Consider the following 56,959-nt stretch of genomic DNA (forward strand, 5'->3'; position numbering starts at 1 on the left):
CTCAGCCCCCTTCCGCTCGGTAATGTCTTGCACGATCCCCACCATGCACGCTGGTTGCCTTCGCGCCGCCGCTTGGCCGGTGCTGTGGAACCAGCGAGTCGAGCCGTCGATGCGGACTACCCGGAACTCCGCGTCGAACAGTGTGCCTTCCCGGCAGGCCGTGGCAAGCAGGTCCAGCACGCGCGGGCGATCCTCGGGATGGATGAACTCGACCCACCGGCGGGCGGCGTCGGCGGCCTGCTCCGCAGGCACGCCGAGCAGCTCGGGCAGTCCCTCACCCCAGCGATTGGCACCGGTCGCGATGTCGGTTTCCCAGGCGCCCAAATTCGCGGCGGCCATGGCTTGCCGGAGGCGCTCCTCGCTTTCGCGGAGTCTCTCCTCCGCCTGCTTGCGCTCGATGATATCGGCGGCCAGTCGCGCGAGCACATCGAGCCGCCGGCAATCCGACTCCGGCGGCCGGTGCGGCGCCCGCCAGTGCGTCGAAATCATCCCGAGCAAACGACCGTCACGTGAGCACAGAGGCGTCGTCTGTACGCCGCGGATGCCGGTTTGCAAATACGTGGCAAGGTCGTCGGTGCCGACCATCCAGTCGCAGTCTGTCACGTCCGGGACGACGACACGTTCGCAGGCTCGCATGGCCATTCCGCACGTACTCCTCGACACGGGTCGGACCCATTCCCAAAAGCGCGCGGCCTCGGGAGTGAAACCGCGGGAGCCCAGAAGCCGCAGCTCGCCGCGTATCGGGTCGGACATCTGCAGACTCGCGAACTCCGAACCCATCACTGCGACGGCCGCATCCAAGATGCGCTCATACAGCATGGCTACGTCGTCGGTGGCGACCAACGCGGTGCTCACCGCCTGAAGAGCCCGTGTGGCTTCCAGTTCCCGGCTGAGATGCGCCTCCCTCTCGCGCAGCGCCGCCTCGGCGCGCTTGCGCTCGATGCCGGTGGCCAGCGTGTCGGCGATACTTTTCGCCAGATCGACTTCTTCCGCGCTCAGGCTATGAGGCCGCCCGAAGTAGGCCATGAACTTACCGATGACCCGGCCGCCGGAGGTGAGCGGGATGAAGGCCAGGGCCGCGATGCCTTCCTCACGAATCACCGCCTTTAGGACGGGGTCGAGGTCGGCGGCCGACACGTCATCGATCATGATCGGCGCAGCGCCGGTTTCGTCCGGCCGCCAGGGCGAATGTCCGTCGGCCGCCCGGCGATAACCGTCGGACAGCCCTCGCCACGCCTGAAACCGCATGACGCCGCCGGCATCGAACAGCAAAATGGACGCCCGCTCCGCCTGGAGCACCGTGAGAATGGCATCCAGAGCCATGTCGTACAATTCAGCGATGTCGGCCGCGCGATTCACGGCGCCGGCGAGTTCGTACAGGCACTGAGTGTGGCCGGTGCGGCGCGCGAGTGCCTGCTGAGCCCGCTCGCGCTCGACCTCCGCCTCCGCGCGCGCCAACTGCACGGCGAGTTGGTCGCACACGGTCTGGATCAGCTCGACATCGCCCTGCTGGAACCTGTCCGTCCTGCGCGTGGCCACGGCCAGCGTGCCGAGAAGCCGCCCTTGCGCGATGAGCGGAAAGCCGGCATAGCAGCGCACGCCCGCCGCGCGGAGATCGGAAGACTCAGGGTAGCCGGCGTCGGGCAGATTCTCGGCGATGAGCCGTTTACGCCGTTGAGCGACCAGGCCGCAGAGATACTGCCCGAACCGGATCGCGGCATACTGCCCGCGCTGCTCGGCCGTCAGCCCACCCGCGGCGATCAAGCGGAGCCGGTCGCCGCCGGCGACCTGGAAGTGGAAAAAGAGTTCGAACCCGAGCGATGCGGCAAGATCCGCGAGCAGGGCGTCCAACGCCGGGCCCTTATTCCCTTCCTGGAGCCCCAGTCCCTTGCTGATGCGGGCGAGGAGCGCGAGACGGGCGTTGCGGACGAGAAGTTGCTCTTCGGCCCGCTTCTGCGCCGTCACGTCCCGGACGAGACCGGTCATCCGCGCAGGCCGCCCCGCGTCGTCGTAGTAAAAGCGGCCGGTGGCCTCCATGTGGCGGACGCTGCCGTCCGGATGGATGAAGCGGTATTCGTCCGCGTAGAGCGTTTCGCGCCGCGCCATCAGTTTTTCGAGTCGCTCCCAGACCCGCGGCCGATCGTCGGGATGGAGAATGTTGGTGAAGGCTTCGATCTTTCCGCTGAACGACCCCGGCCGCATCCCTGCCAACCGTTCGTGGGCGCCGAACCACTCGAGCGCTCCGGTGCCGATGTTCCAATCCCAGATGCCGCATTCCGCCGCATCGGCCGCTTCCCGCAGTTGGCGCTCCGTGCTGGAGAGCCGGGCGATGAGCCGGCGGTTTTCCCGTTCTTGTTCGGCCAGTTTCAAGAGCGCGCCGACCGTTCCGATGAGTTCTTCTTCCTCCGCCGGTTCGATCAGATACGCGTCGGCGCCGGCCTCCAAGCCTTTGACCCGGTCGCGGGCGTCGATCCTGGCCGCCGACGTCTGCAGCACCTTGATGGCGCCGGTCTCAGCGCGGCTCTTGAGCCGCCGGCAAACCTCGAATCCGTCGAGATCCGGCAAGTTGATATCGAGCACGACGAGCGCCGGCTGCGCCGCAGCGGCGATCGTGAGCGCGTCCTGCCCGTTGACCGCCTCCAGCACCCGATACCCGTGCCGGCTGAGAACGCGGCTCTTGACATAGAGGCCGCTGGGATTGTCGTCGACGATCAGGATCGTGGACATCTGAGCATTGTCGGCCATCGCGTGCTCTCGTCTGGACATAACCGTATGAAGGATCAGCCCCATGAAGGAGGGCGAACGGCTGGGAATTCTACGTGCCCTCTTTCCAACAGTAAAGCGGATACCTGACAGTTTCTTAAAAACTAGGGGTTGTCCTAGGTCCCGTCATTCCTCGGAAGATTCCAGGCGATGGGACTTGGACGGGCTGCTGAGCCGGGCGCCGGCCTTGAAACGCCTGGCGCGGCGGTACACCGGCGTGCTCTTGCGGCAGGTGATTCCAACTGGCCGGTTGCGTTGCATCCGGTGGAGCAAACGTTTCGCCCGCGTCATGCTGGAAATGAGCGACCGGGCCGGGAAGGCATCGATCGAACTGTCGCAGTAATTGATCGGCGAGATCCTGGGCGTCCGCCGGGAAACGGTCGGACTCATCGCCGGCTATTTCCAACGCTCGGGCCACATCGCCTACGTGCGAGGCTGCATCGACATCCTGAACCGGGACGGGCTCGAAGACATTTCCTGCGAGTGCTACCGCGTGATCCGAAAAGAACTGGACGATGTCTTTCGCTGACCTTGATGCCGATTTCACGCGGCGGGAATGGTACGGCGGCGGTTGGATCGGGAAGCGGCCCGGCGGCTGTCGCATGGAGTTACATGAACTCCTCGCCGTTACTCCGGCTTCAAGATTGCTGCGTGGGGACTCCGCGGCGGATGGGGATCTCCTGGACGGCGCCGATCATGCGCGTGGCCTGCCCCGCCGCGTCGCGCTGGATCACGCCGCGGTCCAGGACGGTGGCGACGCCGCCGTCGCCGCGCAGGAGCCGGTATTCGTCCTGCCAGTGATGCCGTGCACGATCCTCGATGGCGGCGCAGAGCTCCTTCACGACGCGCGGCCGATCGTCGGGGTGAACGCGCTGGATCCACCAGGCCACGGGCCGCGGCGCCTCCATGGCGTCAGCCCATCCGAATACCTCGGTCCCCGCGCCGCTCCACCGGAGCGCATCCTGTCGCACGTCCCAGTCCCAAATCACGTCGCGCGTCGCCTGCCAGGCGAGGCGGAGTCGGTCCCAGCTCTGGCGCAAAAGCTCTTCGGACTGCTTGCGCTCGGTGATGTCCAGACTGACCCCGTACCAGGCGTCGATGCGCCCGCTCGCGTCCCGGCGCGGCAGCGCCCGGAACTCGTGCCACCGGTAATCGCCGCCGCGGCCCCGATAGCGGCACTGGCCTTCGTACGGCTCTCCGGCGATCCGACACCGTTCCCAGTAGCCCAAGATCCGCGCGCGATCGTCCGGGTGCAGGACCATGGCCCATCCGTCCCGCAACGCCTGCTCGAGCGTCTGACCAGTATAGTCGTACCACCGTTGATTGAAATAGACGGCCCGGCCCGCCGCATCGCAGCCCCACACCAGTGCAGGAATAGCGTCGTTGATGGTCCGAAACTGGCGTTCGCGCTCCGCCAATCGCAACAGCGCCCGCACGGCGCCGACGATCTCGTCCTTTTCCGCCGACTCGACGACGTAGGCGTCGGCGCCGGATGCCAACCCGTTGACCCGGTCGTGCAAGCCGATCCGCGCCACGGAAGTTTGGAGGACCAGGATACGACACGTCGCCGGCTCGGCCTTCAGACGGCGACACACCTCGAACCCGTGCAGGTCGGGTAAGATGACGTCGAGCACCACGACGTCCGGCTGCGCCGCCGCGGCGACGCTGAGCGCTTGCTGTCCGCTTGCGGCCTGCAGCACGCGATAGCCCTCTCCCTCCAGTAGGCGGCTCTTGAGGTAGAGGGAGGCCGGGTGGTCGTCCACCACGAGCACGCTGAACGATGTGTCCTTCATGGCCTATCCCGAAACGCGGCTTTCGGCAGAGCGCGGCCGGCCGTGCGGGATCCCATGTATGCGGCGGGAAAGATCTGATCCGGTCTCGCACGAGCCGAACGGCTCACGAATGGTTTCCCTCGAAGCGGTGGAACGGAACGTAAGCGGGTAGTATCGGGAAAAACTTGGGTGAGGACTACTGAGCACATCCCTAGAAGAACCGCTCGACCGTCTGTCGTGCACTATTTCGACCGACGCCGGCGAGCGCGCCCGTCTCCAGTCAGGGAAGGCTCTTGGCCGGCCCGATCAGCTTGGCCAGTTCCGCGACGTAATAGGCGATCATTTGCCGTTCTTCTTCGGAAAAGGGGGGATTGTCCGCCGATAAGCCGGCCGACAACAACGACTCCGACGAGCTGGCAAAGTTCCGTACTTGTTTTCGCAACCCATTCACCGCCCCTGTCATTGCTCCTCCTTCAGGTCTGAATGTGATGCTTCAACCCGCGACCCGAGATCCTACGCGTCTTCTCGTCGTAATCTCTGTCGTCCAGACGACAAACTAGGGGTCTCGTCAGTCTCCTGCGTAGACGGGGACAACCGACCACGGCACATGGAAATGCCCGTAAAAGCGTCTAACGACGTGTTTTTTCAAGAAGAATGTCGCCCAGACGACAGAATCCCCTCCCCGTCTCAGGCATACTCCCGCCGGCTTCGCCAGGAGTCGCTGTGGCCGAATTAGAGCAAGAGGTTCATAACAACTTGGTCTTGAACGAGGTTCCTACTCATGACCTCTCCAGATTGCTGCCGCATATGCAAATCAAGGAGGTGGATGCCAAAGAAATTCTTCACCAGGCAGGGGAACCGCTTCACTACATTTATTTCCCCACCACGGCGTTGATGTCGATGCTCATGCCGACGTCCGAAGGCGCCACGGTCGAGCTGGCGACGGTCGGACGCGAAGGCTTCACCGACATCAGCTCGGTACTGAACCGCGCCGGCGCCCACGAGAACGGGGCGCTGGCCAAAGTGGTGACGGTTCTGCCGGGCACCGTCATCCGCATGAAAAGCGACGCGTTCGAAGCGGCCGTGGCGTCGAATCTTTCGGTGGCCCGCTGCATCCGTCGCTACGTGAGTCTGTTGTTCACGGAGCTGGCGCTCTCCGTCACCTGCAACCGGCTGCATTCACTGGAGCAGCGATGCGCGCGCTGGCTGCTCACGGCGATGGACAAGAGCGGGACGCGGACCATGCCCGTGACCCAGGAGATGCTGGCCGACATTCTCGGCGTGTATCGGCAGAGCGTCGTCCAAGTGGTCAGCGACTTCGAGGCGAAGGGATTGATCCAAGGCGGCCGGGGGTCGATCAAAGTCGAAAGCCCGCCCCGGCTGGCCGCGATGGTGTGCGAATGCTATTTCGTCAGTAAAAAGCGAGCCGGCCGATCGTGACGCGTCGGACGCCGAATGCACGCGCAGTTCGCGATGGAGGGACCGCGGCCCCGTTCTCAAGTCTTACCTGTATCCCCTTCCTAGGGGATTGCTGGGGGCCGTAGATGCCCCTATCCCTGTAGGCTGTCGGGAGGTCGTTCGAGACGCAGTCATGGCGCCGAGCTTGGAACAGAACAAGATTCTTGCGCAGCTGCCGGAATCGGAGAAAGAGGCGTTGCGCGGATCGCTCACGCCCGTATCCTTGCAGACGAAGGAAGAAATTTCTTACGTCGGCAGCCCCCTCCGCCACATCTACTTTCCACTCGATGCCGCCATCAGCCTCATGGACATGCAGCCGGCCGGCCGAACGGTCGAAGTGGCGGTCATCGGCAGCGAGGGATGCAGCTGCTCGTACGTGATCGACGGCCTGACCGAGTCGCCCTCCCGTATCGTGGTGCAGATGGGCGGCGCGGCCCTGCGCCTCGACGCGGCGGCCTTGCGGGCGTCGCTGGCTCGGACACCGCTCCTCGTCCGGATGATCCGGCGTTACAACACGGTGCTCTTCCGCCATGCGGTCATCTCGGTCGGCTGCAGCCAGTTCCACTCAGTCGAACAGCGATTGGCCCGCTGGCTGCTCGCCCAATATCACCGGACCGGCTCGACGACATTCCCCTTCACGCACGAGTTCATCGCCGAGCAACTCGGCTCGCAACGGGCGACGGTGACGGAAACCTTGGTGCATTGTCAGGCGACAGGACTCGTGCAGTACGGATACGGCACGGTGGAGCTCCGCAACATCTCCGGATTGCAAGCCGTCGCCTGCGAATGCTTCCGTCTCGCGACACAAGCCATCGACGACTACCTTCGAGACATCCGCACCTACCGGGCGTGATCGGCCGACGAGCGCGTCGAAGCCGCGCTCGAAGGGATCGGCCGCTCGGTCTCGTCTCTTATAGCTGCAACGAGAACGGCAAGACGGTGTGAATCGCGGTTCTCAAGCCGCTGTCCGGAAAGAGGCTGGCCAAGACCACGAAGACGATCAGCAACACGCCCGCCCAGAGCAGGCCGTCCATCGTGCGCCGGCACATCCCCAGAAATGCCCCGCCCATGATGAGGAGAAGAAACAGTTGCATGGGCCCTTGTACCACATCGCGGCGACCTGCTCTGTAAAAATCCGGTAAAAGTTCGCCGGGCGCGGGCGCGGCTTCCGATCCATCCCCTCGTCTACATGCGGCGTTCTCACTGCTCTTCCAATTAAAGATTGACCGTTGACGATGGACGGTCTTGGCGTGCGCCTCTGCACCGGCATTCGTGCGGGGCGTGTGCCGACGAACGCCGTTCTGCGGGCCCACCGCATCGACGACATCGATTGTGCCCGCCAGTCGCGGAAATCCATCCGGAATCGCCTTTGCAGGAGCGCCATGTCAGCGAGGAGCGGCGCCGGGGGAAGGGCCCAGGAGTCCGTGAAGCGAAGGGACGCGTGGCACGGGCGGCGGGAACCACCAGGCGCCTGCTCCTCGCATAAAAATGGTATCAGGGAGGATGCACATGCGGCGGCAACAAACAATCGCGGCGGCCATGCTGATGGCGGCGGCACTCAGCTCCTCACCGGCCGAGGCGAGAGGACCGAGGGCGAACCAGAACGGGGATGCCGGACACTTCGCGCTGAACTATGCCGAAGCCCTCGCCCATGCCCGGATTGAAGCATGGGCGGCGGCGGACTTGTCCTGCCTCACGCGGCTGAAGACCGCCGGCAAGCGACAGGGCCCGGAGTGGGCGCGTGACTGTTGGGACGCCACGCTCAACGCCCATACCGCCATGGTGGCGCAGGATGTGGAGACCGGCGTGTTCGATGCGGTGGGACGCGGCGCCGGTTTCGGCCTCCTGCACGATCGCCATCGCGCCACCGAAAACTGGAAGGAGTATCCGCCCGCCGTGTTCCTCTCGCCTCCAATCGTCCGGCGGGACAACGGTCCGGCTCCGGAGGTGCGGCTGGTGCGCGTGCATCCCGCGCAGCCGACCGCGCTGCTCAATGTGAAGGGCTCGGATCCGGTGACCGTGCAGGGGCACGCCGTCGACGTGACCATCGTCTATCCCGATCCCATCACCGCTCCGCTGGCCTTGCGGCCGGAAGAAATCTGGTGGGTCAGCGGCGCGCAGCGGCGCTTCGGACCGGTCCGCGAGGTGCAGGTGCGATTCATCGTCGTGTCCGGCCTGAAGAAGTTCGGCTATGCGGAAGACCGGGCGGTCATGAACGAAATCCTGCCGGGCGCTCCGCTGATTCCGACCACGCAGTACGGCCTCCGCCCGGAAGCGGGACGGCGTTTCGATCCCGCCTCCATCAACGCCCCGAACCGGCTCTTAAAAGGCGAACTGCTGCCCGGCACAGCCCGGTGGTGGGAACGATCCGAGGCCGAGCTCTTGTTCCGCCAGGCCGTCGGCCGTGCGGCCCATCTTCCGGCCGGCGAACGCGCGGCGCTGCTCACCCGACTGCTGCTGCTCGATCCCACGGACGCCGAGACGCACCGGATGCGGGGCGAGGACGCCTACCTCGCGTTTCTGCGCCAGGGCGTCACGAAGGGCGGACTGGCGGCGCGCGACGAGCCGGCGCTCTGGCGCGCGGCTGAACTGTACTGGACGCTCCAGGCCCAAACCTGGCGGCAGGAGCTCACGGCGGTGGCCGAGGGGTACGAACCCGCCGCCGACACCCTCTATCGTGCCATCGCCTCTTACGACCAGCTGGCGCAGACGCAGCAAGCGACGCCCGAAGAGCGGCGGAGGCTGGGGGCCCTGAACCGGTGGAACAACGACCCCGGCGCCGCGCTGGCGATACATGAGCCGCTGCTCGCCGAATCGTCGCCCGACACGCCGTTTTATGGACTTGTCCTCGCCGACATCGCCTGGGACCGCATTCAATGGGTGTCTTGGGAGCGGCGCTACGACCATCCCTGGCTCGAACAGGCTGTAGGCGAGGCGCAAAAGGCCGCGGCGCTGTTGAGCCGGCCCGAGGAGAAAGTGATCGCCGACTACGTCCTCGTCGCAGCGGAATCCCTCCGGGTGCCGCGCGATGCCGAGGCGTTCACCCGGCAACTCGCCCTGGTGAAGCAGGACGTGGACCGGATTCCCGGCACGAAGGGCCTGCTCGGCCACCTCGTGGCGAACGATCTCGTGAAGGCCTTGACGCCGGAGGCCAGGACCGTGGTGCTGCCCAGCCCGCCCCGTTCCATGGAAGTGCTGGACGTGGCGGTGCACGCCAACCCGCCCAAGCAGGACATCGTGTGGCAATGGAACTTCGATCAGGATGTGCCGGGCGCCGTGCCGACCGGCTTCCTTGCACTGCGGAGCGGCGGGTCGGAGGCGGCCGACTGGCAAGTGGCGGCTGATCGCGACGGCGGGGGGCAGAATCAGCTCCTGACGCAGGCGAACCGCTGCGCGACGCCCGGCTGCGTGCGGCTGCTCGTGGCGGAACGGGCCCGCGCGACCTATCCGGATCTCACGGTGCAGATCCGGGCTGTGGAAACGTCCGGCGAGGGCGAAGCCGGCCTCGCGCTCGCCGTGCGGGACGACCGGAATTACTACGCCGTGACGCTGCAACCCTCGACCGGCCTGGTCACCACCAGGCGAGTGAGCGACGGCACGGCGACGATCCTGGGTCAGGTGGCGGTGAAACTCGCCGCACGGCCCTGGCACACGCTCCGCGTACAACGGATCAACTTTTTGCACCTCGACAAGGGCCGGCTGGGCGTCTACGTCGACGGCGCGCAGGTCGCGGCCGTCGACGACGCAGTGCTGCCGGCCGAAGGCCGGGTGGGCGTGATCACGCTCGGCCCGGCCGCCGCCCAGTTCGACAGCCTGCATCTGTTGGATCTGGTGTCGAACCGGCCGCTGTCGAAGCCGGCGGCGTACTGAGACGAGTGACCGGTGATGAGTGACGAGTGACGAGACGGCCAGGGTGAGCATCATTCACTCGGCACTATTTGTATGAAGCACCTCCGCGCGCTGGAAGATCAGAGCGTCTACATCTTACGCGAGGCCTACAAGCACTTCGACGACCTCGCCATGCTCTGGTCGATGGGGAAGGATTCGACGGTCCTCTTGTGGCTCGCACGCAAAGCCTTCTTCGGTCATGTGCCCTTCCCGCTCGTCCACATCGACACGGGCTATGAGATGCCGGCGCTGATCGAGTATCGCGATCGGCTCTGCCGTGAGTGGCGGCTCAACCTGGTGGTGGGTCAGAACAAAGCGGCGCTGGCGGCCGGGATGGGCCCCGAGCGCGGGCGCGTCACCTGCTGCACGGCGATGAAAATCGACGCGCTCAAGCAGACCATTGCGTCGCACGGCTGGACGGCCGTCATCCTCGGCATCCGCGCCGACGAAGAAGGCACCCGCGCCAAGGAGCGGTACTTCTCGCTCCGCGACAAGCACGGCGAATGGGATTTCCGCGATCAACCGCCCGAGCTCTGGGACCAATTCAATACGACGTTCCCCGCGGGCGCTCACGTCCGGGTCCATCCGCTGCTCGATTGGACCGAGCTCAACATCTGGGAATATCTGGAGCTGGAGCAGATTCCCCTCCCGCCCCTGTACTTCGATCAGGGCACCGGCACGCGGTATCGCAGTCTGGGCTGCGTGCCCTGCACCGGCACGGTTCAGTCCTGCGCTTCCACCATTCCACAGATCATTTCCGAACTGCGCACGACCACGATCGCCGAGCGCTCCGGCCGCGCGCAAGACGAAGGCCGCGGAATGGAGACGCTGCGCAAGCTGGGGCACATGTGAGGGCGAAGGGCAGCACCTGTGGTACGGCGCTTGCGCTATTCTTCCGCGGTAGCTACAATAGCCACCACTATGAGCCGGATCGGCGTCAAAGAACTCAAGAACCGCTTGACCCACTATCTACGTCGGACGCAGAAGGGCGAAGAGATCATCGTGACCGACCGGGGACGACCCATTGCGTTGCTTCAGCAAATTGAAGCGGGAAAGCCGGGAACTCGAGAAGCTCGGTTGGCGCAACTTGCGGCGCTCGGGAAAATCATCCTGCCGACAGCTGCGCCGAGCAGGCGGCTCAAACCGCTGCCCTACCACGGTCCCTCGGTCGGGCGCGCGGTTCTCGATGACCGAGACGAACCGTGACATGTATTACTGGGATACCAGCGCACTGGTGAAGCAATTCATCGAGGAAGCAGGGACGCGCGACGTCACGGCATGGCGATTACAAGCTCCTCCACACGCGACGGCCACCATCGCGTTCACCGAAGCCTTTTCAGCTTTTCGGCGGCGTGTGCGTGAATCCGCCCTCAAAGAGCCGCAGTACCAGGAAGTCGTGCGTCGTTTTCTGCGTGAATGGCCTTCCTATGTCAGAATCACGTTGGACGAAGGTGTGCTGGACCGTTCACGCTCTCTTCTGGAGCGGCATGCGCTCCGCACCCTCGACGCGATCCATCTTGCTTCGGCTCTCCAACTCCAGGACCACCTCGACGAGCCGTCGGTCCTGATCTCCGCGGACGCCCGGCTCCTCAACGCAGCTGCACTGGAGCGCCTCGACATCAGACGCCTTCCCGCTTGAGCATCCAGCACGGAGCGTTTCGGCCGCGCGCAGGACGAAGGCCGCGGCATGGAGCCGCTCGCTCAGCACGGGCAGAAGCTTCGCCCGAACCGCTGCTGAAATGAACGAGCTGGGCTTTTTCGGCGGCACTTGCTTCTTCAGTCTGGCATAGACGTCATCATCCATGGTGATGTTGAGCCGAACGGCCATGTCGCCCTCTTTGACAGTATGATGCTGCAGTCTATAGAGGATCGCCTGCTCCGGCAGGGATCGGCTACACCGTCCGCGACGGCTTGTCCTTGACCGACGCCGGCTGGAAGCCGGCCTTCGCGGATCAATCCCACTCTTACCGCATGTTCAAGCGCTCCGCCGCCGACTGCTGCAGAACATCCGTTTCGCCCAATTCTTGGAGCCGCCGGTCTACACCGACTACATTCGGGGCATCGGTCCGCCGTGCGGCCTTACACCGCCCCTGTGCGCCGCGTGTGCGCGTACACGGGCGTGAGGCACGGCCGACCGGCTCCGTGCAGTGCCGCGCCGATCGATCGATTGAACAGGAGCGGCCTTGGGCTTCTTCTGCCGCAACGCTCCCGGCCTGTCCACCCCGGGAATCTCCCTTGCACGTCGGCACATCGCACATTCATCCACCGACGGAGGCCTCATGCAAGCCATCACACTGTGCGCCATCCTTATTGCGACGATCTTCTCCGACGTGCCGCTCCACGCCGCCGGTTTCACGCCCGCTGCGGGACCGGCTGCCGGACAGGCCGAGCACGTCGTGCTGTTCGTATTGGAAGGCCTTGATCAGCCAGCGCTCAAGGCCGGCCCCATGCCGGTCCTCAGCCGGCTGGTGAAAGATGGCTCCGTCACGTGGTCCGCCGAGGCGGCCTCACCGTTCGTCCGGCTGCCGGCGATGGCCTCGCTGCTGACGGGACTGCCCGTCTCCAAACACGGCATCACCTGGGACAGTTTTGAATTCAGTCGCGGCTATCCCCGGCCGCCCACGTTGTTCGACTATCTGGACTTGAGCGGCGGACGCGACAGCGCGATCTTCCTCATGGATGAATCGCTGTACCAGCTCGCTAAGCCCGAACCCTACACCGATTACCAGCTCTGCGGACCACTGAAGCCGGAATGCACTCCACGGCGTCTGGTCGCTTACATCAAACAGTATTTTGCCAAAGCCGCGAGCGGCCATGGGTACGGTCACGCGATTCTCGCCTTCCCGCATCTCCTGGTCGTGCACCTCCCCGCGCCCGAGCGCGCCGGACAGGCCCAGGGTTGGTCGTCCAATGAATATCGGCAGGCCTTGCGGTCTGTCGACCAAGCGATGGGCGACGTGTTGGACCTCTACCGATCCCACGGCTTGCTGGAACGGACGGCGATCGCGGTCACGTCGCTGAGCGGCCCGGCCACGTCGCGGGCGGCCGGCGTGCCATGGATCGTCTCCGGCTACGGCATCAAGTCGGGCTACGCGATTCGTGGACCGGTCTCGCTCATCGATACCGGCGCGACCGTCATGCGCATCATGGGACTGGAGACCCACGCTGAGTGGGACAGCCGTCCGGTCGAAGAAATCTTCGTGGGCGCCTCGATCGGGCGCGTCGCGATGAGAAAGGAGCGGTAACCGGCCATGTCACTCTCCATCTCGCGATCGCAGCTCCTCTACCGCCTGCGCAGTCTCGCCGCCTGCATGCTCCTCACCGCGGCGCTGACGGGAACCTTCCCCGCCACCGGCCGGGCCTCGCAAACACCGGCACCGCTCTACCCCATTACCATCGATGCGACCGCCCTCGTTTCCCAAAGTTGGTGGCAGATACCGGGCGTCACGCCCTCTATCTGGACGTCGGACCCGGAAACGTCCGACGCCTATCGCACGACTGAAGCGCGGCAGCTCACGTTGCAGCCGGGGCGCTACAAGTTCGTGAGCTTCACCTTCGATTTCCCTTTCACGATCACACAGGACGGCACGATCGATTTCTCTCCCTCGCTCGATGAGTGCGTGGAGGGCCGCGGCAAGCACATCTTGGTCATCAAGTGCAAACGCACGTACCCGCACGGCGGCCGTCCGGAGTATTGACGCCGGTGGCGGAGGCGTCCTCATGATCCTGCCCGGTAACGATCCGGCCGCGCTGCGCGTCGCAGCCGATACCGTCCGCGCGGGCGGGCTCGTCGCCTTCCCGACGGAAACGGTGTACGGCCTGGGATGCGACGCGCTGAATCCCGACGCCGTGCAGCAGGTGTTCCGCGCCAAGCGGCGTCCCGCGTTCGATCCCCTCATCGTCCATGTCGCCGATCGGACGAGGCTCGATCTCATCGTCCGCGACGTGCCACCGCGCGCGCAGCGGCTCATGGAGCGATTCTGGCCGGGCCCGCTCACCCTCGTGCTTCCCAAGCAGGCGCGCGTGCCCGACGCCGTGACGGCGGGGAGGCCGACCGTCGCCGTGAGGCAGCCGGCCCATCCGGTCGCGCGGGCGTTGCTGAAAGCAGCCGGCATTCCCATCGCCGCCCCCAGCGCCAACCCATTCGGCTATGTGAGTCCGACCACCGCATCCCATGTCCTCGACGGCCTCGGAGAAGAGGTCTCGGTGATCCTCGACGGCGGCCCCTGCCCGATCGGCGTCGAATCGACGATCCTCTCCCTCGCCGATTCCACCCCGCGGCTGCTGCGTCCCGGCGGAATCGCGCGGCAGGACATCGAGGCCGTCATCGGATTGGTCGAAGGACCGGCCTCGCAGGGCTCCGTCTCGCTGGCCCCGGGACAATCGCCCCGACATTATGCGACGCGCACTCCCGTCACGATTTTGTCGGGAGACAGGCACCCCGAAGCGCAGGAACGCGCCGGTCTCTTGGCCATGTCCCCGGCGACTCACCACCGTCTCGGCGGCCGCTTCTGCGCCGTCGAAGTCCTGTCGTCCTCGGGGGATCTCGCGGAAGCCGCCGCGAACCTCTTCGCCGCGCTCCGGCGTTTGGACCGGCTGGAACTCGATCGGCTGTACGTCGAGCCCTGTCCCGAGCTGGGCCTCGGCGCGGCCATTATGGATCGGCTGAGACGCTGCGCCGTTCCACATGAGCTTCTTTCTCTTCAACGCAAGCACAGGACACAAGGGTATCGAACCGAGGAGGCATTATGATCGTACGCCATGAGAGCAGCTGGACAGGAGGCCTGTCCGGACTCGCCCTGGTTCTTCTCGCGGGCTTCACCCTCCCGCGCGCCGCCTGGGCCGCCGCGCCACCGATCGTGCTCGAGCCCGCGCAAGCGGCGCCCGGCGCCACCGTGACGCTGAGCGGCACGGGGTTCGGCCAGGCCGGGCCCTTCACCATCGAACCAAAAGGCCTGCCCGACGCCGCCTATTGGACGAACAATCGCCCCGACGCCTCGACCAACCAGTAGCAACTGTTTCAACAGCGGCGGGAAGCGCCCGCGGCTCCCGCTGCCGCCTTTCCTCCCACGTCACATCAGTGCCCGGCCGTCTCGTGCATCTCCGCACGGCTCGTGTGTCGCCGCACCGGTTCACCGCGCTTCGAGCGGAGAGCATCGTTCTCTCATATTCTTTTTGCTCGCGATGTACGGGTTTTTCGACGCCCGGCTCTTCTTGTTCTTCCGGCCTTCTTCTTGCTCATTATCGGCGACACGGGCCTGGATGGAGGACGAGCATGATCGGACACTACACCGACGCCCAGCGCATGGAGCTGCGGTCTTACGTCAATCTCGCCGGGGAGACCGTCGCCCGCCTGTGGCCGATGCGGACCTTCATCTCGCGCAATCCGCTTCAAGGGCTGGAGTCCCTCCCTTTCCACGAGGCCGTGCAGCGGGGTGAGCAGTTGTTCGGCGGCCGCGGCTACTTGCCGACTGAGTGGTACCGCGAGCAATTCCGAGAAGGCCGCATTTCCCCCGCCGCGGTTGAGCAGGTGCTTCAACCTCTTGCCGAGGACAAACACGTGCAGTTCGGCGATCACCGGCTCTCTCATGTGGAGGTGCTGCGACTGGCGTTGCTTCACGGCATCACATTACAACGCGCGGCTGATTGCACGACGCCGGGGGCGACGGACGCTCCCGACCTCTTCACCTCTCTCAGGCCGTGGGCGGAGGCGGCGCTGCCGCAGAATCGATGGGAGGACCATGAAGACCTCGACCGCGAGGGGAGCGACGACTGGCTCCGTCACGACACCCTTGCGTCTTGGTGCGATCGCACGCTGGGGGCGACGCTCGTCGATGACATCAACCGCCAGATGATCAAGTGGTGCGCGGCCTTCTGTGACGAAGGCGAGGCGGCCTGGCCGATGCCCTGCCGGGAGGAGACGTTTTTCCGGTCATGGAAAGCGGCGGCGCGCCATGATGTGAGCCTCCGGCTGCTCGGCATCCGCGGCGCCGCGAAGAAGATCTCCGCCTTGTCCGACCGCCCGGAAGATGCGCTGCTGGAGTCGCTCGATGCCTTGAAGGTCCCGCCGCTCGCTTGGCAAGACTATCTTTCGCTCCACTTAGCCGCCCTGCCGGGCTGGGCCGGCTTCATCAAGTGGCGAGCCGAGCAGACCGGGCATCCGTGGCAGGACGCCTATCGCATCGATCTCGTCAAATATCTCGCCGTCCGGTTGTTTTACGAGCGTGAATTGGTCGCCGTCGCCTGCCGGCGGGCGCTCGACTGCGCCGGCGACACGGCGGCCTTGCAAGCGTACGCGCGGCGGTTTCCTCACGCCCTATGGCTCCGGCGGACGCTGGTCGCGGGCCGGCTGCCGGACCGAGCCGCGGCGGAAGCGGCGCGGTTGACCGGCCGGCGCCGGACGGCCGATGCGCGGGCGTGGGACGAGCTCGGCCGGCGGTGGTATGCCGCGGCGCGGCAAGGACGGCGCCCGCAGGAGATCCACGATCAGTTGCGGGCGCTCATCGCGCTGGCCGAGGCGGTCGGCATGAAACCGGAGCTGATGGCCGAGACGCCGCCCAGCGATCTCGCGACATTGCTGGATTGGATCCGGACGTTTTCCGATCGGTCGCACAGCCGGACATGGCTGGAGGCCTCGGAGTTGACGGCCGAGCGCGCGATGCTCGACCGGCTCAACACCATGCCCGCCGCTGCCGGCGACATGGGGACGGCTGTCTCCGCACGCCCGCTGGCGCAGTTCGTGTTCTGCATCGACGTGCGGTCGGAAGTTTTTCGCCGCCACCTCGAAGACCGGGGCGGCTACGAGACCTTCGGCTTCGCCGGCTTTTTCGGCCTGCCCGTCTCCTTCCGCTCTCTGGACGAGCCGCATGAATCGGACCTCTGCCCGGTGCTCCTCAAGCCGAAGCATGCGCTGCGCGAAGTGCCTCGGACCTATGACGGCCAGGCGGCGCAGCGGCGCAAGGCGACGGCCCAGGCCGCCAAAGTGGGGCACGAATTGCTGCACGATCTGAAACACAACGTCGTGACGCCCTATGTGATGGTCGAGGCGGTCGGGTGGTGGTTCGGCTGGCCGCTCCTGGCCAAAACGTTGCTGCCCCGCTGGTACCACGGCCTGGCCGGTTGGCTGCGGCGGCGCCTGGCGCCCCGCGTCGCGACGACCATGACGGTCGACAAGCTCACCTCGGCGGAAGCGGACGAGATGGTGGCCGCCGATCAGCGCATGCGGCTCCAGCGCTGGCTGCGCGAACGATTCACAATCGACGGGGCGCTGCTCACGCCGCAGGTCCTCGAGCGCATCCGCCGACAGGCGCTGGAAGCGGTGCCGGCCTCCCCCGTCACGCCGGGCGAGCTCGGGCATCTGCTGGTGCTCGGCACGGCGCACGAAGCGCAGCTGCTCGAAGAACTGCGGCGCGAGTGTCGGATCAGTCCGCGCGACACCTCGGCGCGTATCGAGCGCATCACCCGCACGGGCTTTACGCCGACAGAGCAGGCGTACTACGTGGAGACGGCGCTCAAGCTGATGGGGTTCACGTCTTCGTTCGCGCGGCTCGTCTTCCTCTGCGGCCATGGGAGCACGTCGCAGAACAATCCCTACGAGTCGGCGCTCGACTGCGGCGCCTGCGGGGGCAGCCAAGGATTACCCAACGCCCGCACCTTCGCCACGATCGCCAACCGGCCGCAGGTGCGCCAGCTGCTGGCGGCGCGCGGGCTCATCATCCCGGCCGACACCCATTTCGTCGCCGCGGTCCACGACACCACCACCGATCGGCTGGCGGTCGAAGATCTGGAAGACGTGCCGGCGACGCACCGTAAGGAATTGGCGCAGGTGCTCGAAGACGTGGCGGGCGCCGGCGCCGCGTCGGCCGTGGAACGGGTCCGCGCGCTCGTCGCCCTGCCCGGCGCGGCGGCCGGCGAGGCCCGCGCGGCCGTGGAGCGCCGGAGCTTGGATTGGGCGGAAGTTCGGCCGGAATGGGGGCTCGCACGGAACGGCTGGTTTATCATCGGCGGCCGGCGTCTGACACGCGGGCGCAGCTTGGAGGGCCGTTCGTTCCTCCATTCGTACGACTCTACGATCGACCAGGACGGCAAGCTGCTCGAAGTGATCATGACCGCGCCGTTGATCGTGGCACAGTGGATCAACAGCGAGTATTACTTCTCGACCGTCGCGCCGGAGGTCTACGGCAGCGGCAGCAAGGTGTACCACAACGTCACCGGGCGCATCGGCGTGATGACCGGCAACCACAGCGATCTTCGCATGGGTCTGCCCGTGCAATCCCTCTTCGACGGCGCGAGCCCCTATCACGAGCCGCTGCGGCTCACGGCCGTGATCGAAGCGCCGCGCCGCCTGGTCTCCGCCGTCATCGCGCGCCAGCCGTTGCTCCAACAACTGTTCAACAACCGCTGGCTCCGGCTGGTCGTCCTGGACCCGAACGAGCGGGTCTTCTATCGGCACGGAGGCGGCGAAGGATGGGCCAAGATCGACGATATGATGGGCGCGGAAACCGCCGACGACATGGCAGAAAAGGTCTAGCGTCAGACGGAGCATGGCGATGCCCGAATGGAATTCCGATCACTTTCCTCCCTACTGGGCCGTCCCCTTTTCCTCGTTCGCGCAGGTCACCGAGTTCTTGCGTGAAGTGGAAACGGCCTGCCTGTCGCACGGCCGGCCTTCCGACGGCACCGTGAACTTCGAAGCGGTCGCTCGATGCCTCCACGCGCTCGGCCGTCCGGACCGGCACTATCGCTCGATCCACGTGACCGGGACGAACGGCAAGACCACCGTCAGCCGCATGATCGCCGCGCTGCTTCGTGCGGGCGGCATGACCGTGGGGCTCTACACGAGTCCGCACCTGACCCATTTCCGCGAACGCATCTCCGTGAACGGCCGGCCGATCAGCGAAGAGGCGCTGGTCGATGCCTGCAACCGCGTCAAGGCCTTCATGGACGTGGAGGGGTTGGAGAAAGAGCAGCTCAGTCCGTTCGAGTTTTTGACCGTCGGGGCCTTCTTCGCGTTCAACGCCGCGAAGGTGGACTATGCGGTGATCGAGGTCGGCATCGGCGGCACACACGACGCCACGAACGTCATCGCTCCGGACGTGTCGGTGATCACGAACGTCGACTACGACCATATGGATCTGCTGGGCGCGACGCTGGAACGGATCGCCGAAGCGAAATCCGGCATCATCAAACCCGTGACTCCGGTCGTCTGTGGACCCATGGCGGAGGGGCCGCGCGCCGTAGTCACGGCGCGCGCCGCGGACGTACAGGCCCCGCTCCTTCTGATCGACCGGGACTATGAGGTCTCCGAGGTGCTGCAGAGCGGGTTCCAGACGGTCTGTTCGATCCGCGTCGGCGCTCGGCGATGGGACCAGGTCATGCTCGACTCCCCTGCAACCTTCATGGCGACCAACGCGGCCCTGTCCCTGGCCGCCTACGATGTATTGCGACGGCGCGGGCTGGTGCCGGATCTCACCGACCTCGACGTGCAGACCCTCTACGAACGGATCGATCTGGGCGCCTGCTGCGAGGTCTATCACGGAACCCCGACCCTGCTGGTCAACGGGGCCCACAATGCCCCCGCCATGGCCCAGTTGGCGACGACCCTCCGGCATACCTTCGAAGGTCGGCGGCAGGCACTCGTCGTCTCCATCGCCAAGGACAAGGACTACAGCGCGATGATCCGGCATCTGGCCCATACGTCCGCCGACCGCATCATCTTCACCCGCTGTCCGCAGGAGACGGCGATCGACCCGGCTTTGTTGGCGGAGCAGTGGCGCGGCCAAACCCATGTGGCCGCCGAAATTGTGGACGAGCCGGACCTCGCGGTCGCCCGGGCGATACAGGCGGCCGGTCCGCACGGCGTCGTCGTCGTCACCGGCTCCGTTCAACTGGCCGGCCTGTCCCGGCCTGCGCCGGCCCTCGCGCCGAACCATTGACTCCCTGTCCTTTCCCCCGGCGAGCATACACGCACTGCCGCTCGTGCAGACCGTGTGTCGATGCACCGATCGATCCGGCGTGGCGCACACAGATCGCCGACGTCCATCACAATGCCTTGCATTTTCTTGGGCCCTGTCTCCAATCAGCGCTTGGCACTTCTGGAATCTCGTTTGCACTGGTACGCATCCGAAGGGGTACGGATGGTCCGATCGCCCTTGCTGCTTAAGGGAGGAGGTTCAGGATGGCGAAGCATGTGGTCACGATGATCCCGGGAGAGGGCACCGGCCCGGAGATCTGCGAGGCGGTGCGCATGGTGATCGACGCGAGCGGCGTCGACATCAAATGGGAGTACGAGGACATCGGGCTCGACTGTCTCGAAAAGCACGGCACGTTGTTGCCGGACAAGACGATCCAAAGCATCGCCAAGAACAAAGTCGCGCTGAAGGGCCCGACGACGACCCCGATCGGGACCGGCCACAAGAGCGCGAACGTCACGCTGCGCAAAGTGTTCGACCTTTACGCCAACGTGCGGCCCGTGCGGTTGATCCCGGCGCTGAAGCGGCCGTGGGACAAGCTGGACATCATCAACTTCCGCGAGAACACCGAAGACTCCTACGCGGCCATCGAACACATGGTGTCGGACGAAGTGGCGCAATGCCTGAAGGTCATCACCTGGCCCGGATCGTACCGGATCGCCGACTTCGCGCTGAAATGGGCGCGCGACAACGGACGCAAGAAAGTCTACTGCGTCCACAAGGCCAACATCATGAAGATGACGGACGGCCTGTTCCTGGAGGCCTTCCGGGCGGCCGCCAAGAAGTATCCGGACATCGAGACGGGCGACATCATCGTGGACAACTGCTCGATGCAGCTGGTCCGTAACCCCGGCCAATTCGACTGTCTGGTCCTCCCCAACCTGTACGGCGACATCCTCACGGACCTCTGCGCCGGCCTCATGGGCGGCCTCGGCTTCGCGCCCGGCGCCAACGTCGGGGACAACTGCGCCATCTTCGAAGCGGTGCACGGCTCGGCGCCGAAGTATGCCGGCCAGAAGAAAGTGAATCCATCGGCCGTCTTGATCTCGGGCGTCATGATGCTCCGCTGGCTCAACGAAAAGGAGGCGGCGGACCGGATCGAGAAGGCGATGTACCGGGTGCTGGACGAAGGCAAGCGCGTCACCTACGACGTGGGCGGCACCGCGAAGACCGACGAATATGCGCAGGCGATCATCGACAAGATGCACGCCGGGCTGAAGTAAGGAGGGATCGATGCCGACGTTTACCGAAGAAGCGATTGCGACCAAGAAAAAGAAGAAGATCGAGCTGGTGGGGGTGGACCTCTACATCATCACCGATAAAGGCATTCCCAAGTTCGCGGACGGAGAATTCGGGCCCTTCAAGTGCGAGTTCATCTCGAACCGCGGCACGAAAGTCTGGCCCGGCTTCGTGAGCCCGGACCTGCTGATGGTGAACTGGTACCGCTGCCGCTTCATGGCGACGCGGAACGTGCAGGATCACGAGGTCAGCGACTTCCTCGTCCAGCTCGGGAAGAAATGGGAATGGTCCGCGGCGCAGAAGCTGTGGAACTACGACGGGGAGGCCGGTTTCAGCAAGGCGTATTGACCGTCGGCCGCTCGGCGGGCGCCTCACGCGCCCGCCGAGACCCTCATCTCTGTCGGATGGCCCGTTCGCAGGCGCTCAAGGAGAGGGCCAAGCGCAGCTTGGCCTGGAGGTATGGAATGAACGCGTCGGATCACGATCCCGGTATGGCAAGCGTTGAGTGCGACTTTACCGGTGATTGGAATCCGTCGAACACGCCGGCCGCGCGGCCGCTCTCTCCGCAGCTTGAAGCCTTTCTCCTGGATCGCTTCAGTACCACATTGGAAGATCCGTACACAGGCCGCAGATTGAAACCCTAACAGGCTCCGCCATGATCGGGATCAGCCGCAACACCGCCGAGATCGAATATGCCGTGATGCTGGCCGTCTTGAATTTTCAGAGCCAGTTCATGAAGTCGTCCTATCAGCAGGCCCGCGTCGATGTGTCGGACGATGTGATCCACGTCACCCTCACCAAAACCAACGCCATCCCCGCCGAAGAGCGGCTCGCCCAATCGCCGGAGGGCCGGGCGCTGCTCGAAGAAGTCCATACCGAATTGTTCCGCTCGGGTGAAGCGCTGCTGCGCGTCGAGTTGGAACGGGCGCTCGGCGCCGCAATCTCCAGCCTCTCCAGCCGCCTCGATACGGCGGCCGGGACCAGCACGATCACCGTCAAGCTGGCGGAACGGTGAACGCGGAGTCCCATCGTCTCCGAAAACAGGTTCTCTTCGGGCCGTTGCGAACGAAAGCCGAACCTGAAATTGGCTCATGGTCTTAAGCCGAGCGTCACGCGGATGGCATCTTCCACGGCCATGAGTTCATCCGGGCTCAATGTTTCGATCCTGGACCGCAGCCGGGACTTGTCCACCGAACGGATCTGGTCTCCCAGTGCACGGGCCGCCTTGCCATCGACGGTGATTAGTGCTTCCCCGGGATAAAGGGAATCGACGTGGCTGGTGAGAGGGAGCACAACGACCCGTGATCCATATGTATTGCAAGAATTGTTGGAAACGACGACCGCCGGCCTCGTCTTCTTGATTTCAGAACCAATCGTAGGGTCGAGAACTACCCAGTAGACGTCTCCACGACGAGGCGTCTTTCTCACTTCGGCCACCCTTCGCCTTCGGTGGTTTTCCAATCCTCCTCAAGCCTTTGCCTCCACCGTTCTTTTCCCGCCGCCCGATAGGCTGCGTCCAAGGCCTTCTCGTCCGGATGGAGCTTCGCTCGAACAGCTGACGAAATGAAAGAACTGAGCTTTTTTGAGGGCACTTGTTTCTTAAGGCGGGCGTAGACATCGTCATCCATCGTGATGTTCAACCGAACGGCCATAGTGCCTCCTCGTCAAATTTTTATGCTGTATTGTATACAGGATTAGCTCGAACGACAAGGCATTATGGGCCAAGACGAGAAAAGACTGCTTGGGAGGTCGGCTAAAAGAACGCCATGCTGGCGTAGGTGACGGTGGAGTTGTACTGGTCGGTGATGCCCCGGTCGTAGCGGAGGACCTGGCCCTTGTCGGCCGGCCGGATCAGTCGCAGCAGGGAGTAGATCGGCGAGAAGCCGGAGATGCGGCGTTGGTCGTTTTCCTTTTGGATATAGGCGGCGAATTCTTCGGGCTTGAGCTCTTCGACGGGCTTCAGCATTTCGAGGTCGGATTGCATCGACCGGTGGAACGAAAAATCGGTCGGCGGCGCGCTGTCGCCGTAACGCATGCCGAGATGGGCCAACTCGGCGCCCGCCACGACGCAGTAATCCCTGCCAGAGCCGAGAAGGATCTCCCGCAGCCCGGTGAGAAACCGCTCGACCGGCCGGCGCACGGTCTCATCCCGCAGGCTCGGCGCCGAGAAGGAGGTGAGAATCGGCACGATGGTGATCGGCTTCTTGGCTCCGACGAGGTGCTGCAGAAACGGCAACTGGAATTCGATGGCATGCTCGGCTTGGTGGCAGAGATCTTCCGAGAAGAACTCCGGCATCCGTGCTCGGATCTGTTCCACCATCGGACGGTCGGTGGACATGACTCCGAGTGGAGTCTCGAAGTCCTTGTCGGTCACGGCAAAGAGGGATTCCAATCCGGCGTAGGCGGTGCCCAGAACAATGTAGAGATCCGGCTGCTCCGCCTCCTGCAGCTCTTTGTAGGCCCAGGCGTAGACCGGTCCCGCCTGCTTCAAATCGTATGCGGGAGCCACGAGGCCTTTGATCGTCTTCCCGTGATTCTCCGACGGTTTGAAGTCCGGGCCTTCCTTCGAGGCAAAAAATCCGTCGAGCTGCTTCCTCAGCTTCTGGCCGTCCGCTTCATAGCTGCGCCCGGCGAAGGCGGCTTTCCGCACCGGACTCTGCCGGTATTCGCTGCGCGCCTGCTGCCTGGCCGTCTCGGCCCGTTCCCCTTCGAGAAACAGCTTCTGATCGAGGTCGGTCACGAGCTGCTCCACCTTGTTCGGCATGAGGAACTCGCCGAAGCGCTTGAGATATAGCCCGCCGATCTCTTGCAGCGAATGTTCGCCGTCGAAATGTTGGATGATGAAGAAGTAGTTGAGCGGCAGCACGAGCTTTTCCTTGCTCAAGCCTGTGGGATCCCACAGCACGACGTACTGCTCCTCGCCCTCTTTGATCGGGGAAAACTGAAGATTGCGGAGCGTCGGGTATTGCTTGGGATCTCTCTGCGTCGTGGTGTTCATGGGAGGGGATTGTAACGGACGGGTTTTCAGAGGCGCAATGGGGCTCTCTGTATGATGGTTTGTTTGGTTTCTTTGGTTTGTCTGGTTTATCTGGTTAGACCGAGTGCCGTTGCTGGCTCTTCCAACCAAACAAACCAGACAAACCCAACAAACCTCTCCAACTTATCCTTCCGGCGGCTCCGTCTGTCTGCGCCGGCTCAAAAAGAGGAGTGTTCCGACCGTGAGCAGGAACAGCCAGATGGTGGGGCTGCCGTAGGACGCATCCGAGAATTCGATCAAGTCGGTCAGCCGGCCGATCAACAGCGACATGCGGGCCATGACCGTATAGCCGAAGGCGGCGCCGAAGGCGATCATGAGAAACAGGATGCCGGTACGCGCGACGGCCTTGCCGGGCCCATGGTGCTCGACGGAGAAAAAGAAATAGAACAACACCGACGTGACGCCGATCAGGATGATGATGGCGTTGAGGTTGCTGGCGTGGTTCAGGATATTGAAGCTGAACGTGACGCCGTCGCCGGTCATGGAGAGCAACGGGCGGACGGTATCTTCGATTTGTTTCAAAATGAAGGAGGAGATCGTCCGCGGAATGGCCAAGCCGGCCCCGATCCCGACGATCATGGCGAAGGCGTACCGCGACAGCCAGGACGCTTTCGGGACGTACCGCGTCAGCATCAGCAGGCCGATGATCACGGGGATCAGCAGCGCGAATTCATGGTTCTCAACGATCGGTTTGACGATCAGGTGGACGATCACCGTGTCGTAGGCTTTGACGATGGTATAGCCCACCGAGACGCCTACATAGAGGTGCTCGGCCAGCTTGAAGAGCGGGTTGTCCTGATAGAGGAACGAGAAAATGAAGAGGGTGAGCCCCGTCGCCACCCACGCGCCGATGATCGTCGCATCCATCTTCAGCGCCCCTGTCCGAGCCGCCCGGCCCGCCGTGTCGTGAAATAGAAGACGTTGCACAACATGACCAGCACGATGATGGCCAGATGGGTGGCCGATTGGGCGTCCATGCCGGCGACGGCGCGACCCTTTTTGCCGACCAGGCTCTCGTATTCCGCCGCGCCCCGCAGGCCGCCGATCAAGCCGTTGATCTGCCCGCTGCGCAACAACGGATAGAGGCCGGGCGCGATCACGCCGGTGCAGCCGCCGCCCAGCTCGAACTTGTATTTGTCCTTCCCGAACACGTACCAGGCTTCCACACCCGGATTCCCGGCTCCCAAGCTGACGGCATAGGCCACGTCCCTCAAGCTGTTGACCCCGTCGAGCACCGGCTGGCCTTTGGTCGGATGTCCCCCGTAGTCGCTGGGAAACGTCGTGTAGAGGTCCTGCCCCATGTTGATGATCACGGCCGTCCCGCCGGGGCTCCATCCCAGAAAGATATAATCGACGCCGCGTTCTTTGCCGGCCTCCTTGGCGATGGTGCTGATCAGTTCATCGGCCATCCCGGTTCCCGAGACCCAGAGCGTCATGCCGATGACGCGCAAGTTCTTGCGAAACGCATGGCGCAGGATCGCAACGGCCTGCGGATGCAGCTCCGGCTTGGAGGCGGGATCGAAATCGATCGAGAGGAGAAAGACCGACCGCTCCGGCAGCGACTCGATGTAGTCGTACACCCCGTGGACCTCCGGCGAGATCCTGATCGGCAATCCGACCGGATACAGCAGCGGCAGCAGCGTGCAGAGGCCGATCACCAGAAAAATGATCCGCCGGTCGATCTTGAGCATGCGTTCGGCGAAAGTCATAGCACCGCCGTGACGCGTGACGCGTGATGCGTGACGCGTTGGGATCTCCAGAAAAGCCAGCTCTGACACTCGTCACTAGTCACTTGTCACCCGTCACTCTTTCCCGCCCCCCAGATACGACCGCTCTACGCCGAAGATGATCTTGAACGAGAGAGCCACCGCGCCGAGGCTCACGCCGATGAGGATGGCGCGGCGGACGGAGGCGTTCAGCACGTTCAAAATCCATTGCGAGACGTCGCCGCTGAGCGGTATCAGATACTCGCCGAGCGGCACGCGGCCCATCATCACGATCATCGCGGCCACCAGCAGCACCGCCGCTTCGCGGCTGCGGGCGCGGAACGATCGGTAGGCGGCCGAGGCGATGAAGAAAGCCAGGATGGCGAACATGGTGCCTTGCAGCGGGACCATCATGAAGTTGTAGATCCAGCCGAAGGCCGTCATCGCCCCGTCGATACTCTCTTTCCCGTTCGCCCACAGGCCGACGGCGATGGTCCCCAGCATGCCGGCGTAGAGCACGGCGCTGTACCCCCAGCCCGCTTCCTTGCGCCGGATCTTGGCCGCGTGCTGATGAAAGAGGCTCGTCACGCCCAACACCAGCGCGAAGCCCCCGATGATCTGCAGCCACTTGGTCGCGGTGGTCAACATCCGTTCCGACGCCGGGTGCGGCACGTAGTACTGCCCCGCGAACAGGAGGCCGGCGATCATCGTGATGAGCAGCGGAAGCCGGCGGCGGAGAAAGATCATTTCAGGTCCTTGAACAGGTCCAGAAACAACTGCGGCCACTCGGCGTGGGTGACCGCGCCGACCGTGGCCAGCAGGGTGCCGGCCGCGATCACCGACAGGATAAACGCCTTGCCGATGTCCTGCCCGCGCAGCGTGCCGATCTGCACCGGCTCTCTCGACAGATACGCGCTGGCCGCGTACAGCTCTTCGCCGATCAGCGTGTAGTCGCAGGTCGTGACGAAGAACGGCAACTGGTGATCCGAATCCGTGCCGGCGATCTGGATGGCGCCGGTGCTGGCGCCGGTTTCCGTCAGCAGCAAGGATTCGGCGAAATAGGAGCCCATAAAGAAGTTCGCCGCGGGCTTCTTGCGGAGCATGATGCCGTCCACCGCCGCCGTATAACTGAATTGGTCCGACGTGATGAAGAAATTCGAATCTTCCTTGAAGAGGTCCGGCTTGCCCGCTTCGAGATAAGCCTGTTTGGTGATCTCCTGGCAGACGGCCATGGTGATGGGGTCGCGGTGCGGCACCATCAGCTCCGTCTCGTATGACGCGGTCTTTTTGGCGACGCGCCCCAAAATGACGGCGGCGGCGATGGTGGAGGGATCGCTCATGTCGTGCGCGCCCGTCAGATAGAGGATCGGCTTGCCCAGCTCCGTCGATCGGCCGATGGCTTCGTCCACCGCATCGAGGCCGGGAATGCGCCGCAGAAAGATATCGCGCGTTTTGGCCGTGCCGATCGAGTAAAAGACGATCCCGCCGAACAGGAGCGCCAACACGAGGTTGTTGAGCTCGTTCCAATTCACCCAGTTGGGAGCCGGTGTTCCCTGCAGGACCGGCCCGAAGGCCCGCTGCTCGCCCTGCGCGGCCGCCACGGTGACGGCATAGGCGGACCCGTCTTGGAGCCCGACCCCCTTCCCATTTCGGATCACGAATTGATGCCGGTCCTTGGCGGCCGGCCTGGTCCACCAGGCGGTCTTGGCATCCTTCACATAGCGGGTATTGGCGGGAAATTCGGCCACGACCTTCATCGCCGCCGGGTCAGTCACACCCGGCTCGCCCAGCAACACTTGATACCGCATGTCCGCGCGATCCATCGGACCAGGCGCCCACACCACCGTGAGACTGCTCCCGCCGTCGTTGGGGGTATCGAAGACGCGCACATCTGCCGGGGCGGTCAACATCTCTTCAGCTGAAGACGGAACCGCCGTGTTCGAGACAGTCGAGGCAATCAATACCAGGCCGATCGCGCCTGCCATCCTACGCTTCACGCTTGACGCTTGGCGCTTCACGATCGCTACGCCCCTTCGATCACTTCGACGTTCGTTCTCGGAATCACCGCCTTCGAGCCGTCACCGAACTGCACCTCGAGCACCCGCACCTCGCTCTCCGTCGGAATTTTGTGCAGGTCCGACGGCAGCGCCGACACCTGGCCGATCTTGCCGAACAAGGGATCCCGAATGATGCGGACGGGATCGCCGATGCGGATGCCCTCCCGCTCCGCCGGGACTGCGGCGGCGGCAGGACCGGCGCCCTTGCTGGGAACGATGATCTCCGGCCTGATGACCCCGGCACGGATCTGCGTGGCGCCGGAAATGGAGGCCTGTTCGCCGGCATGGGCGGACAGGAGTTTGAACGTCTTCTGCGCCATCGGGATCGTGCCGAATCCTTCCGTGAGAATCAACGTGAAGCCGACTTGCTCGGTTCCGGTAATCGCGACGCCGAGATCATACCCCAACAGCGCGCGCAAGTCTTTGTCATGGATGCCGCCGACGACAAGACCCGCAATTCCGAGCGCCTTCGCCCGGGTCATGGTCTCCGCCGGCAGAAAGGCGCCTCCCACGACGATCTTGCCCTTCATGTCCGGCTTCAGCTGCGCGGCCGTGAGCGCCTCATCCGGCGCCCCGACACCGATGACGACTTCGCCGCGGGTTTCGCCGCCGATGCCGAAGATGCCCTGGACGAGGCTGCAGGAGGTCTCGACGACGACGCCTTGCTGCGGGATGGTCTCCACCACGATCCCGTCGATATAGCCGAGCACGTCGAGGATGCGGGGCGGCTCGCGCAGCAGAACCTGTCCCGTCACGGTGGAAATGGACTCCACCGTGCCGCTGACGGGCGATGGAATCTCGGTCTTGAACCATTTGATGAAGGGCTTGTTCTCGGCCAGGATCTCGTCTTTCCGGACGGCATCTCCCGCTTTCTTCACCAGATACTCGGTGATCTCGTTCGGCGCCACGCCGAGCTGATTGGCCAAATTGAGCGGATAGACTTTGCCCGGCAACTCCGCCCGCGCCACCGGCTGGTCGGCCCGTACCGGTTCCCCCTGCCGGACGAGCACGGTCCCGACGAGCGGCAACAGGCGCCGGCGCCGGACCACGGTCCGCTCGGTGACGGTGAGGCCGGGGGTGTAGGAGTGCGCCATAGTGTCAAGAAAGTGATGAGCGATCGGTGATGAGTGATGAACGGGGCGAGTAAAAAGATTGTTCGGTTCTTTTACTCATCACTCATCACTCATCACTGATCACAAGTCGGATACAATCCGACAGCGTTGAACCACTTCGTGAGCGCCGCCACCCGCGCCGCATCGTCCTTCGGCAATTGGAGCGGGCGCCCCCGGCCGTCCAAGAGCAGGCCCACGACGCCGCCGTGGACTTCGCGCGTGACCGCGGCGCCCGGACCGGCGCCGGCGTTCACCGTCTTCGCCGGCTTCAGCGTCACGGAAGCCTTCTTGCCGAGCTCAAGGGGGTATCGCTTCAGATCGCCGTACTTCAATGGCTCGCGCACGGTCCGGCCGTCCGGAAACGCGATCTCGCACTCGGCGCAGACCTCGCCCTCTTGACCCTGCCCGATCGGCGCGACACAGGTTCCCAAATAGATCATGCAGTCCCGGACGAACACATCCGTCGCCGCCTTTTCGTCGATGGTGGAGAGCACCCCGAGGTGGGGCATCATGAAAATGCTGTCGACCGAGAGCATGGTGAAGCCCAGCGGCTCGTAGGCGTCCACCATCATCAGCATGGATTGGATGCGGCGCGGCGCATGGGACAGGATGCCGCCGCTGCCGACGATCAAGTCCAACTTCAGCATGTCGATCAGCGTCCTCCCCGACTGCTGTTGTTCGAACACGTCGGAAATCGTCCGCTCCTGCTGCACGCCCTTGAGCGCCGTCGCGAGCGACTTGTGATGGATCAGCGCCAGGCGCAGGGCTTCGCGGGAGATCGCATGCTCGATTTGCAGCTCGTCGAGCGTCTGCGGGATCGTCGTCGGCCGCACCATCTTGTTTTTGATGCGATTGCGCAGCGCCTGCTCGTCGATGGTGAACGGCACCCAGCGCATGATGTTCGCAAGCCCGGCCTCGGCCAGCACGTTGGAAATACTGTAGGACATGCCGAGGTTCGCGCTGACCGTGCGGTTGAAGACGCCGCCGAAGACCGAAAAGACGTCCGTGGTGGCGCCGCCGATATCGACGCCGATCAGATTCAAGCGCTCTCGTTTCGCGATCGTCTCCATGATGACGCCCACGGCCGCCGGCGTCGGCATGATCGGAGCGCCGGCCATGTCGATCAGCTTCTTGTAGCCGGGCGCCTGCTGCATCACGTGTTCGAGAAACACATCGTGAATTTTGTCCCTGGCCGGCGCCAGGTTCTCCCGCTCCAACACCGGCCGGATGTTCTCGGTGATCACCAGCGCCGTCTTGTCCCCCAAGACGCTCGCGATCTGCGGGCGCGCGTCTTTGTTCCCGGCGTAGATCAAGGGCAGCTTGTACGTCGCGCCGAAGCGCGGCCGCGGCTCCGCCGCCGCGACGTATTCCGCCATCTCGACGACGTGCGTGACGGCCCCGCCGTCCGTCCCGCCGGACATGAGAATCATGTCCGGCCGCATGGATCGGATGCGCTCGATCTTTTCGTGCGGCAGCCGGCCGTCGTTGGACGCCAGCACGTCGATGACGATCGCGCCCGCCCCCAACGCGGCCCGCTGCGCGCTTTCGCCCGTCATGTTCTGCACCACGCCGGTCACCATCATCTGCAGCCCGCCGCCGGCGCTGCTCGTGGAGATGTAGATGTCCACCCCGGTCTTGGGATCGCCCTGCGCGGCCCGGTTCGGCGTGATGATCCGGTCGCCGTCGAGGATCTTCCGGCCGGACAGCTCTTCGATCTCGGCGATGGCGTTCAACACGCCCCGCGTCACGTCCTCGAACGGAGCTTCGACGGTCGTCGGCGCCTCGCCGCGATAGGTCTGCCGATATTCATCGCCGATTTTTTCGATGAGGATCGCCTTGGTGGTCGTGCTGCCGCAGTCGGTCGCGACGATCACGGTCAAGGGAGGGGCGGGACTGTCCGGGGCGCCGGGCACAGCCGTCATCGTGCCGACTTCGCCTCGATCAGCGCAATCAAGCGCGTGACGGTATCGCGGCGTTCGAGGAGACGAGCGACCTGTTGCACTTCCCGGGCTTGAAACGCGAGATCGATGATGGGGGTGAAGAAGTGCAGGGCTTGGCTCCCGAGAAAATTCATGGGGCCGAGGGATTCCAGAAACACGACGGCCGGCGCCGCCATCCTGCGCGCCACGATGGCGCCGGCGACACGATCCAGGAGCGCAGCGTCCTCGGAGGACAACGGTGGCGGGTCGGTATGGGCGGCGAAGGCGTGGTGCAGGCCGGCCCGAAGCCGATTCAGCTTCTTCCCGATCGTTTCTCGCGTGGAAGGGTGCATCAGGACCTGTGAGAACGGACCAACGACGAGCGAAGGCATTATATGAAGCGGTCCGAGGAGAGTCAATTCAACGCACCCGCCGTTTCTTGACAGCGGCCTCGAAATTCAAGAGGATGCGCCGCGTGAGTACAAGAGAACAGAACGAGCGGAAATTTTCTCATTGGCAGGACTCGCCAAATGGCGAAAGGCGGTACTGGCTCGACATCCACAGCAGTCTGGGTGGAAGGCACGCTATGTCAAAGAGGTGGACGCCAAGGAAATGACCCTCCGCTTCTATCAGGAAATTATGACGAAACCGGCAATCTGGTTGAGGTCCATCATAAGTATCCGATAGACTTAGCCCGCATTATTCATGAGCGCTTCTGCTGCAATCGCCGATCCGCTGCTGCGACGAGCCTTCGGCCGGCGGGCTCGCCCCTCAGACCCTCCACGTACTGCACGAGTACGCGTCGGGTCCTCAGGGCTCCGCGCGCCGGTCTCGCGACGCGGCTCCGCGATTTCGCGACGAACCGTCATGAATAATGCGGGTTAGGACATCGGAAGGTATGACGGCATGAAACGGATTACTCGCGAGACTGTGGCTGGGCAACTTTCCGCCTACCTGCGGCACGAACTCCCGTTAGCGAATTTGGTGGACTGGGCAGAATCGGCCTTAATGGAGGGTGAGTTTGATCCATCGCATGTGTCCGCTATTCGCGATGCGGTAGCTCGAATCGGCGTGGCCGACGTGCGCGCGTTCGGATTGACGTGGGAAGACTGCGAACAACTCCTCGACCGACTCGGCTACTCCGCCCACGTCAGCATCACGGCCCGCTAGCCTGCCGGCGATACCCCTTCAGCCACGTTGTCCGATTCGACTCTCGGTGCCGCGCCACAGCCGTTCGATATTGCCCTTGTGCATGATCACGATCAGGCCGCTGACCACGACGGCGAAGAGGGTGAAGGGCAGAGTCGGATGGACGACCGCGGCGATGAGTGGGAAGAGACCAAAGGCGGCCAGCGCGCCGCCCGACGAATACTTCCAGACTGCGACGGCGGCGAGCCAGATCGCGAGCAAGGTCAATCCGATCGTCGGCGCCACGCCGAGCACGGATCCCAGCGCCGTCGCCACACCTTTGCCGCCTTTGAATCCGAGAAACGGCGAGAAGAGGTGGCCGAGAAACGGCGCCAGCGCCACAGTGAGTATCATCCACTCGTCTTGAAACAGCTGTGCCGCGGCGACTCCCATCACCCAGCCTTTGCCCATGTCGCCGATCAGCGTGAGGATACCGGCTGTCTTTCCGGAGACCCGCAGCACGTTCGTGAAGCCGACGTTCTTGCTCCCCACCGTACGCGGATCCGGCAACCCCATCGCCTTCGAGACGACGATGCCGAAAGGAATCCCGCCGAGCAGATAACCGGCGAGAACAAGCCCGATCATGAGGCCGCTAGATTCCATCACTCGCAGATTGGAAGGAACGGGAGGGTGACACGTGGGCGGGGATTGAACTGCTCATCACTCATCACACATCACGCATCACTTCCCTACAGTCCCTTGGCGGCCAACTGGTTCCAAAAACTCCACACATATTTGGCGCCGGACACGTAACTGAGCAGCAGCGAGAAATACAATGTCGCGATGCCGGGCAAATGCAGATTGCCGAGCGCCTCGGCCGCGGTGCCTTCCAAGATCAGGAAGACGATCGCGACGATCTGCAGCACCATCTTATACTTGCCGGTCGTCTCGGCAGAGATGATGATGCCTTCCCCGGCCGCGATCGCGCGCACGCCGGTCACCGCCACTTCCCGCGCGATGATCAGAATCGCCACCAAGGCGCTGACGCGATCGACGTTCACCAACAGGATCAGCGCCGACAGGACGAGGAGTTTGTCGGCGATCGGATCGAGCAGTTTGCCGAGCGTCGTCACTTGACCGGATTTTCGCGCGAGATATCCATCCAGGAGATCCGTCACCGCTGCGATGACGAAGACGACCGCGGCGATCAACGACCGCTCCGGCGTCGGCGTGGCAAAGAGCATGACGAAGACCGGAATCAGCAGAATCCGGATGAGCGTGACCAGATTGGGCAGATTCAACGATTCCTGCCCGATCTCTTTCCACATTTCCAAGACGCGGTTCATAGTGACGGTTGTACCTGAACGGAGGCGAGACAATCAAACGGAAGGAGCACTCTTCCTGAGGATGCTCAACAAGGCCGCAGCCGATGGACGCACCGGAGGCGTACCCTCAGGGGTACGTTGAGGATGCGTTCGAGGCGAGAACGCCGCAGGCGGACTTTTTCAGCATCCGTGCTAGACGATGCCGTTCTTGAGCAGATCGTGAAGGTGAATGACGCCGCGGATGTTGCGATCGCCCTCGGTCACCACCAGCGTCGTGATCGAGTACCGCTCCATGATTTCGACGGCCTTGGCGGCCAGATCGTCCGGCGCGATGGTCTTCGGATGGCGCGACGCCAGCTCGGCCGCGGTGGCCTTCGCGAAATCGCCGCCCCGCTGAATGAAGCGCCGCAAATCGCCGTCGGTGATGACGCCGGCAAGCCGGCCGTTCCGATCGACGACCGTGGTCATGCCGAGCTTCTTGGCCGTCATTTCCAGCATGGCGGCCGTGCCGGGGACCGATTCGGCCACTTGCGGCAGGTCGGCGCCGGCGTGCATCAAATCTTTCACCCGAATCAGCAACCGGCGTCCCAAGGTTCCCCCGGGATGGAACCGGGCGAAATCCTCTTCCTTGAACCCCCGCTTCTGCAGCAGGGCGACGGCCAGCGCGTCGCCCAACGCGAGCGTGGCCGTGGTGCTGGCCGTCGGCGCCAATCCCATCGGACAGGCCTCTTCCGCCACCGAGACGTCCAAGGCGACGTCGCTGTTCTTCGCCAGCGTCGACGTCATGCGCCCGGTCAGCGCCACGATCGGTATGCCCATCCGTTCGACATAGGGGAGCAGCTGCAACACCTCCTGCGTCTCGCCGCTGTTGGAGATGGCGATGAGCGCATCCCGCCGCGCCAACATGCCAAGGTCGCCGTGCACGCCTTCCGCGGGATGGAGAAAGAACGACGAGGTGCCGGTACTTGCGAGCGTCGCGGCGATCTTCTGGCCGATCAAGCCGGACTTCCCCATCCCGGAGACGACGACTTTGCCTCCGCACCGGGCGAGAAGATCCACCGCCTTCGCGAATTTGTTGTCCAACCGGTCGATCAAGGCCTGCACCGCCCGCGCCTCGATTTCGAGGACGCGCTTGCCGTCGCCCAGGCTGCCGAGGCTCTTCACCGCTTTGGATAGGGAAGCCGGCGCTTGCTTTACTTTTTGGGGTTTGCCGCGTCGCATATGCGCAGGACCCGCTCCAGGAGGGATTTCAATTGGTGCAACGGCACCATGTTGGGGCCGTCGGACAGCGCTTCGTCCGGATTGGGATGCACTTCCATGAAAAAGCCGTCGACGCCCGCCCCCGCCGCGGCGCAGGCCAGCGGCTCGACGAACTCGCGCTGGCCGCCGGATTTCGTGCCTCCCCCGCCCGGCAATTGCACGCTGTGCGTGGCATCGAAGACCACCGGATAGCCGAAGCTCCGCATGATGGGGAACGACCGCATGTCCACGATCAGATTGTTGTACCCGAACGACGACCCCCGCTCCGTGAGGATGATGTTCCGGCTGCCGCACTCCTCAATTTTCTTCACCGCGTTGCCCATCTCGTGCGGCGAGAGAAACTGGCCCTTTTTGACGTTGACGACTTTCCCGGTCTTCGCCGCGGCGATCAGCAAGTCGGTCTGGCGGCAGAGAAACGCCGGGATCTGCAACACATCCACCACCTTGCCGGCTTCCGTCGCCTGCTCTTCCGTGTGCACATCGGTCAACACCGGCAGGCCGAACTGGTTTTTCACCTTCTTGAGCACCGCCAGCCCTTTTTCCAAGCCGGGTCCGCGAAACGAGTTGATCGACGTGCGGTTGGCCTTGTCGAAGGACGACTTGAACACATAGGGCAAGCCGAGGGATGTGGCGATGCCGGCGATCGCGCCGGCCGTGTCCATCACCAACTGCTCGCTTTCGATCACGCAAGGCCCGGCGATCAGAAACGGCCGCTGGCCGGCGCCGACTTTGAAACCGCCTATTTCCACTTCGTGGCTCATCTTTGTCTGTCTGGTCTATCTCGTTTGTTTGGTTTGTCTGGTTTGTTTGGTTGAGCCACCCTCTACTTCGTTTTACTGGCCGAGCTTCCTTCTCAGCGCCGCCCCGACGAAGCCGCTGAAGAGCGGATGCGGATGGTGCGGGCGCGAGCTGTACTCCGGATGGAACTGCGTCGCCAGGAACCAGGGATGGTTCTTCAGCTCGATGATTTCGACCAACCGCCCGTCCGGCGACAAGCCGCTCAACACCAATCCCTTGGACGTGAGCTGTTCCCGATAGGCGTTGTTGAATTCGTACCGATGGCGATGCCGCTCACGGACTTCGCTCACGCCGTACATCTTCTGCGCCAACGTCCCTTCGCCGAGCTTGCACAGATAGGCGCCCAGCCGCATGGTGCCGCCCTTGTCGCTCACCGCCTGTTGGTCGGACATCAGATGGATGACGGGGTACGGCGACCGTTCGTCGAATTCGGCGCTGTTGGCGCCGGTCAAGCCGGCGACGTGGCGGGCGAACTCGATCGTCGCGCACTGCATGCCGAGACACAATCCGAGGAACGGGATCTGCCGTTCCCGCGCGTAGCGGATCGTCGTGATCTTGCCTTCGATGCCGCGGTTGCCGAAGCCGCCCGGGATGAGAATGCCGTCCGCTTCACGCAGGATCCGCTCGGTCCCCTGCCGCTCGACATCCTCCGACTCGATCCAGTTGATGTTCACCTTGGTCTCATGGTCGATCCCGCCGTGCACCAGCGCTTCCGCCAGGCTCTTGTAACATTCCTTGAGCCCGGCGTACTTGCCGACCAGCGCGACGCTCACTTCGTGTTTGGGATGCTTGATCTTCTGCACCATCGCATCCCACTCGCGCAGGTTCGGCGGGCCGGTTTCCAGGTGCAATTGCCGCACGATCAGTTCGTCCAATCCTTCCTTGCGGAAGACGATCGGCACTTCATAGATGGTATCCACGTCCTTCGCGGTGATGACGGCGTCCTTCTCCACATTGCAGAACATCGCGATCTTGCCCTTGAGCTCCGGCGGCAGATAGCGGTCGGTCCGGCACAAGAGGATGTTCGGCTGGATACCGATCTCGCGGAGCTTGTTGACGGAATGTTGCGTCGGCTTGGTCTTGAGCTCCCCCGCCGCGCCGATGTAGGGGACCAACGTGAGGTGCACGTACAGGACGTTGTCGCGGCCGACATCGTAGGGCATCTGCCGGATCGCTTCGAGAAACGGCAGGCTCTCGATGTCGCCGACCGTGCCGCCGATCTCGACGATCGTCACGTCCATCCCCTTCGAGATGCGCATGATGCATTGCTTGATTTCGTCCGTGACGTGCGGCACCACCTGCACGGTGCCGCCCAAATAGTCGCCCCGCCGCTCCTTCGTAATGACCGAATGGTAAATCCGGCCGGTCGTGTAATTGCTCTCCTTCGTCAAGTGCAGCGAGGTGAACCGCTCGTAGTGGCCGAGGTCCAGGTCGGTCTCGGCGCCGTCGTCCGTCACGTAGACTTCGCCGTGCTGATAGGGATTCATCGTGCCGGGATCGACGTTGATATAGGGGTCCAATTTCAGGAAGGTGATTTTGAGGCCGCGGCTTTCGAGCAGGTTCCCGATGGAGGCCGACGCGAGCCCCTTGCCCAGCGACGAGACCACTCCGCCCGTGACGAAAATGAATTTGCTCATGCTTGCCCCCCTGTTCGGCGCCCGCACCACTCGTATGCGCATGATCCGTTCACCGGCTCGGCACCGCCCGGCCGAGGCTCAATTCGCGCTTCAGGGCTTCGAACTGCTGCAGCTTCTCCGCCACCGGCGCCGCGTCCTCGGGCGTGTCCACCCGCAGCGAGGCGTGCTTCGTCTCCCACACGCGGATGCGCATGCCGTGCTCCAACCCGCGCAGTTGCTCCAGCTTTTCCGCGTCCTCCATTCGGCTCGTCGGCAGGGCGGTGAACCGCAGCAGCGAATCCTTCGTGTACATGTAGACCCCGAGGTGGATGTAGTGCAAGCCGGTCACCACCCGGCGGTCCGGATCGTCCCGCACGAGCGGGATGGGCGCTCGGGAAAAATACAACGCATAGCCTTTGGCGTCGGTGGTCACCTTGACGACGGCCGGATTGCTGAGATCGTCGGTCGCGTCCATCGCGCGTTTCAGCGTGCCGACTTCGGCGCCGCTCTGGATGAAGGGCTCGATGAGGTCGGCCAGCAACTCGGGATTCAACGGGATTTCGTCGCCTTGCAGATTGACGAAAAACTCGCCGGCGAACATCCGGGCCACGGCGGCCACCCGGTCCGTGCCGGTGCGGTAGTCGCCGGTCACCATCAACACCCGCCCGCCGAATTGCTCGACGGCGCGTTTGATCCGTTCATCATCCGTCGCCACCAGCACGTCCGACACCACGCGGCAGGCGGCGGCCCGCTCGTACACGTGCTGCACCATCGGCTTGCCGCCGAGATTCACAAGCGGCTTGCCGGGAAACCGCGAGGACCCATACCGGGCCGGGATGACCACGGTCACTGAGCGTGACGGCTTAGTCATGCTCGAGAGCCTCGGAGAGTTGTTTGGGACTCACCGTCGCGGTGCCGACCATGCCGACCACGATGCCGGCGGCGTGGTTCGCCAAAATCGCGCCGTCTTTGATGGCGGCGCCGGTGGACAGCGCCAGAGCCAGCGTGCCGATGACGGTATCGCCGGCGCCGGTCACGTCGTACACTTGCCGCGCCTGCGTCGGCAGATGCCACGACGCCCCGTCGCTTTCGTACAAGCTCATCCCTTTTTCGCCGCGCGTGATCAACACCGACTGGCAGCCGAGCCGCTGGCGGATCATCGCGCCGGCCTGATCGATCGTCTGGTTGTCGTCCCCGTGCACGCCGGCGGCTTGCGTCGCTTCCAGATGATTCGGGGTAATGACCGTCACGCCCTTATAAAAGCCGAAATGCTCGACTTTGGGATCGACCACGACGGGAATCTTCCGGAGCGCGGCCAGCCGGGTGATTTCGGACATGAGCGATGCCGTGACGACGCCTTTCGCATAATCCGACACGACGACGCAGGAAAGCTCGCGCAGCCGGGACTCGACATAGCGGAGCATGCGCCGCTGCAGCGGGGCTTTCAATTCATGGCGGCCTTCGATGTCGTACCGGACGATCTGCTGATTGTGCGCGATGACGCGGCTTTTTCTGGTCGTCGGACGGTCATGATCGATGACGACGCCGCCGCGGCCCGAGCGTTTGCCGCCCAGCTCCTTCATGAGCAGCCGCCCGCTCTCGTCCGCCCCGATCACCCCGCAGAGATCGGCTTTGCCGCCCAACGCCAGGATGTTGTTGAACACGTTCGCCGCTCCGCCCAACCGCAGCGATTCGGACTCCACGTGCACGACCGGCACGGGCGCCTCGGGAGAAATGCGGCTCACCCGCCCCATCACATAATGATCGAGGATCAGATCGCCGACCACGAGCACGGACGCCTGAGGGAACCGCTGGATGTACTGCTTCAGCGCTTTCGGAGAAGTAGACGCGCCCCGACCGCCCGACTCCTCTTTGGCCATGCCCTGGCTCCCCTCCGGATCCGAATGATTACTGAATGGCCTTGCCGAACCGTTCCCATCTGACCCAGTTGGTCCAGTTGCCCTGCCCGCTCCAGGACCAATAGATGCGGAACGCCTTGCCGCGGATTTTTTCTTCCCGCACGAACCCCCAGAACCGGCTGTCCAGGCTTTGATCCCGATTGTCGCCCATCACGAAGTAGGACCCCTCCGGGACGGTGACCGGGCCGAAATTGTCGCGCGGGTTGATCGTGCTGTCGATGATGCCGGGATCGATGCGCTGCGTGAAGGCCTTGTCGTCCAGCGGCTCGCCGTTCACGAGGACGACTTTGTTTCGTACTTGGATGGTATCGCCCGGCAGGCCGACGATGCGCTTGATGAAGTCCTTTTCCTCGTCTTCGGGAAAGCGGAACACGATGATGTCGCCGCGCTGCGGCTTGCCGAACGCCACGACGGTCGTGGAGGCGTAACAGTTGACGGGCGGAAAGTTCCACTGCAGCTTGCAGTCGGTGGGCCATTGGACGCCGTACGACAGCTTGCTCACGAGGATGTGATCGCCGATCAGCAGCGTGGGAATCATGGAGCCGGACGGGATTTTGAACGCCTGCACGACGAAGACGCGGATGGCGAAGGCCAGGAGCATCGCCACGACGATGGCCTCGGCATATTCCCGAACGACCGATTTGCGCGAGACCTGAGCGGACTGGCCGGCCAGCGACACGGACGCCTGCTCCCCGCCCGACGGCGCGTCGGATATCTTGTCGAAGTTCGACTGATTCGGCTCCAGGCTCACTCGTCACCGACCTTCAGGATGGCGAGGAAGGCTTCCTGCGGCACTTCCACGCTGCCGACCGCCTTCATGCGCTTCTTGCCTTCCTTTTGCTTTTCGAGCAGCTTCCGCTTGCGCGTGATGTCGCCGCCGTAGCATTTGGCGGTCACGTTTTTCTTCATCGCGCCGATCGTCTCGCGGGCGATCACTTTGTTGCCGATGGCGGCTTGGATGGCGATCTCGAACATTTGCCGGGGAATCAGCTCTTTCATCTTTTCCGCCATCTGCCGGCCGCGGAAATAGGCCCGCTCGCGGTGGGTGATGAAGGAGAGCGCATCGACCGCCTCGCCGTTCAAGAGAATGTCGATCTTCACCAGATCGGATTCGCGGTAGCCCAGCAGCTCGTAATCGAGCGACGCGTAGCCTTGCGTGCGCGACTTGAGCTTGTCGTAAAAATCCAGGATGACTTCGTTCAGCGGCATTTCGTAGCTGATGACGACGCGCGTGGGATCGAGGAAGTGGATGTCCCGCTGAATCCCCCGCCGCTCCTGGCACAGCTTCAAGATCGCGCCCATGTAGCGTTCGGGCGTGATGACGGTGGCGAGGATGAAGGGCTCCTCGAACGACTCGATGCTGTTGGGCGGCGGCAGCTCGGCCGGGTTGTCAATCTCCAGCACGTCGCCCTTGGTCGTCAACACCCGATAGACGACGGTCGGCGCGGTGGTGATGAGCGTGAGGCCGTATTCGCGCTCCAGCCGCTCCTGGATGATTTCCATATGGAGCAGCCCCAAGAAGCCGCAGCGGAAGCCGAAGCCGAGGGCCAGCGACGTCTCCGGTTCGTACACGAAGGACGAGTCGTTCAGCCGCAGCTTCACCAGCGCGTCGCGGAGGTCTTCATATTTCGCGGTGTCGGTCGAATAGAGGCCGCAAAACACCAGCGGCTTCACTTCCTTGTAGCCGGGGAACGGCTCGCCGGTCGGATTGACGGCGTCGGTGATCGTATCGCCGATTTTGACGTCGGCGACTTCCTTCATGTTGGCGCAGAGGTAGCCGACCTCGCCGGTCAGGAGCTGCGTGCCCTTTGTCCGCTTCGGGGTGAACTGCCCGACTTCCATCACTTCGAAGGTCCGGCCGTTGGACATGACTTTGATTTTCATGCCGGGCCTGACGGACCCGTCCACGATCCTCGTCAGCACGATCACGCCTTGATAGTTGTCGAACCACGAATCGAAGATCAGGGCCTTCAACGGCGCGTCGGGATTGCCGGACGGCGGCGGAATCCGCTCGATGATCGCTTCCAGCACGTCCGGCACGCCCTTGCCTTCTTTGGCGCTGATCGGCATGGCGTCGGTCGCATCGAGCTGCAGGATGTCGGCGATGGACTGCTTCGTGCCTTCCACGTCGGCGCTGGCGAGATCGATCTTGTTGATGACGGGGATGATGGTCAAATGGTTCGCCATCGCCAAATTGACGTTGGCGATCGTCTGAGCCTGCACGCCCTGGGTGGCATCGACGAGCAAGAGGGCTCCCTCGCAGGCCGCGAGGCTGCGCGAGACTTCATAGGTGAAGTCCACGTGGCCCGGCGTATCGATCAGGTGCAAGGCGTAGGTCTTCCCGTCTTTGGCGCGGTACCGGATCGCTACGGCATGAGCCTTGATCGTGATGCCACGCTCTCGTTCGAGATCCATGGCATCAAGGATCTGTTCTTTGGCCTCTCGGGCCGTGACGGCGCCAGTAGCTTCGAGGAACCGGTCAGCGAGGGTTGATTTGCCGTGATCGATATGGGCGATAATCGAGAAATTGCGTATCAGGCTTTGCAAATCCTAGCTCATATCCGGGAAAAATCGGTTCATTATAGTAACTGCCCCGGAGGTTGTCAAAGAAATCGCCCGCCCCTATAATGGCGCCGCTCCTCGCACAACCTGTCATTGGTCATCGGTCACTGGTCAATGAATCGTCGGCGCCGACCGTGACATCCTTCTCCTGTTCACATGGCTGATCGACCCTCCGCGCGGCAATTGAGAGAGTGGGACCGTCGGTACCTCTGGCATCCGTTCACGCAGATGCAGGAGTGGGAGCAGGAGGAGCCGCTCGTGATCGAGCGGGGCAAGGGCTCCTACCTGATCGATACGGAAGGCCGGCGGTATCTGGACGGCACCTCGTCGATCTGGGTCAACCTCCACGGCCACCGCCATCCGGTGCTGGACCGGGCGCTCAAAGGACAGATCGACAAGATCGCGCACTCGACCCTGCTGGGACTCTCCAACCCGCCCGCGATTCTCTTGGCGCGCGAGCTGATCAAGGTCGCGCCCCCGGGCCTCTCCCGGGTGTTTTATTCCGACGATGGGTCGACCGCGGTGGAAGTCGCCCTCAAGATGGCGGTCCAATATTGGCGGCAGCGGCATCCGGACGCCGGCCCGAAGAGCATGTTTCTCCGTCTGAAGCTGGCCTATCACGGCGACACGATCGGCGCCGTGAGCGTCGGGAATATCGAGCTGTTCCATGCGCGCTTCAAGCCGCTGTTGTTTCCCACGCTGGAGGCGGAGCCGCCCTCCTGTTACCGCTGCCCGCTCGGCCTGACGTATCCCTCGTGCAAGACGGCCTGCCTCGAGCCGATCGAGCGGATCTTGCAAACGCGCCACCGCGACTTGGCCGGGTTCATCGTCGAACCCTTGATCCAAGCGGCGGCCGGCATGATCATTCAGCCGCCGGGCTACCTCGCCCGTCTCCGGGAGCTCTGCACCCGCTACAACGTGCTCTTGATCGCCGATGAAGTGGCGACCGGCTTCGGCCGGACGGGCAAGATGTTCGCCTGCGAACATGACGGGGTGACGCCGGATCTCATGGCCGTCAGCAAGGGGCTCACGGGCGGCTATCTGCCGCTGGCCGCGACACTCACGACCGATGAGATCTATCGGGCCTTTCTCGGCCGGTACGAGGAGTTCAAAACCTTCTTCCACGGCCACAGTTACACGGGCAATCCGCTGGGCTGCGCGGTCGCCCTCGCGAACCTGGAGGTGTTCCGCCGCCAGCAGGTCTTGCGTTCGCTGGGGCCCAAGATTTCGCTGCTGCAGAAGCTCCTCGCTTCGCTCGCAGGCATGCCGTCCGTCGGCGACATCCGCCAGCAAGGGTTGATGGCCGGGATCGAACTGGTGCAAGACAAGATGACGAAAGAGCCGTACCCGCCGCCGGCGAGGATCGGCCATCGGGTCGCGACGGCGGCGCGCGCGCGAGGACTGCTGATCCGGCCGCTCGGCAACGTCGTCGTGCTGGTTCCGCCGCTGTCGGTCTCACGGGAGGAATTGACGAGAATGGTGGAAATCGTGCGCGAGTCGATAGACACTCTTTCTGCCGGATGAGCGGTCGACGGACGGGAGGGATTCCATGACGACCTGTGACGTGCTGGTCATCGGGGGCGGCGTCATCGGACTGAGCATCGCGCGGGAACTGCGCCGGCGACGGCGCGAGGCCCGCATCGTGCTGATCGAAAAAGAACCGGCCTGCGGCGCGCACGCGAGCGGGCGCAACAGCGGCGTGCTCCACGCCGGCTTCTACTATTCTCCGGACAGTCTGAAGGCCAAGTTTACCAAGCTGGGCAACGAACGGCTCACCGCCTATTGCGAAGAAAAACGGATTCCGTTGAATCGATGCGGCAAGCTCGTCGTGGCGAAGGATGCGGGCGACCTGCCGTCGCTCGACGAGTTGATCAAGCGCGGCAACGCGAACGGGATCGCATTACAGGAGTTGACGGAAGCAGACGCCAGGAAGATCGAGCCCCGCGTCCGGACCTATCAACGCGCGCTGTTCTCTCCCCGCACGTCGACCGTGAATCCGCTCCTTGTCGTCGACGCGATGCGGCAAGACGCCGAGCGGGAGGGCATTGAGATTCACTGCGGCACCGCCTACGTCGGAACGGATCGGGGCCGGGTCCGCACCACCCGCGACACGATCGAGGCGGGCTACCTCGTCAACGCCGCCGGCCTCTACGCCGACAAGATCGCCATGGACTATGGGTTTTCGGAGCGGTATCGCATCCTGCCGTTCAAAGGTCTGTATCTCTATTCCAACGAACCGCCCGGCTCCATCCGCACGAACATCTATCCGGTTCCCGATCTTCGCAATCCGTTCCTCGGCGTCCACTTCACGATCACGGCGGACGGCAAGGCCAAGATCGGCCCGACCGCCATTCCGGCCTTCTGGCGCGAGCATTACGACGGCTTCGGCAATTTCAGATTGAGCGAAGCGCTGGAAGTCGTCGGGCGCGGCTTGGGCCTGCTCACCAACGCCCGGTTCGACTATCGGCGGCTGGCGGTCGAAGAAATCGCCAAGTATTCCCGAAAAAAGATGGTGGCCCTGGCCTCGGTGCTGGCCGATGGAGTGCGCGAGGAGCACTATCTGAAATGGGGGCGGCCCGGCATCAGGGCCCAACTGCTCGACATCACCAAGCGCAAGCTGGAGATGGACTTCGTGCTCGAAGGCGATCACCGCTCCATGCACGTGTTGAACGCCGTGTCGCCGGCCTTTACCTGTTCGCTGCCGTTTGCCGAATACGTCTGCGACCGCATTCAAGCCGCGGTCGGCTGAGGCCCGGCGTGGCGGACCCGTCCTCACCATCGACCGATGCGACCCAGGGGCTCGACCGGTCCCTGGTTCAAGGGATCGCATGGACCGCGGTATGGCGGTGGCTCGCCCAAGCGATCAGCTGGCTCGGCACGTTGTACGTGGCCCGCATCCTGACGCCGGGTGATTACGGGCTGGTCGCCATGGCGACGATCCCCATCGGGTTCGCCCGCCTGATCGAAGACCTCGGACTCGATGCGATCATCCTTCAGGACCGCTCGCTGACGCAGGAGGAGCTGCGGCGTCTTGCCGGAGCCGCGCTCGGGCTGGGCGCCGGACTGACCGTGCTGTTCCTGGGCCTCTCGATTCCCATCTCGCTCTACTTCCGCGAACCGCAGGTGGCCGGCATCGTGTGCGCCCTGAGCGTCACGTTCATCCTCGACTCCCTGCAGATATTGCCGCGCGCGCTGCTGCAACGGGATCTGCAATTCCGCACGCTGGCCTGGATCAACGGCTTGCAAGTGTCGTTCGCCGCCGCGGTGATGGTCGTAGCGGCCTGGGCCGGACTCGGTTTTTGGTCTCTCGTCGCCAACACCATTCTGAGCTACGCCTTGGTGACGGTGGTGCTGTACCTCCACCGCCCCTTCGCCCCTGCCTGGCCGACCGAGGTGCGCCGTCTGGCGCGCGCCTTGATGTCGGGATGGAACATTCTCGTCTCCCGCATGGCCTATTACGGCTACAGCTCCGCCGACTCGACGATCATCGGAAGGCTGTTGGGCAAGGAGGCGCTGGGAGTCTTCGGCTTCGCGTCCACGTTCGCCGCCCTGCCCGTGCGCGAAGTCACGTCCCTGGTCAGCGGCGTCGTGCCGGGCGTGTTCACCGCGGTCCAACACGACCGGCCGGCGTTGCGGCGGTACTTCTTTTTGCTGACGGAGGCGATCTCCCTCCTGACGCTGCCCGCCGCATTCGGCCTGGCCGTGACGGCGGACGACTTCGTCCTGCTCGCCTTGGGAGAAAAGTGGCGGGGGGTCATCGAGCCCCTCAGGCTCATGAGCCTGTATATGGCCATCTATTCCTGCCAGTCGCTGCTGGGCCATGTCCTCCTCTGGACCGGCCACTTTTCCGCCAACATGTGGCTGAGTCTCTTCGCGCTGCTGGTCTTGCCGGGCTGTTTTTATATCGGCGCGCAGTACGATTTGACCGGCGTGGCGCTGGCCTGGATCGTCGGCTTTCCGCTCGCCCTGCTGCCCGGCATCGTCATCGTCAAACGCATCCTGGATATTTCCTGGTCGCAATATTGGGTTCCCTACCGGCCGGCCCTGACCGGCTGTCTGTGCATGGCGGCGGCGGTCGCGGCCCTCCGCTTGGTCTTGCCCGCCGACTGGCACCATGCATGGCGTCTGAGTATTCAAGCCTGTGCCGGCGCGACCGTGTATATCGCGGTGATGTGGGTGGCGTTCGGAGAGCGGATTCGGGCTTTGTATCAGACGGTGCGGGACACGAGGGCGTGACGCAGCTCACGCCGCGGAGCAGTCGACGGCCGCTCCCGGACGCACACCGAACCGCTCGGCCGCGCTGCCTTCCTTCAGGAAGATTTCCACGTACCCGTTGCTGTTGATGAGCGCGTGCGGCCGTTCGGAGCTGCCTTCACTGTAACTGCCTACCAGCCCGTCGATGACGCGATCGCCCACCCTGATGGTCAGGCTGCGCCCGGCGGTCAGACATTCGCGGACCTGTTTGGCGGTGATGTTGGAGATGAGATTGCCGAAGCGGTCGACGTAGACGATGCGGCCGACCACTCGTTGATTCTGCCGGAGCGGGCCTTGAAGATCGAGACGGATGGGATCGCCGATCAGCGGCCCGAACGAGGCGGCCGGCTCGCCCTTGGCGAGCTGCGCCGCCGCCGGTGCAAAGAGATCCCGGCCGTCGAAGGTGGCCCCTTCCGCCTCCAATCGATAGCGGCGATTTTCGATGTGACGGATTTCGACTCGCTCTTCCTCCTCCATGACGTAGGTCAGAAGGCCGTTGTCGGGAGCGAGAAAATGATACCGCGAGGTCGACATCAGCAGCGGGCGCCTGGCGCCGCCCACGCCGGGATCGACGACGGAGACGTGGATGGTCCCGTCAGGAAAATAGCGGTAGCACGACTTCAACAGATAGGCGGCGTCGTGGATCTGATGGGGCGTGACCTGATGAGACAGGTCGACGAGGCGGGCTTCGGGGTGAATCGACAGGATCACCCCCTTCATGCTGGCGACGAACCAGTCACGGTCGCCGAAATCGGTCAAGAGGGTGATCAGGGGGCCGGCCGGCGGCACGGCTACATGTCCTCGAACCGGATCTCCACCACTTCGTACTCGACCACTTTCGCGGGCGTCGTGACCTCCACGAAATCCCCGACCCGCTTGCCGATCAGCGCGCGGCCGACCGGGGACTGCACGGAAATCTTGTTGAACTTCATGTCGGCCTCGTCCTGGCCGACGAGCGTGTACTGCTTCTTCGACTGCGACTCCTGCTCGATCACGCAGACGGTCGCGCCGAAGACGACCGTGTCGCTCGTGCGGCCGGAGATGTCCACCACGCGGGCGTCGGCCAATTTGGATTCGATCTCGGCGATGCGGGACTCGATGAAGCCCTGCCGCTCTTTCGCCGCGTCATATTCCGCGTTCTCGCTCAGGTCGCCGTGGGCGCGGGCCTCCGCGATCGCCTCGATGACTCTCGGGCGCTCGATCTTCCGCAGCCGGTCGAGCTCGGCCTTGAGCGCGTCATAGCCTTTTTTCGTGATGGGGGTGGGCATACCGAACGGCTCCTTATTGGACCCGATGATACTCCTGCAACGAGAGGATGGACAAATCCTTTTTGGCGACGGACTCCATGCCGAGCACGGCGGCCAGCGCGCCCCGCATCGTCGTATAGTACGGCACGCTTTTCTGGAGCGCCTCCCGCCTGATCGCGACGGAATCGCTGTGGGCCGCGGCCGTCCGCACCGTGTTGACGACCAGGGCTACCTCGCCGTTCTTGATGTGGTCGACGATGTGAGGGCGGCCTTCATGCACCTTGTTCACCACGGAGACGTCGACGCCCTGCCCGTGCAGATAGCCGGCCGTGCCGCTGGTGGCCTGCAGGTGAAATCCCAATGCGCGCAACCGCTTCGCCACTTCCAGCGCCGCGGCCCGATCCTCTTCCTTGACGCTGATGAAGGCCGTCCCGACCTTCGGCAGCGACGCGCCGGCGCCGGCTTGCGACTTGGCGAAGGCCCAGCCGAAGTCGGCGTCGATGCCCATGACCTCTCCGGTGGATTTCATTTCGGGTCCGAGCAACACGTCCACGCCGGGGAATTTGTTGAAGGGAAAGACGGCTTCTTTGACGGACAGATGGGCGGGCTGAACCGGTCGTGTGAAGCCGAGGTCCTCCAGCGTCCTGCCGACCATGACCTTCATCGCCAGCTTCGCGATCGGCACTCCGATCGCCTTGCTCACGAACGGCACCGTGCGGGACCCGCGGGGATTCACTTCCAGCACGTACACCGTCCGGTCTTTCACGGCGAACTGCGCGTTCATCAGACCGACCACACCCAACTCCAGGGCCAGCGCTTCCATCTGCCGTTCGATTTCCCCGATGATCGACTTTTCCAGCGTATAGGGCGGCAGAGAGCAGGCCGAATCGCCCGAATGGACGCCGGCTTCTTCGATGTGCTCCATGATGCCCGCGACGACCACGGTCGTGCCGTCCGAGATCGCGTCCGCGTCCACTTCGATGGCGTCGGCCAGATACTTGTCGATCAAGACCGGATGTTTGGGGGACGCCTTCACGGCCGACGTCATGTAATTCAACAAGCCGGCCTCATCGTAGACGATCTGCATGGAGCGGCCGCCCAAAACATAGGAAGGGCGGACCATGACGGGATAGGTAATCGTGCCGGCGATGCGGACGGCTTCCTCCACCGACCGGGCCATGCCGCTCTCGGCCTGGCGGAGACCGAGCTTATTGAGCAAATCGCGGAAGCGCTCGCGATCCTCGGCGCGGTCGATGGCGTCGGGGCTGGTGCCGAGGATCTTGACGCCGGCTTTGGCGAGCGGCAGCGCCAGCTTCAAGGGGGTCTGCCCGCCGAACTGCAGCACGACGCCGATCGGCTGCTCGCGACGGACGATATTGAGGACGTCTTCCTCCGTGAGCGGCTCGAAGTACAGCCGATCGGAGATGTCGTAATCCGTGCTCACCGTCTCGGGATTGCAGTTCACCATGATGGTCTCGAGGCCCTCGTCCCGCAAGGCCATGGCCGCATGCACGCAGCAGTAGTCGAATTCGATGCCCTGGCCGATCCGGTTCGGGCCTCCCCCGAGGATGACGACCTTCCGGCGATCGGACGGCCGGGCTTCGCATTCCGCGCCGTAGGTGGAATAGAGGTACGGCGTATGGGCTTCGAATTCCGCCGCGCAGGTATCCACGCGCTTATACGTGACCGACCGGGTCTTCGATTCCATCCGAGCCGTCCGCACGGCGGCCCCCTCGACGCCGAGCAACTGGCCGATGCGCTCGTCGGAGAAACCGAGCTCCTTGGCCCGCCATAAGAGCCCGTCCGCCGACACGGCCGGTGCGGCATCCGCCTGTTGCACGAGTTGCTGTTCGAATGCGATCAGATCCCGGACCTGCTCCAAAAACCAGGGATCGATCTTGGTGACGGCGAACAGCTCCTCGTTCGACAGCCCGAGCCTGATGCCGTCCGCCAGGTACCAGAGCCGCTCGGGCAAGGGCGTCTTCAGCGTCGCGCGGAGCTTTTCCAGCGCCTCCTGCCGGTTGAAGCCGGCCGGCACGCCGCGGTCGATCCCGAGGCGGGACACCAAGCCGTTCAAATCCAATTCCAGCGACCGAATCGCCTTCTGCAGCGCTTCCTTGAAGGTCCGGCCGATCGCCATCACTTCGCCGACGGACTTCATCTGCGTCGTGAGCGTGGGATCGGCTCCCTTGAATTTCTGGAAGGCAAAGCGCGGAATCTTCACGACGACGTAATCGATCGCCGGCTCGAAGGAGGCTTTCGTCACGCCGGTGATGTCGTTGGTGATCTCGTCCAACGTGTAGCCCACCGCCAGCTTGGCCGCGATCTTGGCGATGGGGAAGCCGGTGGCCTTCGAGGCCAGCGCGGAGCTGCGCGACACGCGCGGGTTCATCTCGATCACGACCATCTCGCCGTCGTCCGGATTGACCCCGAACTGGATGTTCGAGCCGCCGGTATCGACGCCGATTTCCCGGATGATGCGCAGCGCCGCGTCCCGCATGCGCTGGTATTCCTTGTCGGTGAGCGTCATGGCGGGCGCCACCGTGATGCTGTCGCCGGTATGCACGCCCATCGGATCGAGGTTTTCGATCGGACAGACGATCACGACGTTGTCCTTGAGATCGCGCATCACCTCGAGCTCATATTCCTTCCAGCCGATGACCGATTCTTCGATCAGCGCCTGGCTGACCGGACTCATGGCGAGGGCCCAATCGATCAACTTTTCGAACTCCTCCCGGTTGTAGGCGATGTTGCCGCCGGTGCCCCCCATCGTGAAGGAGGGCCGGATGATGGCGGGGAACCCGACCAATTCCAGGAGCTTGATCGCTTCGTCTCGCGTGTGCGCCGTTCCGCTCTTCGGCACCCGCAGCCCAATCTTTTGCATCGCACGCTTGAAGGCCTCGCGATCCTCCGCCTTGTGAATCGCGTCCGCCGAGGCCCCGATCAGTTTGACTCCATACTTGTCCAGGACGCCGCGCTTGACCAATCCCACCGTCGTATTGAGCGCCGTCTGACCCCCCATCGTCGGCAACAGGGCGTCGGGCCGCTCCCGCTCGATGACCTTTTCGACCACGTCCAGCGTAATGGGCTCGACGTAGGTGCGGTCGGCCAACTCCGGATCCGTCATGATCGTCGCCGGATTGCTGTTGATGAGAATGACCTTGTAGCCTTCCTCCTTGAGCGCCTTGCAGGCCTGCGTGCCGGAGTAATCGAACTCGCAGGCTTGGCCGATCACGATCGGGCCGGAACCGATCAGGAGAATCGAGCGGATGTCGGTGCGTTTCGGCATGGGGTCCTTGGTTCGAGGTTAACTCGTCTGCGGCATGGGGCCGATGGGAGGCCGGTAGGGCGCCGGAGCCGGCTGCGTCCCGCCGCCGGGCCCCCGATAGTGTTGCAGCGCCTCCGGCAGCCAGGCTTCGATCTGGTTGATGCGGGTGACGTCCGAGGGGTGCGTGGACAAAAATTCCGGAATCGCCTGCTGCGAGCGGAAGCACAGCTTGCCGATCATCTGCCGGGGACAGCCGCTCATCCGCTCCCAGAAGGGCACGGCTTCGCGCGGATCGTAGCCGGCCTCCGCCATCAAGCGCAGCCCGATGTAGTCGGCCTCGGACTCCTGCCTGCGATTGAAGGGCAGCGACACGTTCACCCCATACGCGCCCAGCAGGCCCTGAATCGCCGCACCGCCCGCATGCCCTGAGGCGGCCGCGCCCAAGGCGCCCAATTGCGCGATCTGATCGATGATGCTGCGGCTCATCCGCTCCACGCCATGGCGCTGGAGGGCATGCGCGATTTCATGGCCCATGACGGTCGCCAGCCCCGCCTCTCCCTTGGTGACGGGCAGAATGCCGGTGAAGACCGCCACCTTCCCGCCGGGCAGACAGAAGGCGTTGACCATCTTGTCTTCCTCGATGACGGCAAACTCCCACTGATACTCCGGCTTATTGGCGGCCTTGGCGATCCGCTGCCCGACGCGTTGCACCATCTCGGTGATTTCCGGGTTGTCGCTCAGCCGCGCCTGCCGCAGGACTTCCCGATAGGCCTGAAGCCCGAAGTGCAGCTCTTTTTCCTCCGAGAAAAAGATCAACTGGTCGCGCGCGGTCCCCGGCGCCCGGTAGCAGCCCGCCAGCAAGGAGAGCATCCCCGCCGCCGCGCCGGTTCCGCAGGCGGCGTACAACCCCGCCAGCCACCGAGTTCCCAGCGCCAACACGGCGCGGCGGGAGAGGGCGGCCTTGAAGAATTTTTCCGTTACGGCATCCATAGATACATGAACTGCGGCGCGCCGCTGCGTACGAACGCCATGAGGTCGAAGTTGCCCAGCGCGGCCAGCGGGCTGGGCGCCATCAATTTGGAATAGACGTTGTTCGAATATTCGCCCGGCCGGCGGTACATCACGACCCGGGCCTCGGTGACGCCGGCTTTCTTCTTGGCGAGCTCCACCGCATCCTCCAGATACCCGATGTCGTCCACCAGTCCGGCGGCCTTGGCCTGATCGCCGGTATAGATGCGCCCGTCGGCCAGCTTCTTGATCTGGTCCATCTGGAGATTGGGCCGGCCCTCCTGCACGACGCTCAGGAAACGCTGATAGAAGGAATCGATCAGCCCCTGGAAGATGGACCGTTCTTCCGGCGTCATGGCTCTGAAGGGGGAGCCCATATCCTTGCGCGGCCCGGACGCCACCGCCGTCGCCTCCACGCCGACTTTTTCCAACAGTCCTTTCGCGTTCATCGTCAACATGATCACGCCGATGCTGCCCGTGACGGAGGACGGATGGGCCAGCACCGAATCGGCGGCGGCGGCGATGTAGTAGCCGCCCGAGGCCCCCACGTCCATGATCGAGGCCACGACCGGGACCTTGCGATTCGATTTGAAAGCCTTCACTTCATGGTGAATGATATCCGACGCGGTCACCGTGCCTCCCGGCGTGTTGATGCGCAGAACCAGGGCTTTCACCGCATCATCTTGGGCGGCCCGGCTCAACTGTTCCTTGATGTTTGCGATCATGCTCGGCGTGGGGACGAATCCGTCGCCCTCCTGCGAGCTGATGACGCCGGAGACTTCCATCAGCAGCACTTTGGCTTTGCCCGTTCCACTGACCTGCGTCTCCTGCAGCGGCCCCGGCCCGGGAAACAACGAAAAATTGAAGGTACAACCAGTGATGGACAGGACGGCCGACAGGACCAGCGCCGAACGACTACGCATAGTGGGTCTCCATGAGATGAACAAACTCGTCGAACAGATAGGCCGAATCGTGCGGACCGGGCGACGCCTCGGGATGGTACTGGACGGAAAACACCGGATGGTCCAGACAGCGCATCCCCTCGATGGACCGGTCGTTCAAGCTCAGGTGCGTCACCGCCAGCCGGCCGTGCTTCGTCTCGATCACGGGCGCTTGTTCCGGTATTCCGGTCGCGACCGCCGGAACCTGCACGGCAAAATTATGGTTTTGCGACGTGATCTCCACTTTCCTCGTCCGCAGGTCGATCACCGGATGGTTCGCGCCATGGTGACCGAACTTGAGCTTATAAGTCTTCAGTCCGAAGGCCAGCCCGAGGATTTGATGCCCGAGACAGATGCCGAAGATCGGGCGCCGGCCGACGAGCGACCGCACCGCTTCCATCGCATAGGGCACGCCTTCCGGGTCACCCGGACCGTTGGAGAGAAACACCCCGTCCGGCTTCAAAGCTTCCACTTCCGCCGCCGAGGTGGACGCGGGCACGACGGTGACCTCGCATCCCACATCGACGAGGCGCCTCAAGATATTCTCCTTGACACCGAAGTCGTACGCAACCACCCGCCAAGGGCGGCGGCGGGCCGCGTTCGGCCGGCTCGTCCCGGATTCGGGCGCCCAGGCTCCCGAGCCGCCCTTCCATTCATAGGATCGCCGGCAGGTCACCTCGGCCGCCAGATCGCGCCCGACGATCCCGGGCGCGGCTTTGGCTTTTTCCACAGCGCGCGCCGGATCCGCATCGATATGGCTGATGAATCCTTGTTGCGAGCCATGCTCACGCAGATGCCGAGTCAGGGCTCTGGTGTCCAACCCTTCGATCGCCACGACCTTGGCCTTGGTCAGATAGTCGTGGATCGGCTCCTGCCGGCGCCAGTTGCTCGCAAGGCGACTGGCTTCCATCACGACGAACCCTTCCGCCCAGATGCGGCGCGATTCGACATCCTCCGCCGTCACGCCGTAGTTGCCGATGTGCGGGCAGGTCATCGTGATGATCTGTCCTTTATAAGACGGATCGGTGAGGACTTCTTGATAGCCGGTCATCGCCGTGTTGAACACGACCTCGCCCGCCGTTTCGCCTTCGTAGCCGAGGGCGCGCCCCTCGAACACCGCCCCGTCGGCCAGCGCCAGTATCGCCCGTTTCATACCACGCCCTCCGATCGTCTGATCCATGTGCGGACTCTGGCTCCTGCGAGGAACAGGCCGAGGCCGAGATTGATGAGGTACAACGACCGCACCGGCATATGGAGCTTGAAGAAGGCCTCGAACGCTTCTTTCCGGCCCTCGCCGGCTTTCAAGGCAAAGGCTTCGGCTTGGCGCGCGGCGGCCAGCGGATGGAGATAAAAGATGATGACGCCGGCGATCAGCACCATCGCCGCGAACAGCAGCGCCTCTCCACGGCCCACGGCATACTGAAGCGGCGCGTTCCATGCGCGCCATCCCATGCCGGCCGCAAGAACGACGATCGCGCCGAGCACCAGGCGGTTGTAGCCCTCGAAGGCCTTGGTGAGAAACAGGCCGCCGGCATCCTGCCCGCCGAATGTATTGAACACGGCCGGCAAGACGGCCGCGATCAGCACGACCAGACCGCCGATCCAAATGCCCAACGCGACCCATTCGCTCATCAGACTGATCACCAGCATCCATCCCGCGGTTCGGCCCACGGCTTACCGCTCGGCTCCATTCGCGTCGAACACCGGACGCCCGCCGACGATCGTAACACGCACCCGGCCTTTCACCTTCCATCCGGCGAAGGGGGTATTGCGGCTCTTCGATCGAAATTTGGCCGGATCGACCGTCCATTGCTCGTTCGGATCCACGAGGACCACGTCGGCGTCGGCCCCGACCGCCAGGGTCCCTTTCGACAACCCGAACGCCGCCGCGGGCGCCGACGTGAGCTTCGTCACGGCCTGCTCCAACGACAGCACCCCTTCATCCACCAGACCCAGCGTCAGCGAGAGCGCCGTTTCCAATCCAACGATCCCGAAGGGCGCTTCCGTGAAATCCTGCTGCTTCTCCTGGGTGGCATGCGGCGCATGGTCGGTGGCGATCACGTCGATCGTCCCGTCGCGCAACCCTTCTTTGATGGCCTGCACGTCGGCCCAGGTCCGCAAGGGCGGATTCATCTTCGCGTGCGTGTTGTACCCCCGGACCACTTCCTCCGTCAGCGTGAAGTGGTGCGGGCAGGCTTCCGCCGTCACCGCGATGCCCCGCGCCTTCGCCTCCCGGACCATGCGCACCGAACCGGCGGTGCTGATGTGGGCCAGATGCAGCCGCGCGCCGGTCAGCTCCGACAGAGATACATTGCGCGCCACCATCACGTCTTCCGCGGCCGCCGGGATGCCGGGCAAGCCCAGTTCGGTCGAAATCAGCCCCTCGTTCATGCAGCCGCCCTCGGCCAAGTGGATGTCTTCACAGTGATCCACCACCGTCAGATCGAAGGCCTTGGCATATTCCATCGCCCGCCGCATGACGAGGCTGTTCATCACCGGCTTCCCGTCGTCCGAGATCGCCACGCAGCCGGACCGGCGCAAATCCCCGATCTCCGCCAGCTCCTTGCCCTCCGATCCCTTGGTGATCGCGCCGACCGGCAGCACGTGGGCGAGCCCGGCCTGCTTGGCCCGCTCCAAGATGAACTCCGTCACCGCCTGGTTGTCGTTGACGGGATTGGTGTTCGGCATGCAGCAGACCGTCGTAAATCCGCCTGCGACCGCCGCGGCCGCGCCGGACTGAATCGTCTCCTTGTATTCGAATCCCGGCTCGCGGAAGTGCACGTGCACATCGACAAACCCCGGCAGCACCAGCAGCCCCTTGGCGTCGATGACCGTCGCGCCGGCGGGAGCCGCCACAGTCGCCCCCACCGCCGCGATCTTCCCCTGTTCAATCAACACATCACCCGTACCGACGAACCGGCCCGGGTCCACTATTCGCCCGCCCTTGATCAAAATCGCCACAGTGACCTCAAGTTAAAATGCAAAAGGAAAAAATTTATAATTTATAATTTTTAATTTTCCTTATTACCCCGTTCCCGACATCAGATACAGAATCCCCATCCGCACGGCCACGCCGTTGGCGACTTGATCCAAAATCACGGAGGACAGGCTGTCGGCCACGTCCGGCGCGATCTCCACGCCGCGGTTGATCGGACCCGGATGCATCACGATCGCGCCCGGCTCCGCCAGCCGCACCCGCTCGGCCGTCAATCCGTACAGCCGGGCGTACTCCCGGATGGTCGGGAACAGCGCCCGTCCCTGCCGCTCCAACTGCAAGCGCAGCATCATGATGACGTGCACGCCGCGCAGCCCTTCATCCATGTTCGAATAGACCGTGACGCCGAACTTGTCGATCGCGGCGGGCATCATGGTCGGCGGCCCGATCAACCGCACCTCGGCGCCGAGCTTCGCCAGCGCATGGATGTTCGAGCGCGCCACGCGGCTGTGCGCCACGTCCCCCACGATCGCCACGCGCAGCCCGCCGAACTGCATCCCCCGCTGGCGGATCGTATAGAGATCGAGCAGCGCCTGCGTCGGATGCTCGTGCCACCCGTCGCCGGCGTTGATGACCGAGGACTTGACGCCGCGCGCCAGCGTTTCGGCCGCGCCGGCCGACGAATGGCGCAGCACGATGATGTCGGCCTGCATGGCCTCGATGTTGCGCGCGGTATCCAACAGCGTTTCGCCTTTGACGACGCTGCTCGACGAGGGCGAGAAGTTGATCACGTCCGCGCTCAGCCGCTTGGCGGCCAGCTCGAACGAGGTCCTGGTCCTGGTGCTCGGCTCGAAGAACAGATTCACGACCGTCCGGCCGCGCAGCGCCGGCACCTTCTTGATCTCCCGGCCGGTGACTTCCTTGAAGGAGTCGGCGGTCTCGAGGATCAGCGTGATGTCGTCGACCGAGAGTGGAGCCAAGCTCAACAAATCCTTGTGCTTGAGACTCATGACCTCCTCCTCCGAATCACGGCTTCAAGATGACCACGCGATCTTCCTCCCCCAGCTCCTCCAGCAGCACCTGCACGTTTTCGTCCCGCGAGGTCGGGAGATTCTTGCCGATGTAGTTGGCTCTGATGGGAAGTTGGCGATGCCCGCGGTCCACCAGCACGGCCAGCTGGATCTCCGCCGGGCGCCCGAGATCCATCAGCCCGTCCATCGCGGCCCGGATCGTCCGGCCGGTGAAGAGCACATCGTCCACCAGCACGATGATCTTGTCCGAGACATCGAACGGCACCGAGGTTTTCCGAAGAATCGGCTGCTCTTTCCGCAGCGACAAATCGTCCCGATACAGCGTGATGTCCAGCTCCCCGATCGGCAGCGGGACGCCTTCGATATCCTGAAGGCGCTTCGCCAACCGGTGCGCCAGATGCACGCCGCCGGTCCGGATGCCGACGAGGGCCAGATCCTTGATGCCCTTGTTGCGCTCCAGAATCTCGTGCGCAATCCGGGTCAACGCCCGCGCGATGTCGCCGGCGTCCATCACGAGCTTTTCATCTTGCCGGTCTTTTTTCTCGCTGCGGCTCATTCAGCTTCTAGACATAAAAAAACCTTCTCGCCATTGGTTGGCAAGAAGGTTTGTGCTCGGACATAACCGGCGTAGGCCGGGAGGGCTGTCATCGTAGGCTCCTTGCTCACCTCACAGGATGAGCGTTAAAGGCAGGCTGATCTTACTGAGCCGATGAGCGGCTGTCAAGGTCATGGATGCAACGCCGAT

Annotated in this window: 54 protein-coding genes (1 of these 54 only partly in view); 21 read left to right on the top strand and 33 right to left on the bottom strand. The window is 63.9% G+C overall.

Annotated elements, in window-relative coordinates; genetic code table 11:
- Positions 1-2,745, bottom strand: partial view of a PAS domain-containing protein gene (locus NITMOv2_RS14985; RefSeq protein WP_053380638.1) — the 5' portion only. 2,124 nt of this gene lie to the left of the window's left edge; the window shows 2,745 of its 4,869 coding nt (coding positions 1-2,745); it begins with the start codon at positions 2,743-2,745; the stop codon falls past the left edge of the window.
- A 175-nt stretch (positions 2,746-2,920) separates the two neighbouring features.
- On the opposite strand from NITMOv2_RS14985, the gene NITMOv2_RS14990 reads away from it, so the two are divergent.
- Both NITMOv2_RS14990 and NITMOv2_RS14995 read left to right on the top strand, forming a co-directional pair.
- Complete coding sequence (locus tag NITMOv2_RS14990; protein ID WP_053380639.1) at positions 2,921-3,106, top strand: hypothetical protein; 186 nt, start codon at positions 2,921-2,923, stop codon at positions 3,104-3,106.
- Positions 3,107-3,292 (top strand): helix-turn-helix domain-containing protein, encoded by a 186-nt coding sequence (locus NITMOv2_RS14995; protein WP_053380640.1) that lies wholly within the window; start codon positions 3,107-3,109, stop codon positions 3,290-3,292.
- A gap of 109 nt (positions 3,293-3,401) precedes the next feature.
- Here the strand turns inward: NITMOv2_RS14995 and NITMOv2_RS15000 are convergent, their stop codons facing one another.
- Both NITMOv2_RS15000 and NITMOv2_RS15005 read right to left on the bottom strand, forming a co-directional pair.
- Complete coding sequence (locus tag NITMOv2_RS15000) at positions 3,402-4,556, bottom strand: PAS domain-containing protein (protein WP_053380641.1); 1,155 nt, start codon at positions 4,554-4,556, stop codon at positions 3,402-3,404.
- 259 nt (positions 4,557-4,815) lie between these two features.
- The gene (locus tag NITMOv2_RS15005) at positions 4,816-4,998 is read right to left on the bottom strand and encodes a hypothetical protein (RefSeq protein ID WP_053380642.1); all 183 of its coding nucleotides are present in this window, start codon (positions 4,996-4,998) and stop codon (positions 4,816-4,818) included.
- Between the two features lie 260 nt (positions 4,999-5,258).
- Here NITMOv2_RS15005 and NITMOv2_RS15010 point away from each other — a divergent pair, with 260 nt between their 5' ends.
- On the top strand, positions 5,259-5,975 hold the full coding sequence (locus tag NITMOv2_RS15010; RefSeq protein WP_053380643.1) for a Crp/Fnr family transcriptional regulator: 717 nt from the start codon (positions 5,259-5,261) through the stop codon (positions 5,973-5,975).
- 151 nt (positions 5,976-6,126) lie between these two features.
- The gene (locus NITMOv2_RS15015) at positions 6,127-6,846 is read left to right on the top strand and encodes a Crp/Fnr family transcriptional regulator (RefSeq protein WP_053380644.1); all 720 of its coding nucleotides are present in this window, start codon (positions 6,127-6,129) and stop codon (positions 6,844-6,846) included.
- Positions 6,847-6,904: 58 nt separating this feature from the next.
- Here the strand turns inward: NITMOv2_RS15015 and NITMOv2_RS15020 are convergent, their stop codons facing one another.
- Positions 6,905-7,087 (bottom strand): hypothetical protein, encoded by a 183-nt coding sequence (locus tag NITMOv2_RS15020; RefSeq protein ID WP_053380645.1) that lies wholly within the window; start codon positions 7,085-7,087, stop codon positions 6,905-6,907.
- A 415-nt stretch (positions 7,088-7,502) separates the two neighbouring features.
- On the opposite strand from NITMOv2_RS15020, the gene NITMOv2_RS15025 reads away from it, so the two are divergent.
- The 13 genes from NITMOv2_RS15025 to NITMOv2_RS15090 all read left to right on the top strand — a co-directional run bounded on the left by NITMOv2_RS15025 (position 7,503) and on the right by NITMOv2_RS15090 (position 22,106).
- A complete protein-coding gene (locus NITMOv2_RS15025) occupies positions 7,503-9,863 on the top strand; it encodes a hypothetical protein (RefSeq protein WP_053380646.1) in 2,361 nt (786 codons plus the stop codon).
- A 72-nt stretch (positions 9,864-9,935) separates the two neighbouring features.
- Positions 9,936-10,733 (top strand): sulfate adenylyltransferase subunit CysD, encoded by a 798-nt coding sequence (cysD, locus tag NITMOv2_RS15030; RefSeq protein WP_053380647.1) that lies wholly within the window; start codon positions 9,936-9,938, stop codon positions 10,731-10,733.
- 69 nt (positions 10,734-10,802) lie between these two features.
- On the top strand, positions 10,803-11,087 hold the full coding sequence (locus NITMOv2_RS15035; protein WP_053380648.1) for a type II toxin-antitoxin system Phd/YefM family antitoxin: 285 nt from the start codon (positions 10,803-10,805) through the stop codon (positions 11,085-11,087).
- 1 nt (position 11,088) lies between these two features.
- On the top strand, positions 11,089-11,520 hold the full coding sequence (locus NITMOv2_RS25120) for a type II toxin-antitoxin system VapC family toxin (RefSeq protein WP_420799901.1): 432 nt from the start codon (positions 11,089-11,091) through the stop codon (positions 11,518-11,520).
- Positions 11,521-12,160: 640 nt separating this feature from the next.
- Positions 12,161-13,126, top strand: coding sequence for an alkaline phosphatase family protein (locus tag NITMOv2_RS15045; protein WP_053380650.1), 966 nt, complete (start codon positions 12,161-12,163; stop codon positions 13,124-13,126).
- A 6-nt stretch (positions 13,127-13,132) separates the two neighbouring features.
- Positions 13,133-13,579: a hypothetical protein gene (locus tag NITMOv2_RS15050; RefSeq protein WP_053380651.1), complete on the top strand. Its 447-nt coding sequence runs from the start codon at positions 13,133-13,135 to the stop codon at positions 13,577-13,579.
- Positions 13,580-13,601: 22 nt separating this feature from the next.
- Complete coding sequence (locus tag NITMOv2_RS15055) at positions 13,602-14,633, top strand: L-threonylcarbamoyladenylate synthase (RefSeq protein WP_083448067.1); 1,032 nt, start codon at positions 13,602-13,604, stop codon at positions 14,631-14,633.
- Positions 14,630-14,893 carry a hypothetical protein gene (locus tag NITMOv2_RS15060; RefSeq protein ID WP_053380652.1) on the top strand — a complete coding sequence of 88 codons (264 nt, stop codon included), beginning with the start codon at positions 14,630-14,632 and terminating at the stop codon, positions 14,891-14,893. The genes NITMOv2_RS15055 and NITMOv2_RS15060 overlap by 4 nt, the downstream gene beginning before the upstream one ends.
- Before the next feature lie 263 nt (positions 14,894-15,156).
- Positions 15,157-18,411, top strand: a complete 3,255-nt coding sequence (locus NITMOv2_RS15065; protein ID WP_053380653.1) for a DUF2309 domain-containing protein — start codon at positions 15,157-15,159, stop codon at positions 18,409-18,411.
- A gap of 19 nt (positions 18,412-18,430) precedes the next feature.
- Entirely contained in the window at positions 18,431-19,816 is a 1,386-nt protein-coding gene (locus tag NITMOv2_RS15070) for a bifunctional folylpolyglutamate synthase/dihydrofolate synthase (RefSeq protein ID WP_053380654.1), read from the top strand.
- A 242-nt stretch (positions 19,817-20,058) separates the two neighbouring features.
- A complete protein-coding gene (locus NITMOv2_RS15075; RefSeq protein WP_053380655.1) occupies positions 20,059-21,075 on the top strand; it encodes an isocitrate/isopropylmalate dehydrogenase family protein in 1,017 nt (338 codons plus the stop codon).
- A gap of 10 nt (positions 21,076-21,085) precedes the next feature.
- The gene (locus tag NITMOv2_RS15080) at positions 21,086-21,439 is read left to right on the top strand and encodes a hypothetical protein (RefSeq protein WP_053380656.1); all 354 of its coding nucleotides are present in this window, start codon (positions 21,086-21,088) and stop codon (positions 21,437-21,439) included.
- Positions 21,440-21,746: 307 nt separating this feature from the next.
- Positions 21,747-22,106: a Na-translocating system protein MpsC family protein gene (locus NITMOv2_RS15090; protein WP_053380658.1), complete on the top strand. Its 360-nt coding sequence runs from the start codon at positions 21,747-21,749 to the stop codon at positions 22,104-22,106.
- Between the two features lie 74 nt (positions 22,107-22,180).
- Here the strand turns inward: NITMOv2_RS15090 and NITMOv2_RS15095 are convergent, their stop codons facing one another.
- The 10 genes from NITMOv2_RS15095 to NITMOv2_RS15140 all read right to left on the bottom strand — a co-directional run bounded on the left by NITMOv2_RS15095 (position 22,181) and on the right by NITMOv2_RS15140 (position 31,275).
- Positions 22,181-22,528, bottom strand: coding sequence for a type II toxin-antitoxin system PemK/MazF family toxin (locus NITMOv2_RS15095; RefSeq protein WP_202967242.1), 348 nt, complete (start codon positions 22,526-22,528; stop codon positions 22,181-22,183).
- Complete coding sequence (locus NITMOv2_RS15100) at positions 22,516-22,743, bottom strand: hypothetical protein (RefSeq protein WP_053380659.1); 228 nt, start codon at positions 22,741-22,743, stop codon at positions 22,516-22,518. The genes NITMOv2_RS15095 and NITMOv2_RS15100 overlap by 13 nt, the downstream gene beginning before the upstream one ends.
- 101 nt (positions 22,744-22,844) lie before the next feature.
- The gene (amrB, locus tag NITMOv2_RS15105) at positions 22,845-24,089 is read right to left on the bottom strand and encodes an AmmeMemoRadiSam system protein B (RefSeq protein ID WP_053380660.1); all 1,245 of its coding nucleotides are present in this window, start codon (positions 24,087-24,089) and stop codon (positions 22,845-22,847) included.
- Positions 24,090-24,251: 162 nt separating this feature from the next.
- On the bottom strand, positions 24,252-24,995 hold the full coding sequence (locus NITMOv2_RS15110) for a hypothetical protein (RefSeq protein ID WP_053380661.1): 744 nt from the start codon (positions 24,993-24,995) through the stop codon (positions 24,252-24,254).
- 2 nt (positions 24,996-24,997) lie between these two features.
- Positions 24,998-25,837: a hypothetical protein gene (locus NITMOv2_RS15115; RefSeq protein WP_053380662.1), complete on the bottom strand. Its 840-nt coding sequence runs from the start codon at positions 25,835-25,837 to the stop codon at positions 24,998-25,000.
- A gap of 93 nt (positions 25,838-25,930) precedes the next feature.
- Complete coding sequence (locus tag NITMOv2_RS15120) at positions 25,931-26,581, bottom strand: hypothetical protein (RefSeq protein WP_053380663.1); 651 nt, start codon at positions 26,579-26,581, stop codon at positions 25,931-25,933.
- Positions 26,578-27,819, bottom strand: a complete 1,242-nt coding sequence (locus tag NITMOv2_RS15125; protein ID WP_187299231.1) for a DUF6754 domain-containing protein — start codon at positions 27,817-27,819, stop codon at positions 26,578-26,580. Before NITMOv2_RS15125 ends, NITMOv2_RS15120 begins: the two co-directional genes overlap by 4 nt.
- A gap of 38 nt (positions 27,820-27,857) precedes the next feature.
- On the bottom strand, positions 27,858-28,985 hold the full coding sequence (locus NITMOv2_RS15130) for a hypothetical protein (protein WP_053380664.1): 1,128 nt from the start codon (positions 28,983-28,985) through the stop codon (positions 27,858-27,860).
- 92 nt (positions 28,986-29,077) lie between these two features.
- Positions 29,078-30,925: a glutamate mutase L gene (locus tag NITMOv2_RS15135; protein ID WP_053380665.1), complete on the bottom strand. Its 1,848-nt coding sequence runs from the start codon at positions 30,923-30,925 to the stop codon at positions 29,078-29,080.
- A complete protein-coding gene (locus tag NITMOv2_RS15140) occupies positions 30,922-31,275 on the bottom strand; it encodes a hypothetical protein (RefSeq protein ID WP_145976368.1) in 354 nt (117 codons plus the stop codon). The genes NITMOv2_RS15135 and NITMOv2_RS15140 overlap by 4 nt, the downstream gene beginning before the upstream one ends.
- A 553-nt stretch (positions 31,276-31,828) precedes the next feature.
- Between NITMOv2_RS15140 and NITMOv2_RS15145 the strand changes: the two genes are divergently transcribed.
- Positions 31,829-32,092 carry a hypothetical protein gene (locus tag NITMOv2_RS15145; RefSeq protein WP_053380667.1) on the top strand — a complete coding sequence of 88 codons (264 nt, stop codon included), beginning with the start codon at positions 31,829-31,831 and terminating at the stop codon, positions 32,090-32,092.
- Positions 32,093-32,110: 18 nt separating this feature from the next.
- Here the strand turns inward: NITMOv2_RS15145 and plsY are convergent, their stop codons facing one another.
- The 9 genes from plsY to lepA form a co-directional block, all read right to left on the bottom strand.
- A complete protein-coding gene (gene plsY, locus NITMOv2_RS15150) occupies positions 32,111-32,695 on the bottom strand; it encodes a glycerol-3-phosphate 1-O-acyltransferase PlsY (protein WP_187299232.1) in 585 nt (194 codons plus the stop codon).
- Positions 32,696-32,799: 104 nt separating this feature from the next.
- A complete protein-coding gene (pgsA, locus tag NITMOv2_RS15155) occupies positions 32,800-33,396 on the bottom strand; it encodes a CDP-diacylglycerol--glycerol-3-phosphate 3-phosphatidyltransferase (RefSeq protein ID WP_083448069.1) in 597 nt (198 codons plus the stop codon).
- A 171-nt stretch (positions 33,397-33,567) separates the two neighbouring features.
- On the bottom strand, positions 33,568-34,596 hold the full coding sequence (locus NITMOv2_RS15160; RefSeq protein ID WP_083448070.1) for a KpsF/GutQ family sugar-phosphate isomerase: 1,029 nt from the start codon (positions 34,594-34,596) through the stop codon (positions 33,568-33,570).
- Entirely contained in the window at positions 34,569-35,396 is an 828-nt protein-coding gene (gene kdsA, locus NITMOv2_RS15165) for a 3-deoxy-8-phosphooctulonate synthase (RefSeq protein ID WP_053380669.1), read from the bottom strand. The genes NITMOv2_RS15160 and kdsA overlap by 28 nt, the downstream gene beginning before the upstream one ends.
- Before the next feature lie 72 nt (positions 35,397-35,468).
- Positions 35,469-37,070: a CTP synthase gene (locus tag NITMOv2_RS15170; RefSeq protein ID WP_053380670.1), complete on the bottom strand. Its 1,602-nt coding sequence runs from the start codon at positions 37,068-37,070 to the stop codon at positions 35,469-35,471.
- A gap of 49 nt (positions 37,071-37,119) precedes the next feature.
- Positions 37,120-37,920: a 3-deoxy-manno-octulosonate cytidylyltransferase gene (gene kdsB / locus NITMOv2_RS15175; protein WP_053380671.1), complete on the bottom strand. Its 801-nt coding sequence runs from the start codon at positions 37,918-37,920 to the stop codon at positions 37,120-37,122.
- The gene (rfaE1, locus tag NITMOv2_RS15180) at positions 37,913-38,929 is read right to left on the bottom strand and encodes a D-glycero-beta-D-manno-heptose-7-phosphate kinase (protein ID WP_083448071.1); all 1,017 of its coding nucleotides are present in this window, start codon (positions 38,927-38,929) and stop codon (positions 37,913-37,915) included. Before rfaE1 ends, kdsB begins: the two co-directional genes overlap by 8 nt.
- 28 nt (positions 38,930-38,957) lie before the next feature.
- The gene (lepB, locus tag NITMOv2_RS15185) at positions 38,958-39,719 is read right to left on the bottom strand and encodes a signal peptidase I (protein ID WP_083448072.1); all 762 of its coding nucleotides are present in this window, start codon (positions 39,717-39,719) and stop codon (positions 38,958-38,960) included.
- Entirely contained in the window at positions 39,716-41,515 is a 1,800-nt protein-coding gene (gene lepA / locus NITMOv2_RS15190) for a translation elongation factor 4 (RefSeq protein ID WP_053380672.1), read from the bottom strand. The genes lepB and lepA overlap by 4 nt, the downstream gene beginning before the upstream one ends.
- A gap of 171 nt (positions 41,516-41,686) precedes the next feature.
- Here lepA and bioA point away from each other — a divergent pair, with 171 nt between their 5' ends.
- Genes bioA through NITMOv2_RS15205 form a run of 3 tightly spaced genes read left to right on the top strand, consistent with a single transcriptional unit; the run spans position 41,687 to position 45,766 of the window.
- The gene (gene bioA, locus NITMOv2_RS15195; RefSeq protein WP_053380673.1) at positions 41,687-43,054 is read left to right on the top strand and encodes an adenosylmethionine--8-amino-7-oxononanoate transaminase; all 1,368 of its coding nucleotides are present in this window, start codon (positions 41,687-41,689) and stop codon (positions 43,052-43,054) included.
- A 25-nt stretch (positions 43,055-43,079) separates the two neighbouring features.
- A complete protein-coding gene (gene lhgO / locus NITMOv2_RS15200; protein ID WP_053380674.1) occupies positions 43,080-44,279 on the top strand; it encodes an L-2-hydroxyglutarate oxidase in 1,200 nt (399 codons plus the stop codon).
- A gap of 8 nt (positions 44,280-44,287) precedes the next feature.
- Positions 44,288-45,766, top strand: coding sequence for a lipopolysaccharide biosynthesis protein (locus NITMOv2_RS15205; RefSeq protein WP_053380675.1), 1,479 nt, complete (start codon positions 44,288-44,290; stop codon positions 45,764-45,766).
- A gap of 6 nt (positions 45,767-45,772) precedes the next feature.
- Here NITMOv2_RS15205 and NITMOv2_RS15210 read toward each other — a convergent pair whose 3' ends face one another.
- The 10 genes from NITMOv2_RS15210 to pyrR all read right to left on the bottom strand — a co-directional run bounded on the left by NITMOv2_RS15210 (position 45,773) and on the right by pyrR (position 56,770).
- On the bottom strand, positions 45,773-46,573 hold the full coding sequence (locus tag NITMOv2_RS15210) for an SAM hydrolase/SAM-dependent halogenase family protein (RefSeq protein ID WP_083448074.1): 801 nt from the start codon (positions 46,571-46,573) through the stop codon (positions 45,773-45,775).
- A gap of 2 nt (positions 46,574-46,575) precedes the next feature.
- Positions 46,576-47,052 (bottom strand): transcription elongation factor GreA, encoded by a 477-nt coding sequence (greA, locus tag NITMOv2_RS15215; protein ID WP_053380676.1) that lies wholly within the window; start codon positions 47,050-47,052, stop codon positions 46,576-46,578.
- Between the two features lie 13 nt (positions 47,053-47,065).
- Complete coding sequence (gene carB / locus NITMOv2_RS15220) at positions 47,066-50,320, bottom strand: carbamoyl-phosphate synthase large subunit (protein ID WP_053380677.1); 3,255 nt, start codon at positions 50,318-50,320, stop codon at positions 47,066-47,068.
- An 18-nt stretch (positions 50,321-50,338) separates the two neighbouring features.
- Positions 50,339-51,289, bottom strand: a complete 951-nt coding sequence (locus tag NITMOv2_RS15225; protein WP_053380678.1) for a M48 family metallopeptidase — start codon at positions 51,287-51,289, stop codon at positions 50,339-50,341.
- Positions 51,277-52,230 carry a signal peptide peptidase SppA gene (sppA, locus tag NITMOv2_RS15230; RefSeq protein ID WP_053380679.1) on the bottom strand — a complete coding sequence of 318 codons (954 nt, stop codon included), beginning with the start codon at positions 52,228-52,230 and terminating at the stop codon, positions 51,277-51,279. The genes NITMOv2_RS15225 and sppA overlap by 13 nt, the downstream gene beginning before the upstream one ends.
- Complete coding sequence (carA, locus tag NITMOv2_RS15235) at positions 52,223-53,401, bottom strand: glutamine-hydrolyzing carbamoyl-phosphate synthase small subunit (RefSeq protein WP_053380680.1); 1,179 nt, start codon at positions 53,399-53,401, stop codon at positions 52,223-52,225. The genes sppA and carA overlap by 8 nt, the downstream gene beginning before the upstream one ends.
- Positions 53,398-53,919 (bottom strand): DUF4149 domain-containing protein, encoded by a 522-nt coding sequence (locus tag NITMOv2_RS15240; RefSeq protein ID WP_053380681.1) that lies wholly within the window; start codon positions 53,917-53,919, stop codon positions 53,398-53,400. Before NITMOv2_RS15240 ends, carA begins: the two co-directional genes overlap by 4 nt.
- 3 nt (positions 53,920-53,922) lie before the next feature.
- Positions 53,923-55,209, bottom strand: coding sequence for a dihydroorotase (locus NITMOv2_RS15245; protein WP_053380682.1), 1,287 nt, complete (start codon positions 55,207-55,209; stop codon positions 53,923-53,925).
- 63 nt (positions 55,210-55,272) lie between these two features.
- Complete coding sequence (locus tag NITMOv2_RS15250) at positions 55,273-56,193, bottom strand: aspartate carbamoyltransferase catalytic subunit (protein WP_053380683.1); 921 nt, start codon at positions 56,191-56,193, stop codon at positions 55,273-55,275.
- Between the two features lie 16 nt (positions 56,194-56,209).
- A complete protein-coding gene (gene pyrR, locus NITMOv2_RS15255; RefSeq protein WP_053380684.1) occupies positions 56,210-56,770 on the bottom strand; it encodes a bifunctional pyr operon transcriptional regulator/uracil phosphoribosyltransferase PyrR in 561 nt (186 codons plus the stop codon).
- Positions 56,771-56,959 lie beyond the last annotated feature (189 nt).

The sequence above is a fragment of the Nitrospira moscoviensis genome (assembly GCF_001273775.1).
Classification (GTDB): Bacteria; Nitrospirota; Nitrospiria; order Nitrospirales; family Nitrospiraceae; genus Nitrospira_D; species Nitrospira_D moscoviensis.

Excerpts from the sequence above, each read along its gene's own strand:
- NITMOv2_RS15000 (WP_053380641.1), bottom strand. The coding sequence starts at position 4,556 with ATGAAGGACACATCGTTCAGCGTGCTCGTGGTGGACGACCACCCGGCC.
- NITMOv2_RS15005 (WP_053380642.1), bottom strand. The coding sequence starts at position 4,998 with ATGACAGGGGCGGTGAATGGGTTGCGAAAACAAGTACGGAACTTTGCC.
- NITMOv2_RS15015 (WP_053380644.1), top strand. The coding sequence starts at position 6,127 with ATGGCGCCGAGCTTGGAACAGAACAAGATTCTTGCGCAGCTGCCGGAA.
- NITMOv2_RS15020 (WP_053380645.1), bottom strand. The coding sequence starts at position 7,087 with ATGCAACTGTTTCTTCTCCTCATCATGGGCGGGGCATTTCTGGGGATG.
- NITMOv2_RS15025 (WP_053380646.1), top strand. The coding sequence starts at position 7,503 with ATGCGGCGGCAACAAACAATCGCGGCGGCCATGCTGATGGCGGCGGCA.
- cysD (WP_053380647.1), top strand. The coding sequence starts at position 9,936 with ATGAAGCACCTCCGCGCGCTGGAAGATCAGAGCGTCTACATCTTACGC.
- NITMOv2_RS15035 (WP_053380648.1), top strand. The coding sequence starts at position 10,803 with ATGAGCCGGATCGGCGTCAAAGAACTCAAGAACCGCTTGACCCACTAT.
- NITMOv2_RS25120 (WP_420799901.1), top strand. The coding sequence starts at position 11,089 with ATGTATTACTGGGATACCAGCGCACTGGTGAAGCAATTCATCGAGGAA.
- NITMOv2_RS15045 (WP_053380650.1), top strand. The coding sequence starts at position 12,161 with ATGCAAGCCATCACACTGTGCGCCATCCTTATTGCGACGATCTTCTCC.
- NITMOv2_RS15050 (WP_053380651.1), top strand. The coding sequence starts at position 13,133 with ATGTCACTCTCCATCTCGCGATCGCAGCTCCTCTACCGCCTGCGCAGT.
- NITMOv2_RS15055 (WP_083448067.1), top strand. The coding sequence starts at position 13,602 with ATGATCCTGCCCGGTAACGATCCGGCCGCGCTGCGCGTCGCAGCCGAT.
- NITMOv2_RS15060 (WP_053380652.1), top strand. The coding sequence starts at position 14,630 with ATGATCGTACGCCATGAGAGCAGCTGGACAGGAGGCCTGTCCGGACTC.
- NITMOv2_RS15065 (WP_053380653.1), top strand. The coding sequence starts at position 15,157 with ATGATCGGACACTACACCGACGCCCAGCGCATGGAGCTGCGGTCTTAC.
- NITMOv2_RS15070 (WP_053380654.1), top strand. The coding sequence starts at position 18,431 with ATGCCCGAATGGAATTCCGATCACTTTCCTCCCTACTGGGCCGTCCCC.
- NITMOv2_RS15075 (WP_053380655.1), top strand. The coding sequence starts at position 20,059 with ATGGCGAAGCATGTGGTCACGATGATCCCGGGAGAGGGCACCGGCCCG.
- NITMOv2_RS15080 (WP_053380656.1), top strand. The coding sequence starts at position 21,086 with ATGCCGACGTTTACCGAAGAAGCGATTGCGACCAAGAAAAAGAAGAAG.
- NITMOv2_RS15090 (WP_053380658.1), top strand. The coding sequence starts at position 21,747 with ATGATCGGGATCAGCCGCAACACCGCCGAGATCGAATATGCCGTGATG.
- NITMOv2_RS15100 (WP_053380659.1), bottom strand. The coding sequence starts at position 22,743 with ATGGCCGTTCGGTTGAACATCACGATGGATGACGATGTCTACGCCCGC.
- amrB (WP_053380660.1), bottom strand. The coding sequence starts at position 24,089 with ATGAACACCACGACGCAGAGAGATCCCAAGCAATACCCGACGCTCCGC.
- NITMOv2_RS15110 (WP_053380661.1), bottom strand. The coding sequence starts at position 24,995 with ATGGATGCGACGATCATCGGCGCGTGGGTGGCGACGGGGCTCACCCTC.
- NITMOv2_RS15115 (WP_053380662.1), bottom strand. The coding sequence starts at position 25,837 with ATGACTTTCGCCGAACGCATGCTCAAGATCGACCGGCGGATCATTTTT.
- NITMOv2_RS15120 (WP_053380663.1), bottom strand. The coding sequence starts at position 26,581 with ATGATCTTTCTCCGCCGCCGGCTTCCGCTGCTCATCACGATGATCGCC.
- NITMOv2_RS15125 (WP_187299231.1), bottom strand. The coding sequence starts at position 27,819 with ATGGCAGGCGCGATCGGCCTGGTATTGATTGCCTCGACTGTCTCGAAC.
- NITMOv2_RS15130 (WP_053380664.1), bottom strand. The coding sequence starts at position 28,985 with ATGGCGCACTCCTACACCCCCGGCCTCACCGTCACCGAGCGGACCGTG.
- NITMOv2_RS15135 (WP_053380665.1), bottom strand. The coding sequence starts at position 30,925 with ATGACGGCTGTGCCCGGCGCCCCGGACAGTCCCGCCCCTCCCTTGACC.
- NITMOv2_RS15140 (WP_145976368.1), bottom strand. The coding sequence starts at position 31,275 with ATGCACCCTTCCACGCGAGAAACGATCGGGAAGAAGCTGAATCGGCTT.
- NITMOv2_RS15145 (WP_053380667.1), top strand. The coding sequence starts at position 31,829 with ATGAAACGGATTACTCGCGAGACTGTGGCTGGGCAACTTTCCGCCTAC.
- plsY (WP_187299232.1), bottom strand. The coding sequence starts at position 32,695 with ATGATCGGGCTTGTTCTCGCCGGTTATCTGCTCGGCGGGATTCCTTTC.
- pgsA (WP_083448069.1), bottom strand. The coding sequence starts at position 33,396 with ATGAACCGCGTCTTGGAAATGTGGAAAGAGATCGGGCAGGAATCGTTG.
- NITMOv2_RS15160 (WP_083448070.1), bottom strand. The coding sequence starts at position 34,596 with ATGCGACGCGGCAAACCCCAAAAAGTAAAGCAAGCGCCGGCTTCCCTA.
- kdsA (WP_053380669.1), bottom strand. The coding sequence starts at position 35,396 with ATGAGCCACGAAGTGGAAATAGGCGGTTTCAAAGTCGGCGCCGGCCAG.
- NITMOv2_RS15170 (WP_053380670.1), bottom strand. The coding sequence starts at position 37,070 with ATGAGCAAATTCATTTTCGTCACGGGCGGAGTGGTCTCGTCGCTGGGC.
- kdsB (WP_053380671.1), bottom strand. The coding sequence starts at position 37,920 with ATGACTAAGCCGTCACGCTCAGTGACCGTGGTCATCCCGGCCCGGTAT.
- rfaE1 (WP_083448071.1), bottom strand. The coding sequence starts at position 38,929 with ATGGCCAAAGAGGAGTCGGGCGGTCGGGGCGCGTCTACTTCTCCGAAA.
- bioA (WP_053380673.1), top strand. The coding sequence starts at position 41,687 with ATGGCTGATCGACCCTCCGCGCGGCAATTGAGAGAGTGGGACCGTCGG.
- lhgO (WP_053380674.1), top strand. The coding sequence starts at position 43,080 with ATGACGACCTGTGACGTGCTGGTCATCGGGGGCGGCGTCATCGGACTG.
- greA (WP_053380676.1), bottom strand. The coding sequence starts at position 47,052 with ATGCCCACCCCCATCACGAAAAAAGGCTATGACGCGCTCAAGGCCGAG.
- carB (WP_053380677.1), bottom strand. The coding sequence starts at position 50,320 with ATGCCGAAACGCACCGACATCCGCTCGATTCTCCTGATCGGTTCCGGC.
- NITMOv2_RS15225 (WP_053380678.1), bottom strand. The coding sequence starts at position 51,289 with ATGGATGCCGTAACGGAAAAATTCTTCAAGGCCGCCCTCTCCCGCCGC.
- sppA (WP_053380679.1), bottom strand. The coding sequence starts at position 52,230 with ATGCGTAGTCGTTCGGCGCTGGTCCTGTCGGCCGTCCTGTCCATCACT.
- carA (WP_053380680.1), bottom strand. The coding sequence starts at position 53,401 with ATGAAACGGGCGATACTGGCGCTGGCCGACGGGGCGGTGTTCGAGGGG.
- NITMOv2_RS15250 (WP_053380683.1), bottom strand. The coding sequence starts at position 56,193 with ATGAGTCTCAAGCACAAGGATTTGTTGAGCTTGGCTCCACTCTCGGTC.
- pyrR (WP_053380684.1), bottom strand. The coding sequence starts at position 56,770 with ATGAGCCGCAGCGAGAAAAAAGACCGGCAAGATGAAAAGCTCGTGATG.